Here is a 44,620-nt window from a genome sequence, read left to right on the forward strand (position 1 = left end):
AATTATGTTAGTAGCAATAGGAGCAGGAATCGCAGTATTTACAGGTATAGGAGCAGGTATAGCAATTGGTTTGGCAACAGCAAAGGCAGTTGATGCAATTGCAAGACAACCAGAGGCAGCAGGTCAAATCAGTAAAACCCTTATAATTGGTAGCGCATTGGCAGAAGCAACAGCAATTTATGGTTTTGTAATTGCATTGTTAATCATCTTTATATTAAAATAACTTAAAAGGAAGGCGCTAAAGATGCTGAATATATATTTTCCGAGTATTGTCTTTACCGTCATTAACCTGATCGTATTTTTTTTGCTAATGAAGAAGTTTTTAATTGGACCAGTAACAGACATCATTGAACAGAGAAAAGTTCTTGTAGAAGGACAACTATCAAATGCTAGTAATGCTGAAAAGACGGCTATGGAATTGAAATTGCAATATGAAACTTCCATAAAAGGTGCAAGTGTTAAAACGGATGAGATGTTAGATTCAGCTCGAAAAAGAGCAAGCGCGGAATATGAGCGACTTGTAAAAGAGGCTGAAGTTAGTGCTGGAAAGGTTATTGACGATGCAGAAAAGACTGTCAGAATTGAACGCGAAAAGGCAATACGTGAGATGCAATCAGAAATAGCAGGACTTGCTATTATTGCAGCTACAAAAGTAGTAAGTGAAAACGCTAGTAATAACACTAATCAGTCACTTTATGAGGATTTTTTGAAAAAAGCAGGTGATTCTAATGACACAGATAGCAATTAACTATGCAAAAGTTCTTTATGAACTTGGAATTTCGAAAAAGGTAATATATGACGTCCAGGATATTTTGTCATCGACACCTGAGTTAAAGGATGCTTTGACAAGTCCTATAGTTTCAAAACAGGAGAAACATAATATCATTGAAAAAGTATTTCCCAAGGAAATGCAAAACTTTTTCATGGTATTGTGTGACTATCAAAGTATGGAAGTAATAGATCAAATATTTGTTGCATATAAGAATTATTATAATGAAAAGAACAGCATACTAGTGGCTAAGTTAATTTATGTAACTGCACCGAATGAGGAACAGTTAAACAAAATTAAGGTGATGCTTATGAACAAGCATCATAAGAAGCAAGTTGAACTTAGTTTAGTAGAAGACCCTAGTATAATCGGTGGTTTCATAATTGAAGCAGAAAATTTTGAAACAGACTGGAGTATCAGGGGACGTTTGAATCAGTTGCAGCAAAGATTAGTTCGGAGGTGAGATATACGTGAGTTCAATTAGTTCAGAAGAAATAATATCTATTTTGAAAAGTGAAATAGAGAATTATGATTTAAATACAAATGATCAAGAAACCGGAACAGTGTTATATGTTGGTGATGGTATCGCAACCGTTTATGGAATAGACCATGCGATGTATGGTGAAATCATATTATTTGATTCAGATGTCAAAGGTATGGTTCAGGATATTAGAAAAACAGAAATTGGATGTATCTTATTTGGTAAGGATACAGGGATTCGTGAAGGATCAAAAGTAGTAAGAACCGGTAAGATGGCTGGTATCCCAGTTGGTGAAGCATTTATTGGAAGAGTAGTTGATTCACTTGGAGCCCCAATTGATGGCAAAGGCGAAATCGTTACGACTGAATATCGACCTATTGAACATGAAGCACCTGGTATTATTGACAGAAAGTCAGTAACTGTTCCAATGGAAACTGGTATACTTGCAATTGACTCAATGTTTCCAATTGGTAGAGGACAAAGAGAATTAATCATTGGCGATAGACAGACTGGAAAAACATCAATTGCTATCGATACAATTATTAACCAGAAGGGTAAAGATGTAATCTGTGTATATGTAGCAATTGGACAGAAAGCATCAACCGTGGCCAAACTTGTAAATACATTATCCAAGAATGATGCTATGGAGTATTCAATAATTGTTGCAGCAATGGCTAGCGATTCAGCACCTTTGCAATATATAACTCCATATTCTGGAACAGCAATTGCAGAATATTTTTTACACCAAGGAAAAGACGTTTTGATTATATATGATGATTTATCAAAACATGCTGTTGCATATCGTGCATTATCATTATTATTAGAAAGATCTCCAGGTCGTGAAGCATATCCTGGTGATGTATTTTATTTGCATTCAAGATTATTAGAGCGTTCAAGCCGTTTGAGTGATGAATGTGGTGGTGGTTCCATTACAGCACTTCCAATCATTGAAACGCAGGCTGGTGATGTATCTGCATATATTCCTACTAACGTAATATCGATTACGGATGGACAGATATTTCTTGAAAGTGACTTGTTTTTTGCAGGTATGAGACCAGCAGTTAATGTTGGGTTATCAGTATCCCGTGTAGGTGGAGCTGCTCAGACAAAAGCAATGAAGAAAGCATCAGGAAGTATTCGAATCGATTTGGCACAATATAGAGAAATGGAAATATTCACACAGTTTAGTTCAGATCTAGATACTACAACGAAAGAACAACTTCAATATGGAAGCGGACTTATGGAGCTACTCAAACAACCATTAGGGCGACCATTAAGTCTTTCAGAACAAGTAGTTACATTGTGCGCAGCAAATAATAAAGTGTTGTTAGATATTGAGCCTAAGAAGATAAAACAATTCCAAATGGGAATGCTTCAATTCTTTAAGGATAAACATCCTGAAATTATGGCAACAATTAGTGATGGGAAAGTTTTGACAGATGAACTAAATCAACAAATTATAGATATAGCAAAAGAGTATAAAAATCAGTAGATGGGAGAGTTACCATGGCAAATGCAAGAGAAATACAGAGCAGAATGAAGAGTATTCAAGATACAATGAAAATTACAAATGCTATGTATATGATTTCCTCTTCTAAGCTAAAAAGGGCGAAGAAGGTGCTCTACGATACAGAACCATATTTTTATGCGATTCAGACTGCTCTAACAAGAATACTACGACATTTTCCCGATATAGAGAATCCTTATTTTGATACAAGATCTGAAGTGACTCCCCAAAACAGAAAGATTGGTTATATAGTAGTTACGGCGGATAAAGGACTTGCAGGTTCTTATAATCATAATATAATTAAGCTTGCTCAGGAATGTTTAGATAAGGGTGGTAATAACGAATTATTTATATTAGGTATGATAGGTCGCCAATATTTCAAGAAGAAGAATATTGAGACTGCTGAAGAGTTTTATTATACAGTTCAGAAGCCTTCAATGAGCAGGGCAAGAAGAATATCTGAAAGAGTAACTGATCTTTTCCTGAACAGAGAGCTAGATGAAGTGCATATCATATATACAAGAATGGTTAGCGGAATTCAGACGGAAGCTGAGGTTGTACAATTACTGCCACTACAGAAGAATATCTTTAATAAGGTACCTACAGATATTCTAACAGAGCAGATTGCATTTTCACCTTCACCAGCAGTGGTAATTAATAGTATTGCACCGAACTACGTATCAGGATTCATATATGGAGCTTTGGTGGAATCATATTCTAGTGAACAGAGCCAAAGAATGATGGCTATGGAAGCAGCAACGAAAAGTGCGAAAGATATGATTCATGACTTAGCAATTATATACAATAGAGTGAGACAAGCAGCAATTACTCAGGAAATCACTGAGATAGTAAGCGGTGCCAAGGCTCAGAAAAATAAAAAGAAAAAATAATAGAGAGGAGGATTGCTCACTACTGTGAGAGAAAAATATAATGAATAATGGAAAAATCGTTCAGGTATTAGGACCTGTAGTTGATGTAGAATTTGAAGATAATAACCTCCCATTCATAAAAGATGCCTTAGTGGTATATAACAATGGTAAAAAATGTGTAATGGAAGTCGCACAAGAGATTGGGAATAACACGGTACGCTGTATTATGTTAGCTTCTAGCGATGGACTTTGCAGAGATATGGAAGTAGAAGCAACTGGTTCTGGTATTAAAGTTCCCGTTGGTAAAAAAACATTAGGTCGTTTGTTTAATGTATTAGGTGAAACGATTGATAACGGAGAACCATTAGGTGAAACTGAGAAATGGGTAATTCATAGAGATCCACCATCATTTGATGAGCAGAGTCCTGTAGCTGAAGTATTAGAGACAGGAATTAAGGTAATTGATCTGTTAGCACCATATGCAAAAGGTGGTAAAATCGGATTGTTTGGTGGTGCTGGTGTTGGCAAAACGGTATTGATTCAGGAATTAATCCGTAATATTGCTACTGAGCACGGAGGATATTCGATTTTTTCTGGCGTTGGTGAACGTTCAAGAGAAGGTAATGATTTATGGACAGAAATGAAAGCATCCGGAGTACTCGAAAAAACAGCATTGGTGTTTGGTCAGATGAATGAACCACCAGGAGCTCGTATGAGAGTCGCATTATCTGGTCTCACAATGGCAGAATATTTTAGAGATGAAGAGCATCAGGATGTCCTTTTATTTATAGATAATATATTTCGATTTATTCAAGCTGGATCAGAGGTTTCAGCACTTCTTGGTAGAATGCCTTCAGCAGTTGGTTATCAGCCTACACTTGCAACGGAAGTTGGCGAGCTTGAAGAGCGTATAGCCTCAACTAAAAATGGTTCTGTAACATCAGTACAGGCAGTATATGTACCTGCTGATGATTTAACAGATCCAGCGCCTGCGACAACATTTGCACATTTGGATGCAACAACTGTTCTTTCAAGAAAGATTGTTGAGCAAGGTATTTATCCAGCAGTTGATCCACTTGAATCAACTTCAAGAATCCTTGAAATTGATGTCGTTGGTGAAGAACATTATGAAACAGCAAGAAAAGTGCAGGAAGCATTGCAGAAATATAAAGAATTACAGGATATTATAGCAATTCTTGGTATGGAAGAACTCTCAGAAGAAGATAAACTGATTGTATATCGTGCAAGAAAAATACAAAGATTCCTGTCACAACCATTTTATGTAGCTGAGAATTTTACTGGCGTTTCAGGAAAATATGTGCAACTTAAAGATACGATAAGAGGATTCAAGGCTATTATTAGTGGTGAGATGGATAAATATCCAGAGGCTGCATTTTTTAATGTTGGAACTATGGAAGATGTTATTGAAAAAGCAAAGCAATTTGCATAAGAAACTGACTAGGAGAGTGAATGTATATGAACACATTTAGTCTAAAAGTGATTGCTAGCGACAAGATATTTTTTGATGGAAGGGTTGAAGTGCTTATTATTCCTGAAGTAGATGGGGAAAAAGCAATACTTGCACATCATGAAGATATAGTAATAGCGATTGATATTGGTGACTTGAAGTTTCGTTTAGGAGATAAAACTTGGGTTAATGCCGTAGTAGGAAAAGGATTTGCTCAAGTAATAAATAATCGTGTTTCTGTATTGGTAGATACAGCTGAACGTCCAGAAGATATTGATGCTGCCCGTGCAAAGGATGCCTTGGAGCGTGCAAAAGAACAATTGAGACAAAAACAAAGTCTTCAAGATTTTCACCTATCACAAGCATCTATGGCAAGAGCCATGTCAAGATTGAAGAGCACAAGTAAATTTGATTAATATACAGCCTGAGTAGATTGTTATCTATTTAGGCTGTATCTGCGTTATTATGTACACGAACCAAAATTGCGTCAAACGAATCAATGTGTTAATATAAAATATATTACAGATCGTAGGAAGATGGGAGTTTGTATGAAGATATTAATGTACAAATGGAAAGTATATACGCAAGATGACATTATTAGAGCATTCAATAATATGGGACATCAGGTCGATATCTTTGACAGGAAGTTAGAAAACCATAATGAAGATAAAGAATTTACAAACGAAATGTCAAATCTTATCATAGATAACCAATGTGATTTTGTTTTTTCGGTGAATTATTTTGGGGCGGTTTCAGATGCTTGTCAAAAATGTAATGTAAAGTATGTAGTATGGACTTGTGATAGCCCATTAATTTCTATGCATCATCAATCCGTATTCAATGAATGCAATTATATCTTCATATTTGACAAGGTTAACTACTACATGTTTAAGGCAGTAGGAGTTAAGAATATATTTTATATGCCACTTGCCGTTGACACCAATCGCCTAGATGCACTTATTTCAAATGCCACGGATATGGACAAATATAGTAGTGATATATCATTTGTAGGCAGTCTGTATGAAAAGAATTCTTATGATGATATTAGAGATAGTTTAAGTGATTATTTAAGAGGCTATTTTGAAGCATCTATGTTAGCTCAGATAGATATATTTGGAGAAAATATAATTGATAAACTACTTACTCCAGACATATTGAGCGAACTTAGTAATTGCATTGAATTTCAGCAAGACAATAGATCATTTTCAAATATAGCACTTGTATTTTCAACGACTTTCCTAGGATTTAAAGTTGCATCAATGGAGCGCATTATGTGTTTAAATGAACTTGCAAAAAAGCATTGTGTTGATTTGTACACAGACAGTAACTCATTGGAACTGATTGGAGTTAATAATATCGGAAGTGTAGATTATCATAAAGATATGCCAAAAGTATTTCGTCAAAGCAAGATAAATCTTAACTTTACAATCAGAAACATCCGTAGTGGCATTCCTCTTAGAGTTTGGGACGTATTGGGTGCAGGAGGTTTTATGCTTACTAATTTTCAAGCAGAAATACCTCAATATTTTGAAAATGGGAAAGACCTAGTATACTTTGAAAGTATCAATGATATGTCTAAAAAAGTCGATTATTACCTCATTCACGAAGATGAAAGAATACAGATAGCAAAAAATGGATATGAGAAAGTTAAAAAATATCATTCTTACGAGAGTAGATTAAGGCAAATAATTTCGGATATTGGCTTATAAAGAGACACAAACAAAATAGAACCAACAAACCATAAAAAACGCGTAGATATACGGATTAGGTCTGTATATTTACGCGTTCTTTATAACTGTTTTAATTATTATTTTATCATTTTACCACTGACTATACCGTCGAATTCTTGAAACATAGTTTCTTCGAATTTACGCATCATCATAGTGACTGTATCATTTTTGAAAATAAGCTGAATAAAGATATTACCAATGCATTCGTCAATAAGATGTGCTTTGATTAGAAAAGTATCTTCACGGCACCAAGTACCAGATACTGCGGTCTTGTAATTGTAAAAAGGGAATTGTTGAATAAAATTAGTGCCAATTGCAAATTTTAAAGTATGAGTACCAGAAATATTACTGTAATCTATTTGGCCGATAGTACATTTCTTAGTATCAATGTCATCGAACGAAAGCGTGATATTTGTAAAACCCATTTTATTATTATCTAGTAAAAATATTTTGTTATTAATTAAATGCATTATAGGAGATGTATCCGCACCATGAAGATACATTAACTGTCTAGAAGTAACATAATTTGCTAGTGATTCTTGGGACCCTGAAATATTATCAGCTGCATTATCAGTTGTAATATCAGTTGCATTATCAGTTACATTATCAGTTGCATTATCAATTGCATTATCAGTTACATTTACATTTGTATCATCATTTGTTTTTGCATTTAAAGATGTATCTGGCATGATTGGACAATCTGAAAGGGATGGGTAAACTGTCTCCCAAAATGTATCATATATTAGCTGAACGCCACCCTGTCTACCTTGCGTATCAGCCGTGGTAATTAAAATCAAATCTTTTTCAGGAAGATAGAGTGCCAATTGTCCACCCATTCCATAGCATACAATACCATTATGAGTAGTACACCAAAATTGATAACCATAACCTTGCATTTCTTCAAAAGTTGCCGACTTGCTATAGTTGTCAATTTGTTTTGTAGTAGCTTCTTTTAAATAATTGGCGGGTAATAGCTGTTTTCCATTGTAAATGCCCTTATGCGCAATCACATACATGATTTTAAGTAAATCATATGGAGTCGCCATCAATCCTGAACCACCCATACTTACTCCAACGGGATCTTTCATACAGTAAGCATCCTTGGAAAAATCAAGTTCATCTAAAAAGTTGCTTCTTAGATAATTAAGAAGTTCCATACCTGAAAGCTTCTCGACTAAAGCTGCAAGCGTATGCGTGGAGGATGTATCATAGGAAAAGCAAGTGCCTGGTACATGGTTTGGAGTTACTGCAAAAAAAGTCCGAACCCAATCATCAATAAGCATAACCTTAAAGGTTGTTTTATCATGTGCACTCGCCATACGAAGCATATCACGAATAGTCATAGCTTCAATATAAGGATGAACGCCTTCTAAAGGAAGCTTTTCAGGGAAATATTTTATTATCTGGTCATCAAGAGAAAGTTTACCCTCTTCTTCGAGTAAACCAATGCCAAGTGATACTAAACTTTTGGTGATAGAAAACATACGGTGCAAGGTGTTTCTATCATATGGTTTATAATAAGTTTCCATAATGATTTTATCGTGTCTCATGACAATTGCACTATGCATAGGTATATCAATATCCTCGAGTTTTTTAAGAAAGCGAATCAGTGATTCTGATGTTACACCCATTTGTTCCGGGGTTGCAGTTAGAAAGTCTGTAAATGAATTCATCATTGGTCTCCTTTAGTAAAAGTTACTTTATAAATATTATAAATAATTTAGTAAATCTTTTTAATATTTTAACACAGATGAAGAGCAAAGAGTATATAGATTTATGAACAAAGAGTATATTGTTTTGATAGTACTTTTTTTGTATTTATGTTAGTATAAAAGGAATAATATTACATAAAAATTTAAAATCGAAAAATAATAAATGATTTAAAATATAGGTAAACGGGGAGAAAGAGTAATGACTAATTTTTTGTTAAAAAAATTTGTAAAAAACAGTGAAGATATTACAAATCCTAAAATTAGACAGAGTTATGGTATATTCTGTGGATCAGTAGGGATTATATGCAATCTAATATTATTTGCCACAAAATTTTTTGCTGGTATAATAACAGCTTCTATTTCGATATCAGCAGATGCATTTAATAACTTGTCTGATGCAGGCTCATCAATAGTCACATTAATTGGATTTAAACTGGCGGGAAAACCTGCAGATTCAGGTCATCCATTTGGACATGGACGGATCGAGTATTTATCAGGGGTGATTGTATCATTTGTTATCATTATAATGGGATATGAATTGTTTAGAAGTTCAATTTCTAAAATACTAAACCCTCAAGAAATGCAATTTAGCATAGTTTCGGTAGTAATTTTAGTAAGTTCAATAATTCTAAAATTATGGATGGCATCATTCAACAGGAAGTTAGGAAAGAAAATTAATTCATCCTCTATGATTGCAACTTCCATTGATAGTTTAAGCGATTGTGTGGCAACATCTGCGGTTTTGATTGCGTTAGTAGTATCCACAAGTACGGGATTTAATATTGATGGATATGCCGGAGTATTGGTTGCCTGCTTTGTATTTATGGCAGGAATTAGTACGGCAAAAGACACGTTGCAGCCACTTCTTGGGAAACCAGCAGATAAAGAATTTGTAGAAGCACTAGAAGAAAGAGTTATTTCACATCCAGAAATAATAGGCGTTCATGATTTGATTGTTCATGATTATGGTCCAGGACGTGTGTTTGTGACATTACATGCAGAAATACCATATGAAATGAATGTCTTAGAAGCACATGATATTATTGATATAACAGAAAAAGAAGTAGCAAAAGAATTTAATTGTGAAATATCAATACATATGGATCCAATAGTAACGGATGATTTAGTTGTAAGTAATCTTAGAAAAATGACCGAATCAATTTTAAATGAAATTGACCCAATCATTAAGATGCATGACTTTCGTATTACAAACGGTCCATATATCAAAAATCTGATTTTTGACATAGAAGTTCCCTATGGATACATTCAAGAGGACGAAGAGTTAGTGAAAGTGATCAAAGAGGAGATTTATCGTCATGAAGCTAATTGTTTTGCAGTAATTCATGTTGACAAAAGTTTTGTAGCTGAATAAAGCGAATCAAAGATTCGCTTGCAAGAATGCTACGCATTCTTATGATGAAATCATTAAATCCATCCACCATCAAAAACAATGGCTTGTCCGGTTAGATAGGAGTGTTTTGTGGCAATTTGATACACAAAATCAGCAACTTCTTCTGCTTGACCAAGACGGCCAGCTGGAATGTCATTTATAAGATCGATTAATTCTTGATCATCTAAAAAATAATTCATTTCTGTGTCTATCGCGCCGCAAGCAACTGCATTCACCTGTATGCCACTTGGGGCTAATTCTTTTGCTAATGCCTTTGTTAAAGCATTTACAGCTCCTTTGGTTGCGGAATATGCAACTTCACAGGAAGCACCAGTAATCCCCCAAACTGAAGAAATATTAATGATTTTTCCTTGTTTTCTAGTAACCATTTCTGGAATTGCAAAATGGCAACAGTTATATATAGAAGTAATGTTGGTATTCATCATCTTGCCCCAAACATCAGGTTCCATATCTTGAAAAAGTCCAATGTATGAAATTCCTGCATTATTGACAAGAATATCAATCCCGCCAAATTGCTTTTTGATTAGAGAAAATAGTTCTTTTGCATTTTCATAATCACCAACATCGCCAAGATAAGTTAGGCAAGATACATTGTATCCTTCTATTTCCTTTTTAACGGCCAGAAGACGGTCTTCACTTTTAAGACAGTTAATAACTACGTTATAATTCTTTTTCGCAAATTTTATAGCAATCGCTTTTCCAATTCCTCTTGAAGAGCCAGTTACAAGTACAGTTTTTTTGTTCATTTTCTACCTCCAACATATAAAATGTATCCATTTTATATAAAAATTATACCATAAACAAATTTGAATTACATTAGAGAAATGAGCGAAGAGATGAAATTTAGGATTAAAAACACATTAAATAATATAAAAAATAATTAATAAATATATTGACAAATTATTTATTGTGCAAAGTAGACAAAAAGGAATTAGTTGTCCACTAATGGAAAATTATATCGAATAGTTGTTGGTGAAAAAACCACAAAGTTATCCACAATGAAAAACGCCCATTTTATCTAATTCTTGAGTTATACACCAACTTATACACATTATCCACAATGGACGTACTTGATTATATCGTGATTTATCACCATAAAATGTGAATAAATGTTTTGTTTAATTATAATAAAATCTAAAAAACGACATAAAATTTCAGTAAATTATATTGACAAATCGGGAAAATTGTAGTTGCGTGTCGAATAAAAGAATATAGATTAATTGAGAGAATTCGCTTGTCTAAAAGTAAAGTTGTGATATAATATAACTATAATACACGTAAAGGAGTTGAATATTATGCGTTTTATTATTAAAGGAAGAAATATAGAAGTAACTGAAGGTTTAAAAGCCTCTATAGAAGAAAAGTTAGGTAAGCTGGATAGGTTTTTTGCAGTTGATACAGAAGTTTATGTAACGCTTACCGTAGAGAAAGAAAGACAAAAAATCGAGGTAACAATACCAGTTAAAGGTAGTATCGTAAGATCCGAACAAGTAAGTAGCGATATGTACGTATCAATTGATTTGGTAGAGGAAGTTATCGAAAGACAGTTAAAGAAATATAAACATAAGTTTGTTGATAAAAAGCAATTAGCTGAGGACTTTAATAAGGACTTTGTAGATAAGGATTTTATTGACGAAGCAGAAGTTAAAATTATTAGAACAAAACGTTTTGGAATCAAACCAATGGATCCGGAAGAAGCATGTATCCAGATGGAGTTGCTAGGCCATAACTTTTATGTATTTTTTAATGCTGATACCGAAGAAGTTAATGTGGTATATAAAAGAAAAGGTAGCACTTACGGATTAATAGAACCAGAATTTTAAAGTGTTTTCAATTACACTAAGATATTTTTTATTCTAAAATAAGGACAGGTTAATAACTTGTCCTTATTTTATATTTAATAAAGTGTTTTCGGCAAGTAGGAACTTGCGTTAAATATACAAAGGTGATACAATAACGCAGAGTGGCATATTTTAACTTAAAACAAAGTTTAGGTAGGCTAAAGGTCATGATTTATTACACATTTAAGGAGATTAACGGAATGGGATTTTTTCAGAAAGTATTTGGTACTCACAGTGAACACGAATTGAAAAGAGTATTACCAATAGTTGACAAGATTGAAAACATGCGCAGTCAGATGCAGACGCTCTCAGATGAACAGTTACAAGCAAAGACGAGTGAATTCAAATCTCGTTTATCAAAGGGAGAAACTTTAGATGATATTTTACCAGAAGCATTTGCTGTTGTAAGAGAAGCAGGTAAGAGAGTACTTGGAATGGAACCATATAGAGTGCAGCTTATTGGTGGTATGATACTTCATCAAGGGCGTATCGCAGAGATGAAAACGGGTGAAGGTAAGACACTTGTATCCACACTTCCCGCGTATTTAAATGCACTTACTGGTGAGGGAGTTTTAATTGTTACTGTAAATGATTACCTTGCAAAACGTGATGCTGAGTGGATGGGACAAGTCCATGAATTTTTAGGCCTTACAGTAGGCGTTGTTCTTAACAATAAGAAAGACGAAGAAAGACGAGAAGCATATAAATGTGACATTACATATGTTACTAATAATGAACTCGGATTTGATTACTTAAGAGATAATATGGTAATTTATAAAGAACAACTTGTTCTAAGATCATTAAAATTTGCAATTATAGATGAAGTCGATTCAGTACTTGTCGATGAGGCAAGAACCCCTCTTATTATATCCGGACAGAGTGGAAAGTCAACTAAACTTTATGAAGCTTGTGATATCTTAGCTAGGCAGTTAGAACGTGGTACAACAACTGGCGAGATGACTAAGATGGCAGCGCTTATGAAAGAAGAACTTGAAGAAGACGGTGACTTTACCGTAAATGAAAAAGATAAAATTGTTAACCTTACTGAAGATGGTGTAGAGAAGGTTGAAAAATTCTTCCATTTAGAAAATTATTCAGATCCAGACAATCTTGAGATTCAACATAATATTATTTTAGCATTACGTGCTCATAATCTTATGTTTAGCGATAAAGATTACGTTGTAAAAGATGATGAGGTGTTAATCGTAGATGAGTTTACTGGACGTATTATGCCAGGTAGACGATATTCAGATGGCCTTCATCAAGCAATTGAAGCAAAAGAGCATGTAAAAGTGAAAAGAGAAAGTAAGACACTTGCAACAATTACATTCCAGAATTTCTTTAACAAATTTGAGAAGAAAGCTGGTATGACAGGTACAGCACTTACAGAGGAAAAAGAATTTAGAGAAATCTATAATATGGATGTTATCGAGATTCCTACGAATCAACTAGTTCTTCGTGAAGATTCGCAAGATGCTGTTTATAAGACGAAAAAAGAAAAACTCGAGGCAGTTGTAGATTCAGTAGAAGAATCATATGCAATTGGACAACCTGTGCTTGTTGGTACAATTACAATCGAAGGTTCAGAAAAAATCAGTGAAATGCTTAAGAAAAGAGGAATTCCACATAAAGTCCTCAATGCTAAGTTCCATGAGCTAGAAGCAGAAATCGTAGCAGAAGCTGGTAAACATAAGGCTGTAACAATTGCTACTAATATGGCAGGCCGTGGTACGGATATTAAGCTTGATGAGGAAGCCAAAGCAGCAGGTGGACTTAAAATTATTGGTACAGAAAGACATGAAGCAAGACGTATTGACAACCAGTTACGTGGTCGTGCAGGTCGTCAAGGAGATCCAGGCCAGTCAAGATTCTTCATATCACTTCAAGATGATTTGATGAGACTTTTTGGCTCAGATAAACTTATGAGTGTATTTAATGCATTAGGTGTTGCTGATAATGAGCAGATTGAACATAGTATGCTTTCTAATGCAATTGAAAAAGCGCAGAAGAAGATAGAGACTAACAACTATGGTATCAGAAGAAACTTGCTTCAGTATGACGAAGTAATGAATGAACAACGTGAAATTATTTACGCAGAAAGAAGAAAAGTCCTTGATGGAGAAAGTATGCGTAACTCTATATACAAGATGATTACTGATTTAACAGAATCAGCAGTTGATACCTGTATTAGTGAAGATCATAGTTCGGATCAGTGGGATTATGCAGAATTAAATGAAATTTTACTTCCGACAATTCCACTACCAACGATTTCAAAATCTGAAGATATAAATAATAAGAATGAATTAAAACATATTCTGAAAGAAAAAGCTGTTAAATTTTACGAAGATAAAGAAGCAGAATTTCCAGAAGCAGAGCACTTAAGAGAACTTGAGCGTGTAATTCTACTTAAAGTTATTGATAGAAAATGGATGGATCATATTGATGATATGGATCAACTTCGTCAAGGTATTGGTCTTCAGGCATATGGACAAAGAGATCCACTTGTGCAGTACAAAGTAATGGGCTATGATATGTTTGATGAGATGACAAAAGGTATAAGCGAAGATACAGTAAGACTTCTTATGCATGTACAGGTTGAGCAAAACGTTGAAAGAGAGCAAGTTGCTAAAGTAACAGGAACGAATAAGGATGATTCTGCGGCAAAGACACCAATGAAACGTGAAGTAAAGAAAGTATATCCAAACGATCCTTGTCCATGTGGAAGCGGCAAAAAGTACAAGCAATGCTGTGGACGTCTTTAATTTACACGAATAATGGATTAGGCTAAGGTTAATAATAAAAAAAAATAAAAAAAAGCGGGTGATCAAATGGTAGAATTAGATCAGTTTAAATATAAACTGTCAAACTACACACAACCATTAGACGAAATAAGGGCTTCACTTTGACTTGGCTAATAAGCAGAAGCGAATTGAAGAAATAGAAGCAAATATGGAGGCTCCCGGTTTTTGGGATGAAGCGGACAAATCACAGAATATGATGAAGGAACTTAAGGGTCTTAAGGTTGCATTTGAAAAGTACGATGAGTTAAAGCAAGGATTACAGGATGCTAAAACGCTAATTGAGATGGCAGATGAGGAAAATGATGCTTCATTAATTCCAGAAATTCAAAATGAAATCACTATTTTTCAAGAGAAAATAGATAGGCTTAAGATTAGTACACTTTTATCAGAAGAATATGATAAGGAAAACGCAATTCTTACATTGCATGCAGGTGCAGGTGGAACAGAGTCATGTGACTGGGCCTCAATGCTTATGCGTATGTATATGCGATGGGCAGACTCCAAGGGATTTAGTACACAAGTTATTGATTACCTCGATGGAGAGGAAGCTGGTGTGAAATCAGTGACAATTGAAATAGAGGGTGAGAATGCCTATGGATATCTAAAATCCGAAAAAGGTGTTCACAGACTAGTTCGTATATCACCATTTAATGCGGCTGGCAAAAGGCAGACATCATTTGTATCATGCGATGTAATGCCTGATATAGAAGTGGATCTTGAAGTCGAAATTGACCTAGATGATTTAAGAGTTGATACTTATCGCGCAAGTGGTGCAGGCGGTCAGCATATTAATAAGACATCTTCAGCAATTCGAATTACGCATTTGCCAACAGGAACGGTAGTACAATGTCAGAATGAGCGTTCACAGCATCAGAACAAAGATAAAGCGATGCAAATGCTGAAAGCAAAATTATTTTTGCTTAAGAAACAGGAGAATGCAGACAATTTATTGGATATTCGTGGCGCAATTAAAGAGATTAACTTTGGTAATCAGATTAGAAGTTACGTATTGCAACCATATACAATGGTAAAAGATCATAGGACAAATACTGATGTAGGTAATGCACAGAGTGTGCTCGATGGTAATTTAGATCCACTCATAACTGCTTATCTTCAGTGGAATAGTACTGGAAGAGACAAGGAGGATTAATGGAATGGCAAATTATTTTAAACCAGTAATTTTTAAATTAGGAAGCGAAAGCTATGGAATAGATATCAATCTCGTAAGTTCAATTGAAAAGCAAGTAAATGTTGTAGCAATACCAAATACAGTTCCTTATATGAAAGGTATTATTAATCTTAGAAATGAAGTCATTCCTGTGATTAACTTAAAAAAGAAGTTTAATATGAAGGACTCTGATATTTTAGGGGAGAATGCAATCATTGTAAAACTTCCTAACATTACAATAGCACTGGAAGTAGATTCAGTAGAAGAAATTCATAGTATTGATGAATCTGAAATAGTAGACATGCCAACGATTGTAAAAACAGGAGATTTAAAATACTTTGATAAGGTTGTTAATGTAAATGGTAAATTGGTTGTTTTAATTAATGCAATGTATTTACTCAGTGAAAGTGAGCAAACATCAGTTGTGAGTCTAACTGAAAAGTTAAATTAAATATTAAATCATCTCAAATAAAATGTAAGTTCGTTAGAGCAGTTTAGATGAGGCAATTGCAAATATAGTAAATGGGAAAGCCATTGACTAATTGGCAACTGCCTCATTTTTAAATTAATAATATAAATGAAAGTATAATGCGAGGTGTTAGATGGGTAATCAGACAAAATGTCAAAAATTCAATAGAAGTGCAGGTATATTAATGGCAATCAGTAGCATTTCTTCACCATATGGAATTGGAACTTTTGGTAAGGCTGCTTATGAATTTATTGACTTCGTAAAAAACGCAGATCACAAATATTGGCAAGTATTGCCGCTTGGACCGACAGGTTATGGAGATAGCCCCTATCAGACATGTTCTATTTATGCAGGTAATCCGTATTATATTGATTTGGATATACTTGTGGAAGAAGGGCTCCTTACGAAATCATATGTGCTTTCGTTTGATTGGGGGGATGATATACTTGAAAATCAAAGTTATGTAGATTATGAAAAAATATTCCTATCAAGATTTTTGGTGTTAGCTACAGCATTTGAGAACTTTAAAAGCAGACAAATGGAGAATGGCTGCAAGGAGTATGATGATTTTGTAGCATTGAATAATGACTGGCTAGAAGATTATTCGTTATATATGGCATGCAAAGCATATTTTGGATATAGCGATTGGAATAAGTGGGATGATGAAGTGAAGTATCGCGAGCCAGCTGCTCTTTTAAAATACAAGGCAATGTTAGCGAAGGAAATTGAATTTTGGGAATTTTGTCAGTTTGAATTTTTTAAGCAATGGAATAAACTTAAGAACTATGCAAATGAAAAGGGAATTGAAATAATTGGAGATATTCCTATCTATACGGCATTAGATAGTGCAGATGTGTGGGTAAATACTGAGATTTTCCAGTTAGATGAAAAACTTGAACCAACTATGGTTGCAGGAGTGCCACCAGATGCATTTACTTCCTTGGGACAGAAATGGGGAAATCCGATTTATGATTGGGATGCAATGGAAAAAGACAATTTCGTATGGTGGAAAAAGCGAATGGAGAAATCCGCACAATTGTATGATGTTATCAGAATTGATCACTTTATTGGGATTGTAAAATACTATACAATACCTGCCCAATGTCCGGATGCTAGAATTGGTGAATATAAGATAGGACCAGGTAAAAAGCTTACAGATGTAATTAACAGTGCAATTAAAGATAAAAAGATAATTGCTGAAAACCTAGGGGTTGCAATACCCGAAGTAGAGGAATTATTAAAAGAAAATGATTACACAGTGATGGAAGTCTTGGAATTTGCATTTGATGGGAATAGTGATAATCCTCATATTCCATATAATTATGAAAAAAATTCTGTGGTTTATGGTGGAACACATGATAATGAAACCCTACAGGGATTTTTTAATGAACGAAATGATCAAGAACTGGAGTATGCTTACGATTATCTTGGGACAAGGGATAAAAATCTGATTGTGGATCATGTGTTTAGAGCCGCATATGGTAGTGTAGCAAATGTTGTTATATTCCAAGTTCAAGATGTTTTGAAATTGGATAATTCAGCAAGAATGAATTTTCCTTCAACACTTGGAGATAATTGGAAATGGCGTTTGAGAAGTGAGCAATTAAATGAAACACACAGTAACTATTTAAAACATTTAGCTAGAATATTTGGAAGAAAGTAGGCTTGATAAAAAAAGATAGTGAATAGTTGCGAAACTACTCACTATCATTTTTGTTTTCATTTTTATTGCCTTAATCGTCTATTGTTTCGGTCCTTTAGATACATTATTTATTACTGTAAGGATACCAATATAGTCAACAATGCGTTTTCTGTTATTAGTGTCTAATTGAATAATGGTATTTAGAAGGTCTCCTAAAGTATAATCGCTTGATAAATGATTATTTAAATGTTTGATACTATATTTGAATTTTGTTCTTTTTAACAAATAATCAGTTGACACATCAAAACAGTCTGCTATTTTGCTTATGGTTTCTGCATCTGGAATGTGAACACCCTTTTCATAATTACAGATTGCGCTATCAGATTTATTGACTAATTTCCCCAATTCTCTTTGGCTTAATCCTTTGTCCATCCGTAGTTCTGCAATTAATTCGCCTAACCCCATACAAGATTCCCTCCAATCACTTAATTCTTAAATATATAATAATACAAACTTTGCCTAAACAAGCAAAAATACACGATATCAAAAGATTTGAACACTTTATGCTTTAATAATTTGCGATTGCAAAACAATACTTTGGAATTATAAAATATATATAAAATAATGTCGGTTTATGTCAAAATTAGTTTGCCATTTTAGAGTTATATTGATATTCTATGAATAAAAATACAAATGAAATGAGGGTTGATATTGTATAAAATTGCTGTATGCGATGATGTTTCTGTTGATATTGATAATATTGTTGAAATAATTAAAAAAGTATCAAACGAAGGTAATGTTCTTGGAATTCGCTATTTTTTATACAAAGATGGAAATGATTTATTATTAAACATCAATGAGAAATTTGATGTTATATTTTTGGACATTCAAATGGGTAAAATGGATGGTAATGAAGTTGCTGAATTAATTCGAAAAGTTGATTCAGAAGTAATTCTGGTATTCTGTTCAGGAATACGAGTACCAACTATAAATTTGTTTAAAGTCCAACCTTATCGATATATTACAAAACAATTTATAAAAAGAGAAATGGAAATTGAAATAAAAGAAGTCCTAGAAAAGATGATATCAAGTCCTATAAATTATTTTTCGACGTTTCGAAATGGCAACTCTTTTAGAATTAATCCGAAACATATTGTATACATTTCCTTGTTGAAAAGAGGATGCGAGATATTTCTATTGGAAGAAGCCTTTGTAAAGTACGAATGTGAAAAGATATATTGTGAAAAATCACTTAAGCAAGTATATGAAATAATCCATGATGACAGATTTGTTTATGCACATAATAGTTATATTATAAATATAGAGCATGTTATGAAAACAACTAGAAAGGAAGTGGTCTTAAGCAATAATATCATTTTGACGATTGCAAGATCAAAAGAAAAACTCCTAAAAAAACAGATGATTGCGTATTTTGGTAATAAATATACTAGAAATGATAGCGTCCTATGAATATAGTGATGTTGCTAGCGAATAGTTTAGTCATCATATTTGAGATATATTTATACTTTGATTTTAGCTCTGACTTTTTGAAAAGGAGGCCGATCACAAACAATGTAAAAATTATTGTATTACTTATTTGGGTTTCAATTATTTATATCACAAGTACATTTGATAACTTGTTTTTGAATCTATTTGTTATTCCATGTATTTATTTTGGGATTAGTTTTATAATTTTCGCTTCTGATTTATTAAATAGATGTAGGTACACTTTGATTTTTTTCTCAATAGTGAGTGGTGTGGAAGGCTGCTTCTATATAGTTTTAGATATAATCGTAAGCAGAATAAATATTGAGATAATATATTCTCGTAGTGATATGATAGGATATATTTTAATAATAAAGATGGTAACGCTGGTAGTTATCAAATTTTTAAAGAATCAAATGGGATATCCCTCAAATAGAATGGTGAAAAACATGATAATATATATTTTGCCATTACCAATATCAACATTTTTGATTTATGGAGGACTATTTTATTTGAAGCTATATTCAAGCATACTAGTGGAAGCTAAGGGTGTTTTGGTTCTTGGTAGCGTAGGAATTTTGTTCTCTAATACATTGGTGTTTTATACATTTAGAAGGCTGAAAGAAGCTATGAATAGAGCGAATAGTTTAGAATTAGAGCAAATGAAAGAAAAATTGCATATAATATATTACGAAAAACTGAAAGAAAAGAATATAGAACATTCTCAAATTATACATAATTTAAATTACTATTTTGAAACGATCGGAAGATTGGCTAATGATAATCAATGTAATGGAATTCTTAAAATTTTAGAAGGTATTGAGATTAAAATTCAAGATATCCATATCCATTCTTATTGCACAAATATAATACTAAATGCGATTCTGACAGAGAAAAGTCAGCAAGCGAAGATGCTAGATATTAAGTTTCATATATTTGTAGAACCAATGCTTAATGTTGATACGATAAAGGACATTGATCTGATTTCTGTTTTTGGTAATTTAATTACTAATGCAATTGAAGCGACACAAAAATGTGAAGGCAAATATATTAAAATGCAGTTATATATGACTAATAAAAATAAATTTATAATATTTAAATTGGAAAATACTTATGAAGTTTCTCCTAAAAGAAAAGGACTGATTTTTGAAACGACCAAAAATAATAAAGAAAAACATGGGATAGGTATTGAGCATACAAGAAAAATATTAGAGTCCTATGGTGGATATTTAAATATAGATTTACAAGAAAGCATTTGTAATATCACAGCAATGTTTTCAACATAGCATTATCTCGAAGTTTAAAAGGATATATTAAAAAGCTAAATAATAATGAAATTAACCTCAATAGCTACAAAAAATGGACATATATTTACAAAAATCGCCAACCACTTGAAATAGTAAAAATATTGGTATAATTTATAATTTATAACAATACAAAATCATTTTATGAAGCGGGGGGAGAAAAATGAACAAAGAGATTTTGAATACAGATGGTTATGAAGTTGCTTTTAATTATCCAGATGCATTAGAAAGGTTAGTGGCATTAAAATTACTTAATTTTGATTTGTGGTATTTAGTGAGTAGGGAACAATCTGTGGAAATATTTAAACAGATGAAAATGAATTGTAATCGTATGGGACTAATTCCATTTGCTAGAAGGGGAGATAATGAGGATATTGCATGTTTTGAAACGGGAAATGATGAAAAAGTGGTGGTTTTTAAAAATTGCGAATATTTAGGATATCGGCCACGAGAAGTATTTGACTCAGTATGGGATTGGTTTAGAGATGCAATTGAAATAATGATAGCCTTTTAGGTATTTATAATTTTGTATATAAGATAAAGCAGGGTAAGCTTTCTAAATAAAATTAGAAACTTACCTTTTTTTATATATTATATAATTTATATTGACATAATATAAAAATAAGTGTATAACTATATCATAGTAATCATATCAATGTAATAGGAATATAATAATATTGTAAATCTAAAGGAGATAAAGTCATGGCAAATGTAAAATCAAGTATTACAGAATTAATAGGAAGAACTCCACTTTTGGAGATTAAAAATTACGAAAGCGCAAACGATCTTAAGGCAAAGGTTATAGTGAAACTAGAATATTTTAATCCAGCAGGAAGTGTAAAAGACCGTATCGCATTAGCAATGATAGAAGATGCAGAAAAGAAAGGCATCTTAAAAGCCGGATCAACAATTATAGAACCAACATCTGGAAATACAGGTATTGGAATTGCATCGGTAGCAACCGCAAAAGGTTATAAGGCAATTTTAACAATGCCTGAGACAATGAGTATTGAAAGAAGAAAAATTTTGCAAGCATATGGAGCAGATCTAGTTCTTACTGAAGGGGCTAAGGGAATGAAAGGTGCAATTGCAAAAGCTGAAGAGTTGAATAAAGAAATTGAGAATTCAATTATATTAAGCCAATTTACAAACCCTGCAAATCCATTGGTTCATAAAGCGACTACAGGACCTGAGATATGGGAAGATTTAGATGGAAACATTGATTTATTTGTAGCTGGTATTGGAACAGGCGGAACAATCACAGGTGTTGGTGAATATTTGAAATCTAAGAATCCTAATGTGAAAGTAGTAGCAGTTGAACCAGCTGGTTCGCCAGTGTTGTCTAAAGGAACACCAGGCTCTCATAAAATCCAAGGAATTGGAGCAGGATTTATACCAGAAACATTGAATGTTAATGTATACGATGAGATTATTGCAGTAGAAAATGAAGACGCTTTTGCAACAGGCAAAGAAATTGCACGTGAAGAAGGTTTCCTTGTTGGAATATCCTCTGGTGCAGCTGTCTGGGCAGCAAAAGAACTTGCTAAAAGACCTGAAAATGAAGGAAAGACAATCGTAGTATTGCTTCCTGATTCAGGAGATAGGTATTTCTCAACACCATTATTTGAATTCTAAAATAATAACTTACAAAACTTATACTATATAAAGCAAGAACAAGCCGTTAATCGATAATAATTAACGGCTTGTTCTTGCTTTTGAGTTTGTGATAGAATAAAATAATACTGTAAATATATGATTAAAACTAAACTATAAAAGGTGATTGCCATATGAAGAAAAGAGATATTTTAATAATTGATGATGATGTGGATTTGGCATCAATAACAAAAGAGTTGTTAGAGGATTATAAATATTTCGTAGAATGGGCATCTTCAGCAGAAAAAGCATATGACATGATGCTAGATACCAATTATAAATTAATTGTATTAGATATTAATTTGCCAGGAGATTCTGGATTTGATTTTTGCAGGGAACTCAGAAAAACGTGTACAGTGCCAATCATATTTGTAAGCTCTAGAACAAGTGAGACTGATCGAATAACTGGATTGGATTTGGGAGCGGACGATTATTTGCCAAAACCATATTCGTTGCAAGAGCTACTATCCAGAATCAAGGCGAATTTAAGAAGAGCTTATGGATTCTTGGAGGGTCAAAGTAATTATATCTTCAAAGATTTGATGGTTGATGTAGCGTCAAGAAGAGTCACTTTAAAAGAACTAGAAATTCCATTGGCATTAAGGGAATTTGATTTGCTAAAATATATGATAGAACATAAAGACACAGCGTTAAGTAAGGAGAAGATATTGTCTGAGGTGTGGGGAAGTTATAGTCAGGTAGAACCTTCAACAGTGGCAGTACATATCAGGTGGCTAAGAGAAAAACTAGAAGAAAATCCTTCAAAACCAGAACGTTTGAAGACAGTATGGGGCGTTGGATATATATTTGATAGTAAATAGGGAGCTAAAACCATGAAAAGCAGGTTTAATAGTAACGTAATAAAAATAGTAATTACATTTGTTCTATTACTCACCATTATAATGGGATTATTTTTTGCAAAAACATTTGAAAGTGCAAATGAGAAAATGCGTAATTATGTTGTGGCGCTTAATGAAATCGAAGTGCTTACAGGAAAAGAGAATTCTCATGAGTTAGATGAAAAAATCAGTGAGTTGCAAAAAGATTTATTAAATGAGGTAGATAAAGAGAATCATAGTGAAGAAAGAACATTTTTGATATATTTATATTTTGCTGCTGTTGGATTTGTTGTGATATTATTTTCTTATATTTACTTCAGCGTAATAAGGCCATTTAAAAAATTGAATATGTTTGCTGGCGAGATATCAAAAGGAAATATGGATCGGCCTCTCGCATATGAGAGAAATAATATGTTTGGTTCATTTACATGGGCTTTTGACAGCATGCGACGGGAGATAAAGAAGGCACGTGCAGGAGAGAAGGAAGCCATTGAAAACAACAAGATAACAATTGCTACAATTTCACATGATATAAAAACACCAGTTGCATCAATAAGAGCATATTCAGAGGCACTTCAAGCAGGAATGGATAATAATATTGAACGAAGAGAACGATATGTATCTGTAATTATTAGGAAATGTGATGAAGTGAGCAAGCTGACGAATGATTTATTCCTTCATTCACTTGCTGATATGGACAAACTTGAAATGCATTTGGAGGATTTTAGTTCAAAAAAGTTAATAACAAGATATTATCGGGTATTCAGGTTGATAACGACAGGGTTAATATCAGTCTTAATATCCCAGAAATTATTATTAATGCTGATGAAAGAAGATTGGAACAGGTGTATGAAAATCTAATTGGTAATGCTATTAAATATGCCCCAGACAGCAAAATTGATATAACCCATGAAAATGATGGGCAATATCTGATTGCGATAATTAGAGATTATGGAATCGGAATAGAGGATGAAGATCTGCCATTTATATTCGACAAATTTTACCGTGGAAAAAATGCGAATGAAAAACCGGGAGCAGGCCTTGGGCTGTATATCGTAAAATATATTATGGAGCAGATGAACGGAAGAGCTGAAATACGTAATATTGAAAATGGATTAGAAGCAAAGATATATATGAAAAAAAAATAAAACCCTTAAAGCTTTCTTAATAATTTTAATGCTATAGTCTGATAGTAGATAAAACATCATTATTAAATGAAGGGATATAGTATGAAAAAAAATTTTTTAGTTGCGAATGGTTTTTGCATGCACTTTGTGGCTAATGGTGTGAAGACTCATTTCAATCTTTCATTATATGAAAATGTTGTAGTACCGGGTTATCTTCCTAAAAAGTATCCTAAGAAAAAAGTAAATAAAAAACTTCATGGATTCTTGCCAGAGGGCGGTAGCATATGGAATTGAGAACAATAATAAAGGCTAATCTAAAAAGTAAAAAAGGCAATTTCATAAGCATTCTTATACTATTCTTTGTGATCAGCTTGGCTTTGTCTACAATTATAAGTGTGAGCATGAATTCAAAAGAAAGAGTCGTCACAGCTTGCAAAAATTCTAATATTGCTGAAATCACCACATTTATTTTGGGAAATAACCTAACAGATGAAATGATTCAAAAAGTAAGGGAATCAGAACAAGTTGATAAATTTATACTAAAAAATGCTGTATCTGTTTCTAGGTTTGAAGTTAATGGTAAAAAACTTGCTAATTTCAAGGTACTTACTACATATAAACCATCAGAAAACAGTTATGAAATGTATGAGGAAAATGGGATAAGCTTGTCAAAAGATAATGCGACAAAACCCAAAAAAGGAGAGATATATATTCCGATTGCCTTACAGAAATTGCAAAACTGTAATATAGGTGATATTGCTGTAATTGATACGCCAAATGGTGAAATGAAGTTTAAAATATCTAAGTTCTTTGAAGATCCATTTGTTGGTTCAAGTATGATGGGTGTGAAAATACTTCTGGTAAGCGATGAAGATTTTGATACTATATATGCACAGAAAGACGAAGATACAATAATCTCAGATACCATAGCCAGTGTATACCTGAAAGACGAATATAAAAACCAGCAAAATGAGGCGCAAAAAGAAATAAATGCATCTGCAGAACTTATGGACAAGGGATTCTATACATTTACGTTGCAGGATGCCAATCGGTACATGACTATGTTTATTGACATAATTAATGGAATCCTCTGGGCAGTTGCAATCCTCCTATACATAATCGTGCTGATAATAATTGGACACAGCGTAAGTACAAGTATTGACATGGATTATGTCACGTTTGGAATACTTAAAGCTGAAGGATTTACTTCGTTGCAGATAAGGGTCTCTATAATGATACAGTATCTGCTATCGGGAGTGGTAGGAGCGGCAGCGGGAATTTTGGCAGGAACATTTATAATCAAATACGTTAATGCAATATTTATTCCGGTAACGGGCCTGTGTATGAAAACTAGTCTAAGGATGACACAGATATTGGCTGTTATTGCAGGGGCGGTTATAATAATGGCATTATATGTAATATATAAAACAAAAAAAGTAATATCGATATCACCGATGCAGGCAATTGCTCATGGGCATGGACCAGTACATTTCTCGGGAAGAACAGATATTTCAGTTGCTAGTGCTATCCCATTGAATATTAATGGCAGACTTATTCTTAAACAGGTGCTGGGGGACTGGAAAAAATATGTGACAACAGTGGTTGTAATGGCACTTCTGGTAGCATTTACAATATCAATCACATCTTTAAAACAGATTTCCAAAGCAGATAATGTTTATGATGTTTTCGGAGGATTTTCCAGTGAAATAATAGTAAAGTATGATGACGAAGGCTTTAAAATGCTTACGTCTATAGAAAAGGACATACAGGAAAAGACAGAAATCACAAAGACATTTTCGGTGGGATTAGTGTACTTAGCACTTGATAATAATGAAATACTGTGCCAAATATTAGACAAAAGCGGAACCGCCAATGCTACATTAAAAGGAAGGGTTCCAAAGTACAATAATGAGATTATGGTAACTCAGATTACAAGTGATGCAATTGGCAAAAAAATCGGTGACAAAGTCAATCTCAGTTATAATAATGAACAGTATGAATATATCATAGTAGGAACGTATCAGGATACATCTGATACCGGAAAAACAATTACAATATTAGAAGACGGTTTTAAACATCTCAATCCAGAGTTTAAGTTCCCCGATGTAGAGTATGTGATTTCAGACATAAAATCTACAGCGTCAATAGTGAGTGGGCTTAAGGAAAAATATGCGGCCGCTGAAGCTGACAAGACAATCGAAATTATTGATTCGAACAAGCAAAATCAGGAAAGGAATGCTTCAATCCTTGCCGCTATGAATTCAATTACAACAATAACATATTTATTGGCATTCTTATTTGCGGCAATCGTTTCATTCATGATATGTCAGAAAAACTTTATAAAAGAGCAAAATGACTTGGGTGTATACAAATCCTTAGGTTTTACAACAGGAAGCTTAAGACGTCAGTTTACAATAAAGTATGTCTTGGTGGTTGCAATTGGAGGAATCATTGGCATTGTAATAAATATCATGACAAATGATATTGTGCTAAGCTTATTACTTAGAAATATGGGGATTACGAAATTCATCACACAATATACAATGTTATTGATAATTGGTCCTGCTTTATTTATAATCCTATGCACGGCTGTATTTGCATGGATTGTATCTGCTAAGATCAAGAGCGTGTCTCCAAAGAATCTAATAAATGAATAGATGAAAAGTGGAACTGCAAAATATTGGACAAGAATTGGATCAAAGAATATATTAGAAAGTAAGAGCCCTTAAAGATTTCTTAATAATTCAAATGATATAGTTTGATAGTAAACAAAAACAGTATTCAGCGGAGGAAATGATATAATATGAAAAATAGCATTTTAAAAGCAAGTGGTTTATGCAAGAGCTTTGCTACTAACGGGGTGCAAAATCATGTTTTAAGCAATGTGGATTTGGAAATATTTAAGGGTGATTTTACAGTAATCATGGGCAGTTCAGGGTCAGGAAAATCAACACTATTATATGCACTTAGTGGAATGGATACAGTAACAAGCGGCGAAGTCATATATAATAATCAGGACATCACAAAAATGTCTGAAAATAGGCTATCATACCTTAGAAGGAATGATTTCGGATTTATATTTCAGCAGATGCATTTAGTATCAAATCTTTCCTTATATGAAAATGTTGTGGTGCCGGGTTATCTTCCTAAAATTCATTCTAATAAAGAAGTGAATGAAAAAGGCTCTGCTCTTTTAGAAAAAGTAGGGATAACAGAACAAAGGAAAAGACTGCCATCGCAAGTGTCTGGAGGCGAACAGCAAAGAGCTTGCATCGCAAGAGCACTGATTAATGATCCTACGGTTATATTTGCTGATGAACCAACTGGAGCATTGAATAAAGCAACCGGAAAAGAAGTGCTTGATTTGCTTACACAGATAAATGAAGTAGGACAAAGCATTCTTATGGTCACACATGATGTGAAGGCGGCATTAAGAGGGAACAGAATTTTATATATTGAGGATGGAAATGTAGTTGGAGAGATGAATCTTAACAAATATAATAAAGAAAATAGTAAGGCTATCGAAACGCAGATAACTTCTTGGCTCCTTGCTCGGGGGTGGTAGTCATGGAATTGAATACAATAATAAAGGCTAATCTAAAAAGTAAAAAAGGCAATTTTATTAGCATATTTGTACTCGTTTTCATAATTGCACTGGCTTTATCGACAATAATAAGCGTAAGCATCGGTTCAAACAAACGGGTTATAACAGCATGCAAAAATTCAAATATCAGCGACATTACTACATTTATCAAGCAAGACAAACTGACAGATGAGATGCTCCAAAAAATAAGAACATCTGATAAAGTTGATAGTGTAACACTGAAAAAAATGATAAATTCATCGCTATTTGAAGTTAATGGGAAAAAATATGGAAGTATTGTATTATTTACAAAATATAATCCAACAGAAAATCCCTATGAAATGTACACGCAGGATGGTATCGGCTTATCTAAAGATAAAACCACAAAACCTCAAAAGGGAGAAATATATCTTCCTATTGCAATGGAAAACCTGCTGAATTGTAAACTAGGAGATAAAGTTACAATTAATACTACAGATGGAGAAATGAAGCTTACAATAACTAAATTTTTTGAAGATCCCTTTATTGGCTCAAGTATGATCGGTGCTAAAATACTTCTAATTAGCGATGAAGATTTTGAATCTATTTATAATAATCCTAGCGAGGGTAAAATAGTTCAATATGCAGTCGCAAATGTTAGCCTTAAAAAGGAATTTAAAAACCAGCAAAGTCAGATAATCAAAGAACTTAATGAAACCAGTGGTATTATAGATGCGGGAACTTATTCTTTGACGCTGCAGGCTTCCAATAATTACATGACGTTGTTCATTAATATAATAAACGGTATTTTATGTGCAGTTGCAATTCTCCTCTATATTGTCGTTCTGATAATAATTGGTCATAGTGTAAGTACCAGCATTGATATGGATTATGTCTCATTTGGAATTTTGAAATCGCAAGGATTCACCTCAACACAGATACGGTGCTCCATTATGCTACAATATTTATTAGCGGGAGTAACGGGCGGAGTTGCTGGAATACTTGTGAGTACCGTAATAATTAAATATGTAAATGCTATATTTATTCCAGTTACTGGTTTGTGCCCAGGAAACGGTTTGATGTTATTAGAAACAATATCTGTAATTGCAGGGCTGCTCTTAATAATAGCATTATATGTAATTGTAAAGACAAAAAAAGTAATATCGATATCACCTATGCAGGCAATTGCTAGCGGGCGAGGACCGGTATATTTTTCGGAAAGAGCGAATATTTCGGTTATCAATAATATTCCGGTAAGCATAAATGCAAAGCTTATAGTAAAACAAGTCGCAGGCGACTGGACAAAATACGTAACAACAGTACTTATAATGGCTCTTTTAGTATTCTTTACGATGTCAATTACTTCAATAAAGCAGATTACGACGTCAAATAATCTAAGTGTGATATTTGGTGGCTATAGTAGCGATATATCAGTTAAGTATAATAATGAGGGTCAGGGGATAGTTGCTTCGATAAAAAAAGATATAGAAGAAAAGACGAGAATCGAAAAAGAATTTTCTATAGGTGGAAGGTATCTATCAATCGATTCTAATGAAATCTTATGCAGGGTATTAGACAAAACGGAAACCGCTAATCCTACGTTAAAAGGCAGAGTACCAAAGTATGATAACGAAGTTATGATAACACAAATGACCAGCAAAAATATTGGTAAAAAGATTGGCGACAAGGTAAAACTCAAATACGATGATGTTGAGTATGAATATATTATAGTAGGAACATATCAGGACACATCTGATGTTGGAATTTCAATCGCTTTGCTGGAAAGTGGCTTTAAGCATCTGGATCCTGATTTTAAATATAGTAAAACAGAATATGTGATTTCAGATAAAAAATTAGCATCATCAATAGTCGGTGAACTTAAGGAAAAATATGCTTCGTATATAGCAGAAAGTAAAATAGTAATAACGGATGAATATAAAAAAGGTCAAGAAGACGATAATACAATACTTACAGCGGTCGACTCAATTACTGCAATCACATATTTCCTCGCATTCCTATTTGCTGCAATCGTTTCATTTATGATATGCCAAAAGAATTTCAGCAGAGAACAAAGTGATATGGGTGTATATAAATCAGTTGGGTTTACAACAGGAAGTTTAAGGAGACAGTTCACAATAAAATATATTTTAGTCGTAATGTTTGGAGCAGCAATCGGAGTCGTAGTGAGCCTTATATTGAATGATAGTGTGGTCAGTTTATTGCTTAGCGGCATGGGAATTACAAGATTTGTCACACAATATTCGTTTGTATTATTATTTGGTCCAGCTTTATTTATTGTTTTATGTACAGCAATATTTGCATGGTTTGTATCAGTAAAAATCAAGAAAGTTTCGCCTAAGAATTTGATAAATGAGTAGTTGGATATTATGATTTCAAATTAAATGACAGATAGGCATATGCTTATTTGTCATTTTTGATTTCTGTAACTACCATGTTAACTAAAAGCAAAGGTGTTTTAATAGTTTATAATGTATGGAAATAAATACAAATAATATGTTGCAATGGCTCAGATTTTATGATAAAATTCTTCGTGGGGAACACAAATGTATTCCCACAAAATACAAATAAGGAATGTAAAGATGGCAGAAGATATTAAATATTATGTTGTTAAGAAAAAAGCACTTCCTGAAGTATTGTTGAAGGTAGCAGAAGCGAATAGCTTAATCGAGAATAACGGATTAAGTGTTGCAGTAGTAACAGAAAAAGTAGGAATTAGTAGAAGTTCATTTTATAAATATAAGGATGATATTTTCCCGTTTAGAGATAACGTAAAGGGTAAGACAATCACATTTGTATTATCTATGGATGATGAACCTGGTTTGTTATCAAGGGTGCTAAGCAAGGTCGCAGAATTTAAGGCCAATATACTTACAATCCATCAGACGATACCAATTAATGGTGTTGCATCATTAACACTCAGTGTAGATATTCTACCGGCGACTGGAGATTCTTCAAAAATGATAGAAGAGATAGAACAGTTGCTTGGCGTAAGATATTTGAAGATACTATCGAAAGAATAGTAAAATTAGAAAATAGAAAGCGGGATACAGACTATGGTAAAAATAGCAATATTAGGTTATGGAACAGTGGGATCAGGAGTTGTTGAAGTCTTAGAAACCAATGGAGCTTCAATTAATAAAAGGGCAGGAAAGAATATAGAGATCAAATATGTTCTTGATTTAAAAGATTTTCCTGGAGAATCAGTAGAAAAATTAATCGTTCATGATGTTGATATTATCATGAATGATCCAGAAATTAAAATAGTTGTTGAAGTAATGGGTGGCGTTGAACCTGCATTTACATTTGTAAAGAAAGCACTTGAAAACGGCAAGAGCGTTGTAACCTCTAATAAGGAATTAGTCGCGAAACATGGGGCACAGCTTCTTGCAATGGCAAAAGAAAAGAAGCTTAATTTCTTGTTTGAAGCAAGCGTGGGTGGTGGAATTCCAATTATTAGACCACTTAATCAATCACTTACGGCTGATGAAATCACACAGATTACAGGTATTTTAAATGGTACAACGAATTATATATTGACAAAAATGGCCAGAGAAGGACTTGAATTTGATGCAGTACTTAAGGAAGCGCAAGAAAAAGGATATGCAGAACGAAATCCAGATGCTGATATTAAAGGCTTTGATTCTTGCAGAAAAATCGCAATATTAACATCACTTGCATTTGGCTCACAAGTAGATTACGAGGACATATATACAGAAGGTATCACAAATATTACAGATAGAGACTTTAAATATGCTGAAAAGATGAACTGCGCAATTAAACTGCTTGCTTCAAGCAAAATGATAGATGATGTCGTTTACGCAATGGTAGCTCCTTTTATGATTAGTGAATCACATCCATTATACAGTGTGAATGATGTTTTGAACGGGATATATATCAATGGTAATGTTATCGGAGACGTAATGTTTTTTGGAGCAGGAGCAGGTAAACTTCCAACTGCAAGTGCGGTAGTAACAGATGTCGTTGACTGTGCAAAACATCTGGGAACAAATATAATGTCATTATGGAGTACGAATAAGAGAGAGCTTGGCGATATTTCAAATTCAAAGAAGAAATTCTTTATAAGAGTTGAAGGAACAGTAAGCGATAAACTTGCAGAAGTGAAAGCCGCATTTGGAGATGTCGAAGTAATTTTGGTAGATGGAATAACAGATGAATTTGCAGTAGTAACTGAAGAAATCAGTGAAAAGGCATATGAACAAGGTTCTAAAAAAATTGTCGGAATCATTAATCGTATACGTATTGAAAAATAGATAATCTTGAAAAACTAATTTTGATTAAACTGCTTGCTAAAGCAGGCTGATAGGAGTTACTGTGAAAAATGAAAGACATATTTTTCGCAATCTTGATTAAAGTGCCTGCTAAAGCAGGCTGATAGGAGTTTTAAATGAAGTATTTAGTAGTTCTTGGTGATGGTATGGCAGATAAAGATATTGAAGAACTTGGAAATAAAACACCACTTGAATATGCGAAAACACCAACAATGGATAAGTATTCAAAAATGTCAGAAATAGGCTTGGTGCACACAATACCAGAAGGTATGACTCCAGGTAGTGATACAGCAAATCTTTCAGTATTGGGTTATGATCCAAAGCGGTATTATACCGGCCGCTCACCACTAGAAGCATTAAGCATTGGTGTAGACATGAAAGCTACAGATGTAGCTCTTAGATGTAACATAGTGACAGTTTCAATTGACGACTTGCCATATGAAGAAAAAACAATTATAGACCATAGTTCAAGTGAAATATCTACAGAAGATGCTGCAATATTACTCGAAGCAGTGAAGAAAGAACTTGAGACAGATGTATATAAATTTTATGTAGGCACAAGCTATAGACATCTTACAATATGGGATAAAGGTGAAGTCGTTGATCTGACTGCACCACATGACGTATTAGGGCAGGCTATTGGACAATATTTGCCAAAAGATGTAGTGCTAAGAGAGATGATGAAAAAGAGTTATGATATCTTGTCTAAACACCCAATCAACCAACAAAGAGTTAAAGATGGCCTCAATCCAGCTAATTCATTATGGTTCTGGGGAGCAGGGACTAGACCAATGCTTTCATCATTTGAAGGCAAGACTGGTAAAAAAGGTGCAATGATTTCAGCTGTTGATTTACTTAAAGGGATTGCAATAGGCGCAGATATGAAAGTTGTTGAAGTAGATGGCGCAAATGGTGGATTAAATACGAATTATGAAGGCAAGGCGGATGCAGCTGTAAAAGTATTGTTAGAAGATGGATACGATTTTGCATATATTCATATAGAAGCTCCAGATGAAATGGGACATCAAGGCAGTGTAGAACGTAAAGTGAAAGCAATTGAATATCTTGATGAGCGCGTCATAAAGAGAGTGATTGAAGCATTTGAAGCAAAAGGGGAAGACTTTAGAATGATCGTGCTTCCAGATCATCCAACACCAATTGGAATCAGAACACATACATCAGATCCAGTTCCATATATGCTATATGACAGCACAGATAAAAAAAATCAAACATGGAATTATAACGAAAAAGAAGCGGAAGAGAGTGGAAATTACATTGCAGATGGTCATACTGTAATTAACCATTTATTTAAAAAATAATATATTAGAATAAGATAAATAATTTAATAGGTAACTATATAATACTTGAAAAAGAGGATTTTATATGATGAAAGTAGTTAAGTTTGGTGGTAGTTCACTTGCAAGTGCAGAACAATTTAAAAAGGTTGCGGATATTATACATGCGGATGAAAGCAGGAGATATGTAGTCCCATCGGCACCCGGAAAGAGATTTCCCGATGACACTAAAGTGACAGATATGCTTTATTTATGTTATGAACAAGCAGAAAATGGAAAGAACTTTGATAAGCAATTAAATGATATCAAAGAAAGATACGATGAAATCATCAATGGTCTTAATCTCGATTTATCTCTAGAGAGTGAATTTGAGACTATTAAAAATCAGTTTAACGCAAAAGCTGGAAAAGATTATGCAGCATCACGAGGTGAGTATCTGAACGGCATCATTATGGCAAATTATCTTGGATATGAATTTTTTGATGCAGCAGAAGGAATCTTCTTTTTTGAAGAAGGTAATTTTGATGCTGAAAATACGAATAGAGTTCTTTCAGAAAAATTATCAAGTATTGAAAAGGCAGTAATTCCAGGATTTTACGGGTCAATGCCACAAGGAATCATAAAAACATTTTCAAGAGGTGGTTCAGATGTAACTGGATCTATTGTTGCAAAAGCTGTCAAGGCTGATGTATATGAGAATTGGACTGATGTATCAGGATTTCTTGTCGCAGATCCAAGAATTGTTAAAAACCCAGCAGCTATCGATACGATTACTTACAAAGAACTTAGAGAACTTTCTTATATGGGTGCAGGTGTGCTTCATGAAGACGCTATATTTCCAGTAAGAAAAGAAGGAATTCCAATCAATATTAGAAATACAAATGCTCCAAAAGATCCAGGAACGATGATCGTTGAAAGTACATGTCATTCTCCACTATATATTGTTACAGGAATTGCCGGTAAAAAAGGCTTTGTATCGATTAATATTGAAAAAGATATGATGAATGCAGAAATTGGATTTGGACGTAAGGTACTACAGGTATTTGAGGAAAATGGAATATCCTTTGAACATATGCCATCTGGAATAGACACGATGACAATATTTGTTCACCAGGATGAATTTGTAGCGAAAGAACAGAAAGTGCTTGCACAGATTCATCGTGCAGTTGCGCCAGATACAATAGAGTTGGAATCAGACCTTGCACTTATTGCGGTTGTTGGTCGTGCAATGAAAAACAATTCAGGTGTAGCAGGTAATATCTTTACTGCACTTGCAAAAGCCAAAATAAATATTAAAATGATAGACCAAGGTTCAAGTGAATTAAATATCATCATTGGTGTAAGAAACAAGTACTTTGAAGATGCTATTAATGCAATTTATGGGGTGTTTGTTACACAGAAGTAAAGGTGAAATTGACGATGGGTGAACGGACGAAAAAACGCATGTCTGTCCTCTTGTTCGCTATTGCCTCTACAGTCATATGGGATTATCTGCATTCGGTTCGACACAAAAAGATGTGTCAACCGCCTGTAGATAATCCCATATGACTGTAACGGCAAATGCGTACAATTGAGGACAGGCATGCGTTTTTTCTGCGATTGGCGATCGGTATTTTGGAAGGTTTACTTTGGTGAAACTGCACTTGGCGTTGTGGGGATACGGATATGGAATTAGGGAGGGAATTAATTAAACAGGTGGAGATATCCAATCCCGAAATTAAATACCCGGCGCCCACCCCTCACGGTTGGCGTAAAACGCAAATGCCCGAAGAAAAATTCCAGAAAAAAATAATACATGTGCTCAATTGTACGCATTTGCCGTTACTGCCATGCGCGATTGTCTGCAGGCGGTTGACACATCTTTTTGTGTCGAACCGAATGCAGACAATCGCGTATGGTTGTAGAGGCAATAGCGAACAAGAGCACATGTATTATTTTTTCGTCCGTTTCAAGACCTACTTCATTGATTCCATATATTTATTTAGAAAGTCTAGTAGGTCTGGATTGCTAAGCATTTTCAAAGCAAAGTAATACATCATAAATGATAAAATAACGAATACAATACCTAGTGTAATTCCAGCAGCAGCTCTACCATTAAACTTACCCGTGTTAAGTCTTGAGATGATTGCAAGAGCAATAGCAGAAATACCAAAAATTATGCCAAACCATAAAGTGAAAGTACCGGGAATTACAAGAATACCACAAACTAATGATGCAGTAGCGATTTTATCCTTGCGTTCTGGAGTGTTTTCATTATTATTGTAGTTATTGTTATTACTATTATTGCTATTATTACTATTATTATCGTTTTTTGATTCTGGGTCGTATTGATAGTGATCCATAGTAACCTCCTAGTATTTTAATTTACAATTTATGTAAATATTGTAGCATAAATATTATGTATAGGCAAACGTTTCACCAAAACAAATATTATACTATATTTGCAAATCATACTGAATTTTGTTATACTTTAACTTATGAAATTTAATAAAAATAAAAGGTAGAGTAAATTTAAAATGGATATTAATAAAGTATTGACACAAGAATTAGACGTAAAGGCATGGCAGATAGACGCGGCTGTCAAATTAATTGATGAGGGGAATACAATTCCATTTATTTCAAGATATCGTAAAGAAGTCACCGGCTCATTAAATGACGAAGTTTTAAGGAATCTAGATGATAGATTAAGATATTTGAGAAATCTGGAAGATAGAAAAGCTCAGGTTATTGCGACTATAGAAGAACAAGGTAAATTAACGCAGGAACTGAAAGCACAGATAATCGCCGCTCAGACAATGGTAGTAGTGGAGGATTTATATCGTCCATACAAACAAAAGCGTAGAACAAGAGCAACAATTGCTAAGGAAAAAGGCTTGGAACCATTAGCAGATTTTATTATGGAACAATCAGCTACACAACCAATTGAAAACGTTGCAATTCAATATATATCAGAAGAAAATGGCGTTGAATCGGTAGAAGATGCTATTGCGGGCGCTAAGGATATCATAGCAGAAACCATTTCGGACGAGCCAAATTATAGAATTTATATTAGAGAACTTACAATGAAAGAAGGTATACTCAATTCAACTGCTAAGGATGAGAATGTTGAATCCGTATATGAGATGTATTATAAGTTTAGTGAAGCACTTCCTAAAGTTGCAGGACATAGAACACTTGCAATTAATCGTGGTGAATCAGAAAAGATATTAACGGTTAAAGTCGAAGCCCCAGTTGAAAAAATTCTAATGTATTTAGGTAAAAAGATAATTATTTCTAATAACCAATATACATCTTCAATATTAACAGAAACGATAGAAGATAGTTTCTCAAGACTTATCGGACCAGCAATTGAAAGAGAGATTCGAAGTGGTTTGACAGAAACTGCTGAGACAGGCGCTATCAAATTATTTGGTAAGAATTTAGAACAATTGCTTCTACAGCCACCAATTGCTGACAGAGTAGTACTTGGATGGGATCCTGCATTTAGGACGGGATGTAAATTAGCCGTTGTAGATCAAACAGGAAAAGTGCTTGATACGAAGGTTATTTTTCCAACGCAACCACACAACAAGGTAGAAGAATCAAAAGACGCAGTGAAATCCTTAATTAAAAAATATAATGTTTCATTAATCTCTGTAGGCAATGGAACTGCATCGAGAGAATCAGAGATGATTATCGTAGATATGTTGAAAGAAATGGATGAAAATGTAGAATATGTAATTGTAAATGAAGCAGGAGCATCCGTATATTCAGCAAGTAAGCTTGCAACAGAAGAATTCCCTAATTTTGATGTAGCGCAAAGAAGTGCTGTTTCGATTGCAAGAAGATTACAAGATCCACTTGCAGAACTTGTTAAGATTGAGCCAAAGTCAATAGGAGTTGGTCAATATCAGCATGATATGAATCAAAAGAAGTTAACGGAAGCACTTACCGGTGTTGTTGAGGATAGTGTTAACAAGGTAGGTGTTGATTTAAACACAGCATCAGCTTCACTCTTTGAATATATTTCAGGCATATCGAAAGTAATCGCTAAGAATATTGTTGACTATAGAGAAACAAATGGTCGTTTCACGAATAGAAAGCAACTTTTGAAGGTTGCTAAGCTTGGACCAAAGGCATTTGAACAATGTGCTGGGTTTATGAGAATCCAAAATGGTAATAATCCATTAGATTCAACAAGTGTTCATCCAGAAAGTTATGACGCAGCTACAAAGCTTCTCGAAATTCTAGGCTATGACATAAATTCAATTAGTTCAGGAGAACTTCTTGGACTTTTTGGTAAAGTTCAAGATATTAAGAAAATGTCAGAAGAGATTGGCGTTGGTTCGATCACACTTGAAGATATTGCAAAAGAATTAGAAAAACCAGGCCGTGACCCTAGAGATGAGATGCCTAAACCACTTTTGAGAAAAGATGTTCTTGATATGAAAGATTTAGCATCAGGAATGGTACTGAAAGGTACTGTTAGAAATGTAATCGATTTTGGAGTATTTGTTGATATTGGGGTTCATCAGGATGGATTAGTTCATATCTCACAGCTTTGCCGTGGATTTGTAAATCACCCACTTGATATTGTGAGTGTTGGTGATATTGTAGAGGTAAGAGTTATGGAAGTTGATGCTGCAAAAAAACGTATTCAATTATCAATGATTCTTGATGAGTATGATAGCAAAAAAGAAGATGCAGCAGCTCAAGCTAACGCAAAAGCCAAAGAAGAAAGAAATAATAACAAAAGCAATAATAATAGAAACAATAATAACAATAGCAGAAATTATGGCAATAATAGTAATTCGAATAAAGGAAATTTTGAAAACAATAGCAACAATGTGAACAAAGAAAATCATTATCAAAATAACACAAACAAAGATAACACAAAGAAAGATAACACAAACAAAGAAAATACAAACAATAAAAATAGTGGACAACTAGATTTAAGCAAATTGGCTAAATTTTCAAGATAGTATAATTGCCAGAAATTTGAACAAAGAATGGAGATTAGATATGGTAATAGAAACGCATAATTCAAAAGAAACATTTGACTTGGGATTTGAAATGGGTTCCAAAGCGCAAGCGGGTCAGATAACATGCCTTTTGGGTGACTTAGGCGTTGGGAAGACGGTATTTACTCAAGGGTTTGCAAAAGGGCTTGGGATAGAAGAACCAATTTGCAGCCCAACATTTACAATTGTTCAAGAATATCACGATGGAAGAATACCATTTTACCATTTCGACGTATATCGTATTGGCGATGTCAGCGAGATGGATGAAATAGGATATGAGGAATACTTCTTTGGTGATGGGGTTTGCCTTGTCGAGTGGGGTAATTTAATTCAAGAATTAATGCCAAAAGAGACAATCAATGTTACGTTAGAGAAAAATCTAAAAAAAGGGTTCGACTTTAGAAAAATCACGGTCGATAATGGATTTGATTGTTGAAAGCCATGACGGAAGGTGGCGAGTGAATATTGGTTTCTAATGATTCATTTTGTCTCGCCTTTCCTTCAAGTAGCATCTTTTTTACAAGCCTCATAGATGATGAAAAGTCTCACGCTGTTCGATTTTCATCTGAGTCTTGACAAAAGATAGGCGCTACTTTCAGCCGGTCTTCGCAAAATGAATCATTAGAAACCAATATTCACGGGTTGTTTTATGAATGACTTTTGAGAATCAAATCGTAATTAGGGAAATAGATAAAAGCAAAAAAAAAAAATTTCAAAAAAATAATACTGATAAAAAAATAATGTTTCTAAAGTCTCAGAGAAAGAAGGGGCACCATGAAAGTACTTGCAATTGAAAGTTCGTCGATTACAGCATCAGTTGCTATCGTAATGGATGATTTGTTAACGGCAGAATATACAATTAACCATAAAAAGACGCATTCACAGACACTTTTACCTATGATTGCTGAAATATGTAAAATGACAGAAACAGAAATGAATAGTCTTGATTTGATTGCAGTATCGAATGGACCTGGTTCATTTACAGGTCTAAGAATAGGCTGTGCAACGGGGAAAGGACTTGGACTTGCGTTAGATATTCCAGTTGTTTCAGTTCCAACGTTAGAGGCGATGGCCTACAACTTATATGGATATGGGAAGATAATATGTCCAATAATGGATGCGAAGAGATCGCATGTATATACTGGAATTTATACATGGTCAGATAAAGCAGGAGATAAAATCCATATCTTATTAAATCAATGTATCCTTTCTATAGAAGAGTTGATTGACAAATTGAATGAATTAAATAAAGAAGTTGTATTTATTGGTGACGGGGTACCTGTCAACAGGTTGATTATTGAAAGCAATATGAAAGCAAAATATTCATTTGCCCCAGCACATATGAGTAGCCAGCGCGCAGCTAGTGTGGCGGTGCTTGGCAAGGAATTGTATGATGAAGGAAAGTCAGTGAATGCAAGAGAACTTTTGCCAGAATATTTGAGACCAACACAAGCAGAACGCGAATTGGTCAAAAAAATGAACCTTGCGGATAATAGTAGTAAAATTTAAAAAAAATTTTCAGAAAAGGCATGTGTAATGAATTATATAATTAGGCCAATGGAGAAAAAAGATATCGTACAAGTTACAGAAATTGAAAAAAGTATATATTCAATCCCATGGTCGGCTAATTCATTTATAGAAGCCAGTGAGAATGATAATAATATTTATCTTGTATGCATAGAAAATGATAAGGTAATTGGATATTGTGGATTATGGACAGTACTTGGAGAAGGAAATATAACCAACATTGCTGTAACAAACACACATAGAGGCAAAGGATATGGAAGAGCTTTGTTGAAGGAGCTTGAAAATAGAGGCCGCGAAAAAGCTGTGAGCAAATATTTTCTAGAAGTTCGACTAAGTAATGTGATCGCGCAAAATCTATATTTAAGTTTGGGATATAAAAAAATAGGCATTCGTAAGAACTTTTATGAGAGACCAGCTGAAGATGCGATAATAATGTCCAAGGATAGTATACTGTTAATGAAATAGAGATAAGTGTGAATAATTACATCATTCACACACAAGTTTGCGTCTGCGCAGCGCATGTACAAACTAGATATGCGCATGGTCTCGCAGAGCGAGTCAATAAAATATGCGCAGAAATGAGGACAAATATGTTAGACATTTGTTTGCTTGGCACAAGCGGAATGATGCCATTGCCAGGAAGATGGCTTACGGCAATGATGACAAGATATAATGGCAGTAACCTTTTGGTAGATTGTGGAGAGGGAACTCAGATAGCAATTAAAGAAAAAGGAATAACGTTTAAGCCAATTGATATAATTTGCTTTACGCATTATCATGCAGATCATATAAGTGGATTACCAGGATTACTTCTTACAATAGGAAATGCTGAGCGAAGGGAACCAATTACATTAATCGGACCGAAAGGACTTGAAAGAGTTGTTTCTGCCCTTAGAGTTATTGCGCCAGAACTCCCATTTCAATTGAATTTCATCGAATTGTCAGCACAGCAAGAGCGTATTGATATAAATGGTTATATTATAGATGCATTTAAAGTAAACCACGCAGTAGCATGCTATGGATACTCAATTAGTATTTTGAGAAAAGGAAAATTTAACATAGAGAGTGCATTGAAAAAAGATATACCAAAGTCAGCTTGGAATAAGCTTCAGCATGGAAAAACAGTTCTAATGGATGGAAAAACATATACACCAGATATGGTTATGGGATCAGAGCGAAAAGGATTGAAAGTCACATACTGTACAGATACGAGACCAACTAAGTCTCTTGTTGAAAATGCGGCTAATTCAGATCTTCTCATATGCGAAGGAATGTATGGAGAAAAAGGTAAAGATGATAAGGCAATAGAGTATAAACATATGACCTTTGTTGAGGCAGCAAATGTTGCTAAGGATGCTAAAGTAGTAGAGCTGTGGCTTACACATTATAGCCCATCTTTGGTTCGCCCGTTGGAATTTATGGGAAGTGTTACATCTATATTTGAAAATGCTTATCCAGGAAAAGATGGAAAATCAGTAGAACTGGATTTTGAAGAAGATTAATAGGAACTAGTACAATTTAGAAAATTCTATTTTGGGAGATTGACACTCCAGAAACGAAAAATTATGATTAAAAAGGTAGAAAAAATGGGAATACAGAATCAAATCAATCAAAGTAATGAGCCTGATAATCAACACATCAAGAACACTGATGCAATATTAATTAATACAACAGATACTTATTCGAAGAGTAAATGTAATGTGCAGAATGCAAATTTAACAGATAAAGACGTCGTAATACTAGCGATTGAAACTTCTTGTGATGAGACAGCTGCAGCAGTTATTAAAAATGGACGTACCGTTTTATCAAATATAATATCGTCTCAAATAGCTTTACATACTTTATATGGTGGAGTTGTTCCTGAAATTGCATCAAGAAAGCATATGGAGCAGATTAATCAAGTGATAGAGATGGCACTTAGTGAAGCAAAATTAACACTTGATGATATTACGTCGATTGGCGTTACTTATGGACCAGGTCTCGTTGGGGCGCTTTTGGTTGGAGTTGCAGAAGCGAAAGCAATTTCCTTTGCAAAGGATATTCCATTAGTCGGAGTACACCATATAGAAGGACATATTTCAGCAAACTATATAGAAAATCCTGATCTGGAGCCACCATTTATGGCGTTAGTAGTTTCGGGTGGCCATACACATTTGGTATTAGTCAAAGAATATGGTGAATATGAAATTATAGGAAGAACTAGGGATGATGCGGCAGGGGAAGCATTTGACAAAGTAGCACGTGCGGTTGGACTTGGTTATCCAGGTGGTCCTAAAATCGATAAGCTGGCGAAAGAAGGGAATCCACATGCAATAGAATTTCCACGAGCACAAGTAGATGGTTCACCGTATGACTTCTCATTTAGTGGAATTAAGTCATCTGTACTTAACTACATTAATACATGTGAAATGAAAAACATAGTGATAGATAAAGCGGATTTAGTAGCGTCATTTCAAAATGCAGTGATAGATGCTTTGGTTTCAAGAGCGATTTCTGCAACAAAAGAATTTGGCATTGGTAAATTGGCAATTGCTGGTGGCGTTGCATCAAATTCTGCTTTAAGAAAAACAATCAAAGAACAGTGTGAATTGAATGGAATTCAGTTATTTTCACCATCACCAATCTTTTGTACTGATAATGCAGCAATGATAGGTGTTGCTGCTTATTACGAGTATATGAATGGAATAAGACATGGCCTAGATCTTAATGCTATTCCAAATTTGAAATTAGGACAAAGAGTATAGAATGTTAAACTAAATATTTAACTTAACCAATAATGAGGGTGAAAATAATATGGCGAAAGTGCAAGAGAATAGAAATATTGCAATAGTTTTGGCAGGTGGTAGCGGTAGTAGAATGAATAGCGATGTTCCAAAGCAATATATGAAAGTGTGTGATAAACCTATTTTGTATTATGCATTAAAAACATTTGAGGAAAGCTTTATTGATGAAATTATTTTAGTTGTAAGTGAGAAAGATTTACAATATTGCAAAACTAATATTGTAGACAAATATGACTTTAAAAAGATAAGCAAGATAGTGGTAGGCGGTAAGGAACGCTATAATTCTGTTTATAATGGACTACAAGCAATCGCTACTGATAAAGACAACCAAATAATAATGCAAGATATAAATATATTTATTCATGATGGAGCAAGGCCATGTGTAACAACAGATATATTAGAAAGATGTTTGGAAACTGTAAAACGAACATGTGCATGTGTTGCAGCAGTGCCGGTAAAAGATACAATCAAGATAGTAGATGAAAGTGGATATGCAATATCAACTCCAGATCGAAATACATTGTGGCAAATACAAACCCCACAAGTATTTTCTTTTGAAGTTATAAAAAATGCATATGATAATTTAATGCATTTAGTAACGATAGAAGGAATTACGGATGATGCGATGGTAGTGGAACATTATTCTGATGTTAAAGTAAAAATGGTTGAAGGCAGTTATGACAATATTAAAGTAACAACTCAAGGCGATATTGAAATTGTAAAATTGTACTTTAAGAAAAAAATGATTAGAAATTGATATCCCCGTACCAAGAATAAAATAAGTGTTGACTAGTTGGTTAGTAAAATGATATAATTTGTTAATGAAATATTTATATTATATTATAATATTTTATATATGTTAATAATTATAATAAAACCTTTTAGTAATTTAAATTAGGTTATTCCAGTAATTACAGATGTCAATGCATATTAGTGATTACTTTTATGAATAATAAAATAGTGTGTAAACTAGAAAATAGGCCTGATAATTATCGGGCCCTTTTTTAGTTTTAAATAGTCATAAAAAAAGGTAAAATCCTGTTGACACTAAAAATAAATGATGCTATACTAACGAAGTCGCTTAAACAACACGACAACGTAATATATGGAGAGGTACCGAAGCGGTCATAACGGGGCAGTCTTGAAAACTGTTTGTCTTCACGGGCGCATGGGTTCGAATCCCATCCTCTCCGCTCAAAACCACTTAGAGATAAGTGGTTTTGTTTTCCTAATGAAGGGTAACATACTTTTTCTTTTAGAATTAACTTTGATTAGTATAATAATAAAAGCGAAAGGATAATACTTATTCTTGTTTCAACACCATTTTGCGGATATTCAGTTTATAAACATAAAATTGTATGTAAGAATGAATATCACATTTTTATTTTAAAAGTTAAATATATCGAATAATAATTTCCTAATCATATAGATTTAGATTTTAGAGCAACTGTATTTGGAGAAGTACCCAAGAGGTTGAAGGGACACCCCTGGAAAGGGTGCAGGTCGGTAACACGGCGCGAGGGTTCAAATCCCTCCTTCTCCGTTAGCAAAATTCTACATAATAGTAATATATTTATGTAATAAGATATTTTGTGCTAAAATCGATTGACTTTCATAATTGATGAAGTGGTCGATGAAATTATTTGTACTATATATAGATGATTTAAAATGTTAGATAGAAAAGTAAAAAAACATATTGACAAAAAAGCATTTTAATGATATTCTATTAAAGCTGTCGTAAGAAAAACCTTATAAACAGCGAGGCGAAAGCCAATTGAACATTGATAACTAAATAGTAAAACAACCTTGAAAATTCTATAAAAGAATTTCAAAATAAACGAACGGTAATGCAAATCAATAGATTTGT

At 33.8% G+C, this 44,620-nt stretch carries 40 protein-coding genes and 2 tRNA genes; 38 read left to right on the plus strand and 4 right to left on the minus strand.

The features are described 5' to 3' along the window. The first annotated feature begins 4 nt into the window (after positions 1-4). The 8 genes from atpE to BMY18_RS15045 all read left to right on the plus strand — a co-directional run bounded on the left by atpE (position 5) and on the right by BMY18_RS15045 (position 6,803). Positions 5-223, plus strand: a complete 219-nt coding sequence (gene atpE / locus BMY18_RS15010) for an ATP synthase F0 subunit C (RefSeq protein ID WP_092455487.1) — start codon at positions 5-7, stop codon at positions 221-223. 21 nt (positions 224-244) lie between these two features. Beyond that, positions 245-748: a F0F1 ATP synthase subunit B gene (atpF, locus tag BMY18_RS15015; RefSeq protein WP_092455489.1), complete on the plus strand. Its 504-nt coding sequence runs from the start codon at positions 245-247 to the stop codon at positions 746-748. After that, complete coding sequence (gene atpH / locus BMY18_RS15020) at positions 729-1,232, plus strand: ATP synthase F1 subunit delta (RefSeq protein WP_092455491.1); 504 nt, start codon at positions 729-731, stop codon at positions 1,230-1,232. The genes atpF and atpH overlap by 20 nt, the downstream gene beginning before the upstream one ends. 7 nt (positions 1,233-1,239) lie before the next feature. Beyond that, positions 1,240-2,742 carry a F0F1 ATP synthase subunit alpha gene (atpA, locus tag BMY18_RS15025; protein ID WP_092455492.1) on the plus strand — a complete coding sequence of 501 codons (1,503 nt, stop codon included), beginning with the start codon at positions 1,240-1,242 and terminating at the stop codon, positions 2,740-2,742. 14 nt (positions 2,743-2,756) lie between these two features. Next, positions 2,757-3,647 (plus strand): ATP synthase F1 subunit gamma, encoded by an 891-nt coding sequence (atpG, locus tag BMY18_RS15030; RefSeq protein ID WP_092455494.1) that lies wholly within the window; start codon positions 2,757-2,759, stop codon positions 3,645-3,647. A 40-nt stretch (positions 3,648-3,687) separates the two neighbouring features. Then, entirely contained in the window at positions 3,688-5,076 is a 1,389-nt protein-coding gene (gene atpD, locus BMY18_RS15035; protein WP_092455496.1) for a F0F1 ATP synthase subunit beta, read from the plus strand. A 26-nt stretch (positions 5,077-5,102) separates the two neighbouring features. Next, entirely contained in the window at positions 5,103-5,510 is a 408-nt protein-coding gene (atpC, locus tag BMY18_RS15040; protein WP_170841429.1) for an ATP synthase F1 subunit epsilon, read from the plus strand. 132 nt (positions 5,511-5,642) lie between these two features. Continuing rightward, on the plus strand, positions 5,643-6,803 hold the full coding sequence (locus tag BMY18_RS15045) for a CgeB family protein (RefSeq protein ID WP_242941054.1): 1,161 nt from the start codon (positions 5,643-5,645) through the stop codon (positions 6,801-6,803). Positions 6,804-6,901: 98 nt separating this feature from the next. Here BMY18_RS15045 and BMY18_RS15050 read toward each other — a convergent pair whose 3' ends face one another. After that, positions 6,902-8,500, minus strand: a complete 1,599-nt coding sequence (locus BMY18_RS15050; protein ID WP_092455501.1) for a serine hydrolase domain-containing protein — start codon at positions 8,498-8,500, stop codon at positions 6,902-6,904. A 235-nt stretch (positions 8,501-8,735) separates the two neighbouring features. On the opposite strand from BMY18_RS15050, the gene BMY18_RS15055 reads away from it, so the two are divergent. After that, positions 8,736-9,908, plus strand: coding sequence for a cation diffusion facilitator family transporter (locus BMY18_RS15055; RefSeq protein ID WP_092455503.1), 1,173 nt, complete (start codon positions 8,736-8,738; stop codon positions 9,906-9,908). A 53-nt stretch (positions 9,909-9,961) separates the two neighbouring features. On the opposite strand, the gene ymfI is transcribed toward BMY18_RS15055, so the two are convergent. Then, a complete protein-coding gene (ymfI, locus tag BMY18_RS15060; RefSeq protein WP_092455505.1) occupies positions 9,962-10,693 on the minus strand; it encodes an elongation factor P 5-aminopentanone reductase in 732 nt (243 codons plus the stop codon). 549 nt (positions 10,694-11,242) lie between these two features. Here ymfI and hpf point away from each other — a divergent pair. The 5 genes from hpf (at position 11,243) to malQ (ending at position 17,889) form a co-directional block, all read left to right on the plus strand. Continuing rightward, entirely contained in the window at positions 11,243-11,770 is a 528-nt protein-coding gene (hpf, locus tag BMY18_RS15065) for a ribosome hibernation-promoting factor, HPF/YfiA family (RefSeq protein WP_092455507.1), read from the plus strand. Between the two features lie 218 nt (positions 11,771-11,988). Continuing rightward, entirely contained in the window at positions 11,989-14,550 is a 2,562-nt protein-coding gene (gene secA, locus BMY18_RS15070) for a preprotein translocase subunit SecA (RefSeq protein ID WP_092455509.1), read from the plus strand. Positions 14,551-14,616: 66 nt separating this feature from the next. Continuing rightward, positions 14,617-15,739, plus strand: a protein-coding gene (gene prfB, locus BMY18_RS15075; protein WP_139197303.1) for a peptide chain release factor 2 whose coding sequence is annotated in 2 segments (ribosomal slippage) — positions 14,617-14,691 and positions 14,693-15,739 — 1,122 coding nt in all. Because the reading frame shifts where the segments join, the coding sequence is not laid out codon by codon here. Between the two features lie 4 nt (positions 15,740-15,743). Continuing rightward, positions 15,744-16,208, plus strand: coding sequence for a chemotaxis protein CheW (locus BMY18_RS15080; protein WP_092455511.1), 465 nt, complete (start codon positions 15,744-15,746; stop codon positions 16,206-16,208). 151 nt (positions 16,209-16,359) lie between these two features. Further along, entirely contained in the window at positions 16,360-17,889 is a 1,530-nt protein-coding gene (gene malQ, locus BMY18_RS15085; RefSeq protein WP_092455512.1) for a 4-alpha-glucanotransferase, read from the plus strand. 78 nt (positions 17,890-17,967) lie between these two features. Here the strand turns inward: malQ and BMY18_RS15090 are convergent, their stop codons facing one another. After that, the gene (locus tag BMY18_RS15090) at positions 17,968-18,333 is read right to left on the minus strand and encodes a helix-turn-helix domain-containing protein (RefSeq protein WP_092455514.1); all 366 of its coding nucleotides are present in this window, start codon (positions 18,331-18,333) and stop codon (positions 17,968-17,970) included. A gap of 246 nt (positions 18,334-18,579) precedes the next feature. Between BMY18_RS15090 and BMY18_RS15095 the strand changes: the two genes are divergently transcribed. The 15 genes from BMY18_RS15095 (at position 18,580) to BMY18_RS15165 (ending at position 34,848) form a co-directional block, all read left to right on the plus strand. Continuing rightward, on the plus strand, positions 18,580-19,338 hold the full coding sequence (locus BMY18_RS15095; RefSeq protein ID WP_170841430.1) for a LytR/AlgR family response regulator transcription factor: 759 nt from the start codon (positions 18,580-18,582) through the stop codon (positions 19,336-19,338). A 464-nt stretch (positions 19,339-19,802) separates the two neighbouring features. Continuing rightward, positions 19,803-20,639, plus strand: a complete 837-nt coding sequence (locus BMY18_RS21130) for a sensor histidine kinase (protein ID WP_170841431.1) — start codon at positions 19,803-19,805, stop codon at positions 20,637-20,639. Between the two features lie 181 nt (positions 20,640-20,820). After that, positions 20,821-21,171, plus strand: a complete 351-nt coding sequence (locus BMY18_RS15105) for a hypothetical protein (protein WP_092455520.1) — start codon at positions 20,821-20,823, stop codon at positions 21,169-21,171. Positions 21,172-21,359: 188 nt separating this feature from the next. After that, positions 21,360-22,292: a cysteine synthase A gene (gene cysK, locus BMY18_RS15110; RefSeq protein WP_092455522.1), complete on the plus strand. Its 933-nt coding sequence runs from the start codon at positions 21,360-21,362 to the stop codon at positions 22,290-22,292. A 152-nt stretch (positions 22,293-22,444) separates the two neighbouring features. Then, positions 22,445-23,131 carry a response regulator transcription factor gene (locus tag BMY18_RS15115; RefSeq protein WP_092455524.1) on the plus strand — a complete coding sequence of 229 codons (687 nt, stop codon included), beginning with the start codon at positions 22,445-22,447 and terminating at the stop codon, positions 23,129-23,131. A 12-nt stretch (positions 23,132-23,143) separates the two neighbouring features. Continuing rightward, a complete protein-coding gene (locus BMY18_RS15120; RefSeq protein ID WP_092455526.1) occupies positions 23,144-24,010 on the plus strand; it encodes a histidine kinase dimerization/phospho-acceptor domain-containing protein in 867 nt (288 codons plus the stop codon). Next, complete coding sequence (locus BMY18_RS15125) at positions 23,995-24,297, plus strand: sensor histidine kinase (RefSeq protein WP_170841432.1); 303 nt, start codon at positions 23,995-23,997, stop codon at positions 24,295-24,297. The genes BMY18_RS15120 and BMY18_RS15125 overlap by 16 nt, the downstream gene beginning before the upstream one ends. Before the next feature lie 81 nt (positions 24,298-24,378). Then, on the plus strand, positions 24,379-24,570 hold the full coding sequence (locus BMY18_RS15130) for a hypothetical protein (protein WP_092455530.1): 192 nt from the start codon (positions 24,379-24,381) through the stop codon (positions 24,568-24,570). Beyond that, entirely contained in the window at positions 24,561-26,933 is a 2,373-nt protein-coding gene (locus BMY18_RS15135; protein ID WP_092455532.1) for an ABC transporter permease, read from the plus strand. Before BMY18_RS15130 ends, BMY18_RS15135 begins: the two co-directional genes overlap by 10 nt. Before the next feature lie 146 nt (positions 26,934-27,079). After that, a complete protein-coding gene (locus BMY18_RS15140; RefSeq protein ID WP_092455534.1) occupies positions 27,080-27,841 on the plus strand; it encodes an ABC transporter ATP-binding protein in 762 nt (253 codons plus the stop codon). 2 nt (positions 27,842-27,843) lie between these two features. Further along, entirely contained in the window at positions 27,844-30,216 is a 2,373-nt protein-coding gene (locus tag BMY18_RS15145; RefSeq protein ID WP_092455536.1) for an ABC transporter permease, read from the plus strand. Positions 30,217-30,438: 222 nt separating this feature from the next. Further along, positions 30,439-30,879, plus strand: coding sequence for an ACT domain-containing protein (locus BMY18_RS15150; RefSeq protein WP_092455538.1), 441 nt, complete (start codon positions 30,439-30,441; stop codon positions 30,877-30,879). A gap of 33 nt (positions 30,880-30,912) precedes the next feature. Beyond that, a complete protein-coding gene (locus BMY18_RS15155) occupies positions 30,913-32,130 on the plus strand; it encodes a homoserine dehydrogenase (protein ID WP_092455540.1) in 1,218 nt (405 codons plus the stop codon). 134 nt (positions 32,131-32,264) lie between these two features. Continuing rightward, positions 32,265-33,467: a cofactor-independent phosphoglycerate mutase gene (locus BMY18_RS15160; RefSeq protein WP_092455542.1), complete on the plus strand. Its 1,203-nt coding sequence runs from the start codon at positions 32,265-32,267 to the stop codon at positions 33,465-33,467. A gap of 64 nt (positions 33,468-33,531) precedes the next feature. Further along, complete coding sequence (locus BMY18_RS15165; protein ID WP_092455544.1) at positions 33,532-34,848, plus strand: aspartate kinase; 1,317 nt, start codon at positions 33,532-33,534, stop codon at positions 34,846-34,848. A 550-nt stretch (positions 34,849-35,398) separates the two neighbouring features. Here the strand turns inward: BMY18_RS15165 and BMY18_RS15170 are convergent. Next, a complete protein-coding gene (locus BMY18_RS15170) occupies positions 35,399-35,785 on the minus strand; it encodes a DUF4190 domain-containing protein (protein WP_092455546.1) in 387 nt (128 codons plus the stop codon). A gap of 174 nt (positions 35,786-35,959) precedes the next feature. On the opposite strand from BMY18_RS15170, the gene BMY18_RS15175 reads away from it, so the two are divergent. The 9 genes from BMY18_RS15175 to BMY18_RS15215 all read left to right on the plus strand — a co-directional run bounded on the left by BMY18_RS15175 (position 35,960) and on the right by BMY18_RS15215 (position 44,296). Next, positions 35,960-38,404 (plus strand): Tex family protein, encoded by a 2,445-nt coding sequence (locus tag BMY18_RS15175; RefSeq protein WP_092455548.1) that lies wholly within the window; start codon positions 35,960-35,962, stop codon positions 38,402-38,404. Positions 38,405-38,444: 40 nt separating this feature from the next. Beyond that, positions 38,445-38,879 (plus strand): tRNA (adenosine(37)-N6)-threonylcarbamoyltransferase complex ATPase subunit type 1 TsaE, encoded by a 435-nt coding sequence (gene tsaE / locus BMY18_RS15180; protein WP_092455550.1) that lies wholly within the window; start codon positions 38,445-38,447, stop codon positions 38,877-38,879. Positions 38,880-39,217: 338 nt separating this feature from the next. After that, complete coding sequence (gene tsaB, locus BMY18_RS15185; protein WP_092455552.1) at positions 39,218-39,952, plus strand: tRNA (adenosine(37)-N6)-threonylcarbamoyltransferase complex dimerization subunit type 1 TsaB; 735 nt, start codon at positions 39,218-39,220, stop codon at positions 39,950-39,952. Between the two features lie 27 nt (positions 39,953-39,979). Beyond that, on the plus strand, positions 39,980-40,435 hold the full coding sequence (gene rimI / locus BMY18_RS15190; protein ID WP_092455554.1) for a ribosomal protein S18-alanine N-acetyltransferase: 456 nt from the start codon (positions 39,980-39,982) through the stop codon (positions 40,433-40,435). 125 nt (positions 40,436-40,560) lie between these two features. Then, a complete protein-coding gene (locus BMY18_RS15195; protein ID WP_092455556.1) occupies positions 40,561-41,472 on the plus strand; it encodes a ribonuclease Z in 912 nt (303 codons plus the stop codon). Positions 41,473-41,556: 84 nt separating this feature from the next. Next, positions 41,557-42,714, plus strand: coding sequence for a tRNA (adenosine(37)-N6)-threonylcarbamoyltransferase complex transferase subunit TsaD (tsaD, locus tag BMY18_RS15200; protein WP_092455577.1), 1,158 nt, complete (start codon positions 41,557-41,559; stop codon positions 42,712-42,714). Between the two features lie 49 nt (positions 42,715-42,763). Then, positions 42,764-43,510 (plus strand): 2-C-methyl-D-erythritol 4-phosphate cytidylyltransferase, encoded by a 747-nt coding sequence (ispD, locus tag BMY18_RS15205; RefSeq protein ID WP_092455558.1) that lies wholly within the window; start codon positions 42,764-42,766, stop codon positions 43,508-43,510. A 350-nt stretch (positions 43,511-43,860) separates the two neighbouring features. Then, a tRNA-Ser gene (locus BMY18_RS15210) sits at positions 43,861-43,946 on the plus strand. A 262-nt stretch (positions 43,947-44,208) separates the two neighbouring features. Continuing rightward, positions 44,209-44,296, plus strand: a tRNA-Ser gene (locus BMY18_RS15215). The last annotated feature ends 324 nt before the right edge of the window (positions 44,297-44,620 follow it).

This window comes from [Clostridium] fimetarium, from assembly GCF_900111235.1.
Lineage (GTDB): Bacteria > Bacillota > Clostridia > Lachnospirales > Lachnospiraceae > Clostridium_N > Clostridium_N fimetarium.

Bases quoted from the DNA above. Each gene is read 5' to 3' on its own strand.
- cysK (WP_092455522.1), top strand. From the start codon at position 21,360: ATGGCAAATGTAAAATCAAGTATTACAGAATTAATAGGAAGAACTCCA.
- BMY18_RS15160 (WP_092455542.1), top strand. From the start codon at position 32,265: ATGAAGTATTTAGTAGTTCTTGGTGATGGTATGGCAGATAAAGATATT.
- hpf (WP_092455507.1), top strand. From the start codon at position 11,243: ATGCGTTTTATTATTAAAGGAAGAAATATAGAAGTAACTGAAGGTTTA.
- ispD (WP_092455558.1), top strand. From the start codon at position 42,764: ATGGCGAAAGTGCAAGAGAATAGAAATATTGCAATAGTTTTGGCAGGT.
- malQ (WP_092455512.1), top strand. From the start codon at position 16,360: ATGGGTAATCAGACAAAATGTCAAAAATTCAATAGAAGTGCAGGTATA.
- BMY18_RS15195 (WP_092455556.1), top strand. From the start codon at position 40,561: ATGTTAGACATTTGTTTGCTTGGCACAAGCGGAATGATGCCATTGCCA.
- BMY18_RS15130 (WP_092455530.1), top strand. From the start codon at position 24,379: ATGAAAAAAAATTTTTTAGTTGCGAATGGTTTTTGCATGCACTTTGTG.
- BMY18_RS15150 (WP_092455538.1), top strand. From the start codon at position 30,439: ATGGCAGAAGATATTAAATATTATGTTGTTAAGAAAAAAGCACTTCCT.
- BMY18_RS15145 (WP_092455536.1), top strand. From the start codon at position 27,844: ATGGAATTGAATACAATAATAAAGGCTAATCTAAAAAGTAAAAAAGGC.
- BMY18_RS15155 (WP_092455540.1), top strand. From the start codon at position 30,913: ATGGTAAAAATAGCAATATTAGGTTATGGAACAGTGGGATCAGGAGTT.
- secA (WP_092455509.1), top strand. From the start codon at position 11,989: ATGGGATTTTTTCAGAAAGTATTTGGTACTCACAGTGAACACGAATTG.
- BMY18_RS21130 (WP_170841431.1), top strand. From the start codon at position 19,803: ATGATAATATATATTTTGCCATTACCAATATCAACATTTTTGATTTAT.
- atpC (WP_170841429.1), top strand. From the start codon at position 5,103: ATGAACACATTTAGTCTAAAAGTGATTGCTAGCGACAAGATATTTTTT.
- tsaD (WP_092455577.1), top strand. From the start codon at position 41,557: ATGGGAATACAGAATCAAATCAATCAAAGTAATGAGCCTGATAATCAA.
- BMY18_RS15170 (WP_092455546.1), bottom strand. From the start codon at position 35,785: ATGGATCACTATCAATACGACCCAGAATCAAAAAACGATAATAATAGT.
- atpD (WP_092455496.1), top strand. From the start codon at position 3,688: ATGAATAATGGAAAAATCGTTCAGGTATTAGGACCTGTAGTTGATGTA.
- atpG (WP_092455494.1), top strand. From the start codon at position 2,757: ATGGCAAATGCAAGAGAAATACAGAGCAGAATGAAGAGTATTCAAGAT.
- tsaB (WP_092455552.1), top strand. From the start codon at position 39,218: ATGAAAGTACTTGCAATTGAAAGTTCGTCGATTACAGCATCAGTTGCT.
- tsaE (WP_092455550.1), top strand. From the start codon at position 38,445: ATGGTAATAGAAACGCATAATTCAAAAGAAACATTTGACTTGGGATTT.
- BMY18_RS15055 (WP_092455503.1), top strand. From the start codon at position 8,736: ATGACTAATTTTTTGTTAAAAAAATTTGTAAAAAACAGTGAAGATATT.
- BMY18_RS15120 (WP_092455526.1), top strand. From the start codon at position 23,144: ATGAAAAGCAGGTTTAATAGTAACGTAATAAAAATAGTAATTACATTT.
- BMY18_RS15135 (WP_092455532.1), top strand. From the start codon at position 24,561: ATGGAATTGAGAACAATAATAAAGGCTAATCTAAAAAGTAAAAAAGGC.
- ymfI (WP_092455505.1), bottom strand. From the start codon at position 10,693: ATGAACAAAAAAACTGTACTTGTAACTGGCTCTTCAAGAGGAATTGGA.
- BMY18_RS15165 (WP_092455544.1), top strand. From the start codon at position 33,532: ATGATGAAAGTAGTTAAGTTTGGTGGTAGTTCACTTGCAAGTGCAGAA.
- atpF (WP_092455489.1), top strand. From the start codon at position 245: ATGCTGAATATATATTTTCCGAGTATTGTCTTTACCGTCATTAACCTG.
- BMY18_RS15105 (WP_092455520.1), top strand. From the start codon at position 20,821: ATGAACAAAGAGATTTTGAATACAGATGGTTATGAAGTTGCTTTTAAT.
- BMY18_RS15115 (WP_092455524.1), top strand. From the start codon at position 22,445: ATGAAGAAAAGAGATATTTTAATAATTGATGATGATGTGGATTTGGCA.
- rimI (WP_092455554.1), top strand. From the start codon at position 39,980: ATGAATTATATAATTAGGCCAATGGAGAAAAAAGATATCGTACAAGTT.
- atpH (WP_092455491.1), top strand. From the start codon at position 729: ATGACACAGATAGCAATTAACTATGCAAAAGTTCTTTATGAACTTGGA.
- BMY18_RS15045 (WP_242941054.1), top strand. From the start codon at position 5,643: ATGAAGATATTAATGTACAAATGGAAAGTATATACGCAAGATGACATT.
- BMY18_RS15140 (WP_092455534.1), top strand. From the start codon at position 27,080: ATGAAAAATAGCATTTTAAAAGCAAGTGGTTTATGCAAGAGCTTTGCT.
- BMY18_RS15080 (WP_092455511.1), top strand. From the start codon at position 15,744: ATGGCAAATTATTTTAAACCAGTAATTTTTAAATTAGGAAGCGAAAGC.
- BMY18_RS15175 (WP_092455548.1), top strand. From the start codon at position 35,960: ATGGATATTAATAAAGTATTGACACAAGAATTAGACGTAAAGGCATGG.
- atpE (WP_092455487.1), top strand. From the start codon at position 5: ATGTTAGTAGCAATAGGAGCAGGAATCGCAGTATTTACAGGTATAGGA.
- BMY18_RS15050 (WP_092455501.1), bottom strand. From the start codon at position 8,500: ATGATGAATTCATTTACAGACTTTCTAACTGCAACCCCGGAACAAATG.
- BMY18_RS15090 (WP_092455514.1), bottom strand. From the start codon at position 18,333: ATGGGGTTAGGCGAATTAATTGCAGAACTACGGATGGACAAAGGATTA.